The sequence below is a fragment of the Trichormus variabilis 0441 genome, assembly GCF_009856605.1.
GTDB classification, from domain to species: domain Bacteria; phylum Cyanobacteriota; class Cyanobacteriia; order Cyanobacteriales; family Nostocaceae; genus Trichormus; species Trichormus variabilis.
In genome coordinates this window covers 288,356-344,124 of sequence record NZ_CP047243.1, presented here as the reverse complement: position 1 = coordinate 344,124, position 55,769 = coordinate 288,356, and the positions used below count along the sequence as shown (strand labels likewise).

Genomic DNA, 55,769 nt, shown 5'->3' with positions numbered 1-55,769 from the left:
AAATTCATATTTGCAACACTGCCTAGTTCATGTATATTAGAAGCCTTGGTTTCTTTTATTAAAGAAGTCTCCTCTGGCTTTTTAAAGCTGCCATTATGCTGAACCATTGCTTATTTACTGGATAGTATCCGTTTGTTAACCGCTCAATCAAATATCACTTAATATGGATTTTCTTATAATAGTTGGGATCTTAATAAATTTTATTAGTTATTCTATTAACGTCTAGAAATATTTATGGTTAAACAAATCAGCCTCAACTTAGATGGCATTGTTAAGGAAATAACTAATGTCAATCCAGCTTTTGCCCGTCATGAGACATTTCATCCACGTTATGGGTGGATAAAAAAAGGGTTTGATATGGCTCAAGTTAATCCCAAAATCTTTTTACAAGAGGATGCACCTGTAAGATTAGGTGTTGGGAAAAACATGGTAAGCGCTATTCGCTACTGGTGCAATGCTTTTAAGGTATTAGAGAATGATGAACCGTCAGAGTTTGGTAATCTTCTATTAGGAGAAGATGGCTGGGATATCTTTTTAGAAGATCCTGCAACACTGTGGCTTTTACACTGGAACTTGCTAAAACCAAGTTGTAATGCAGCTGCTTGGTATTTTACTTTTAATATTTTTAGAGAAAACGAATTTTCACAAGATGATTTATTTAATGCTTTGTGTACTTACAGAGATAGTATTGCACCACGTATTGCTGAATCATCGTTAAAGAAAGATGTATCCTGTATTTTGCGAATGTATGTAGAACAGGCAAATACTAAGGTAGGTATAACAGAAGAAAGTTTAGACTGTCCTTTTACTCAACTAGGAATCATTCATACCGCAGGAGATTCACGGCATTTTACTTTTCGAGTTGGTTATAAAGGAAACTTACCAGCAGAAATATTAGTTGCTGCCTGTCTTGAGTATGCCAGCTTTGTAGGACGTGAGCAGAGAACTATTTCTATTTCCCGTCTAGTTTACGATATCGGCAGTCCTGGAATGATTTTCAAACTTTCAGAAAGTGCTGTGTGTGATGCCATTGAACAAGTTGCTAGGTGGTCAACCTCGATTTCACTTTCTGATTCATCAGGGCTAATTCAATTTTCCTTTACATCCGAGCCAGAAGCTTTAGCAAAGGATATTTTAGATAAGTACTATAAACACAGGGTTAGTTAGACAGATCGATGAACAAAGCCTTATCTGATTATTTTAGCCTCAAACGTCGTTATTCTCGTTCTATTAACCTTGAGCGAGACTTTGATAAGATTGAGTCCTTGCAGGGTTATATTTTGACTGAAAGGTCAGTAGATGCAACTAAACGAATATTAGCTGGACTAACTGGAAAATCCGAGAATCGTGCTTGGACTATAACAAGTGTTTACGGGACTGGAAAATCTGCGTTTGCTCACTTTTTCGTTTCCTTATGCGCTCCTTTAAACAGCCAATCACACCAAGTTGCGCTTGAAATTGTAATCAAAACATTTGGTTCTGATAGTTCTGAATATTCAGCAATCCAAAACACCTTACCTACCCAAGGTTTATTCAGGGCAGTAGTTACTGCACAACGAGAACCATTAAGTAATACTATTGTTCGAGCTTTAGAGCGAGGTGCTGAAACTTTTTGGTCGCGCCAGCAGATTAATAAAATTAAAGTAGCAAGAAAACTAGTAGACCTTGGGGCGCAGGTTGCAGATGGAAAAATTATAGACAGTAAAGAAATACCTAGTTTAATTAGAGAAGTCGCTAATTCTGCTTCTACAGGAATTGTCCTAGTTATTGATGAGTTAGGTAAAAATCTTGAGTTTGCTGTTCAAAATCAAGGTGCAGAAGATTTATATTTATTACAACAGTTAGCAGAACTGCCAAAAGATAAAGACTATCAAATCTATATAATAGGTTTGTTACACCAAGCATTTGCAGATTATAGTGAAAGACTAGCTTCCATACAACGTAATGAATGGTCAAAGATCCAAGGTAGATTTGAGGATATTCCGTTCAAAGATTCTCCAACACAAATGATGAGGTTAATTGGGAAAGCAATTGACCAATCAAAAGCCATAAATCATCAAGGAATAATTGCTGAACAAACGAAAAAATGGATAGAAAATCTACCAGATGAAATAAAGGATGATTATACACATGAGATTTTAGCAGATACTTATCCTTTGCATCCTATTACAGCATTAGTAATGCCAATGCTATGTACAAGATATGCTCAAAATGATCGTTCTCTATTTACTTTTTTGACAAGTGATGAACCATATTCTTTTAAGAGTTTTTTGAAAGAAACTCCTATTGATAATATAAGTTTACCAGTTTTAAAATTAGATAGAGTTTATGATTACTTCATTGAAGCAGTTGGTTCTGGATTAGGCTCACGTCCAAATCTTCAACGTTGGATAGAAATCAAAAATTTGATTGATGATGCTAAAGGTAAAGACATTGATAGCTTACGAGTATTAAAAACTATTGGAATTTTAAATCTTGTTACTACTACAGGTGCAATGAGAGCAACTCGTACTTTAGTAACAATGGCAATGTGTGATAATATCTTAGATAAAAATAAGAACCATTGGGAAGGAGTGATTGAAAATCTTCTTCAAAAGGGGATTATTACATATCGTCGTCAATTAGATGAATTACGAATTTGGCAAGGTTCAGACTTTAATGTTGACATTGAATTAACAAATTATTTAGAAAGAGAACGTTCTCCTTTAGTTAATCTCATCTCTGATATTCGTCCTCTTAAACCTATAGTTGCTCAACGTCATAGTTATCAAACAGGTACTTTACGTTACTTTGAAAGGTGTTATGTAGACGGCTTGAAAGATTTGACTAAATTATATTGTTCCAGTAATGATTGTGATGGTTTAATAGCTTATTGGGTAGATGAAGTAGAGCCAACGCATATCCCAGCAAGTACAGCCGATGGTAAGCCATTGATTGTACTTAATCCATCAAGATTAGACATATTGCGGATTAGAGCTAGAGAATTTGCAGCGTTAAAGAAAATTCAAACTACTGCTGCTGAGTTGCAAAGTGATGGTGTTGCAAGACAGGAAGTACGATACCGTTTAACACAAGCAGAAAAGTTATTGGATGAAACTATTACTCAAACTTTCGATGTAGCAACAAATAATATATGTTGGTTTAGAGGTAAGAAAGAAAAAGTCAATTACATTACGGATTTCAATGCCAAATTATCAGATATATGCGATGAAATTTATCATCTAGGTTTAAAACTTAGGAATGAATTGATAAATAGACGTGAGTTGACTTCTCAAGGTGCTAAAGCTCGGAGAGAACTAATCGAAGCAATGTTAGAAAAGCAAGATCGTGAAAGGCTTTGCTTAGAAGGGTTTGGGCCTGAAGTTGCTATGTATTATTCTGTACTTAGTGAAACGGGTATTCATCGTCAAGAGAATGGAGACTGGGGACTTTATTCACCTTATGATAAATCTGGTATATCTACAATTTGGCACGCAATAAATGATTTTTGTTTGCAGGCTAAAGACAAAATACAAAATTTAGATAAGCTCTACAAAATTTTGGAAGCTCCTCCATATGGTGTAAAGCGTGGGGTTATTCCAGTACTGATAGCAGCAGTTTTGCTGTATCACGTTGAAGATGTGGGCGTTTATAAAGATGGTACATTTATTCCAGTTTTAGGTTCTGAGCATTTCGAGTTATTGCTAAAAGAACCATCCCGGTTTGGTGTTAAATACTTTGAAGTCATGGGACTGCGATCGCAAGTCTTTAGAGAGCTTGAGTTAATTTTACGTCAGCAGAATATTACTAAAGCAAGAGGCGTACGAAACTCAACTTTACTAGTGGTTGTAAAGCCTTTATTTCAATTTGTTAAAAAGCTGCCATCATACACTATTAAAACAAAACGTTTAAGTAATGAAGCATTGGCAGTTTTGCAAAACTTACAGAAAGCACAAGAACCAGACGAACTTTTATTTACTTCATTACCTTTAGCGTGTGGGCTTAATCCGATTGTAGCTGGTGAAGAGGATGATGGTACGGTAGCAAAAACTCTGCGAAAAAAGCTTGTTGCATCACTGCACGAAATTCAAACAGCTTATGACCGTCTGCTTAGTGAGTGCCAATCCCTTCTGTATGCTGCTTTTTCAGTACGTAGTGGTGAAGAAAAATTACGAGAAGATTTGAGGGTTAGGGCTAGTTATTTGAGTGGCCAAGTGTTAGAACGTCGAGTTAGAAGCTTTGTACAAGCAGCAGTAGATGAAAATGCTACCGACACAGAGTGGTTAGAAGCATTATTAATGATCGTTGCTGACAAGCCTGCTGAATCTTGGACAGATGAAGATGCCACAAATTTTGAACTAAAGCTTTCCGATCTTGCTCGACGGTTCAAAAATCTTGAAGCTTTGCAAAAAGATTCTCAAACTCGAACTTCGGAAGGCTTTGAAGCACGTAAAATAACTGTTACACGTCCAGACGGACAAGAAACTCATTCATTAGTCTGGTTTGATAATGAAAATCAACTTCAAATTGATAGTGTATTTGAAGAAATTTTGGCAATCTTGAAAAAATATGATAACCCGCAATTACACCAAGCTGTTGTTGCTAAGTTGACAGAGCGTGTGCTAAGTGTATCATTTAATGATAACAATTCTCAAGTTAGAGCTAAACGTAAAGAGCGAGAACATGAACAAAAAACCAGTTAGGCACATATTAGGTTTGTCTGGCGGTAAAGATAGTACTGCATTAGCGGTACTAATGCGCCAGAAATACCCAGAAATTAAAATGGAATATTTTTTCTGCGACACTCACAAAGAGTTACCAGAAACCTATGAATATCTTGAGCGTATTAAAGCACGTCTTGGTATTAAAATTCATTATCTTAGTGAAAAACGGGGCTTCGACCACTGGCTAGCAATTCATGATGGTTTGCTGCCTTCACCTCAAATGCGCTGGTGTACTGTCAAGATGAAAATTAAACCTTTAGAGGAGTTTGTGGGGAATGATGAGGCTATTAGTTACATTGGGATTCGTGCTGACGAAAATAGAGAGGGGTATATTTCCAGGAAACCTAATATTAAACCTGTTTTCCCTTTTAAAGAACATGGCTTAGTTAAGGCTGATATCATCCGCATACTTGAAGAAAGCGGAATTGGACTGCCAAAATATTACCAATGGCGTAGCCGCTCAGGCTGTTTCTTTTGTTTCTTTCAACGTAAGTATGAATGGGTAATGCTGGCTCAGGAACATCCTGAGTTATTTGCTGAGGCTGTTAAGTATGAAAGACAACACAGTGATGGCAGGCGTTTTACATGGTCTGAAGGAGAATCGCTGTTAGAACTGCTTTCTCGGAAACATGAAATTATTGCCGAGCATGAAAAAGCAATAGCTAAGGAGAAAAAAAAGACACCAAATAAAACTCTTGCTGAAGCGTTAGAAGAAGTTCTCGACAGTGAAGATGATGAACAACCTTGTTTTGCTTGTCACCTGTAAACAACAGGATTATTACTGGGTACAATAGAGTAGCTAATTAACCAATTTATGGATATAACTACTCAAACGCAATATCAAGGTTCTCAAATAGCACGCATCCCACATCAGCAAGGTTTATACGCTTGGTACTATAAACCTGGCGTAGTCGATGAACAGGCTATAAGTAAAACCCTATCGTCTTTCTTAGGAACAAAAATTGAGATTTCGACAAGTATATAGATGCGTTATGGTGTTCGATTGATATCAACATCACCTCTAAATCTAGTCTGTGGGGTTCAGCAGCAAACAGCGTCAAAGGTTTTAGATGAGGCGATCGCTAACTCTAATAAATTTTTTTTAGATTTTTTTAAATCAAATGCAGTACAAATTTTTACTCGACCAATTTATATTGGCATAGCAAAAAACCTACATAAGAGGGTGTATCGTCAACATTATTTATCTTTAACAGAAATGTGGGATGACAACCACCCAGTAAGTAGACATTTAACAGCTTATCCCCAAGCTACGGTGGACTCTGTTATGCAGCGTTTGAGCCTATCTCACACATTTGCACTTGAAGCTAGGGTAAGACAAATAGCTGCACGAGATTTGGTTGTCAACATTTTTCCTACTACTACACTTCCTCAGAACATTGGCCCTGATAGTGATGAACCGAACCAAGATACAGTAGCAAGGCAAGCATTAGAAAGACTTTTACAGTTAGTGGCAGATCCAATTTGTGGGAGGCGTTAAAAATGTTTGGTGTACAGAAAAGTCCAGTATATGGTACTTATGGTGAATTTACAGTTGGCTCGGACGGAGATCGTGTACGCGCTCAGTTTCTATTAACAAAAATGAAACCGGGTTCTGAGGGAACCTGGGAAAATGAGCTTGCTTCTCAAATGGTACCTTGGCGTGAAGTATTTGATATAGAAGAGCTAACGTTCGATGAATTATTGCAACGTGACCTTGATGATTCTCGTGTTGCTCATGACCTTATTCCCTATTTGCTAGGAGAGAAAGAAGCATCAGCGAGATTTTTTCCACCTATACTTGCAGTTCTTGTTCCTAAAAATAGCAACTATACAGGTATTCAGCCATACTATCCAGAACCAAGGACTTTAACTGAAGAAGCTATTACCTTCGGAGATTTATTTGACTTTAATAAAATAAAGTTGGAAGAAATAGTTACTCCAATTGGTGAAATTAAGTATAACCGCCAAAGAACTGCATTTGTCATTGCAGATGGGCAGCATCGTGCGATGGCTATTTTAGCTTTACATCGTCAAATCAATAAAAGTTGGGGTGCTGATCGCTATGCTTCTTTTTATAACCACATTTCATTAAATGCAGAACAAATTAAACATATAGAATTACCTGTATGTATTATTTTTCTGCCCGATTTACATGAAGCAAATCAAGAATATATACAAAAAGGAATAGATTTAAAAAGAGTATGTCGTGAAATATTTTTAGTTGTAAATAAAACTGCAAAACGAGTTAGTCAATCACGAGAATTGCTATTAGATGACGAAGACTTTGCTGCTCGAATGATGCGGACAACCTTATCAAAATTAAAAGGAAGAGGTGAAGAAAGCTCTTCAATAGCACGTATTTATTCTTTTGCGTTTGGTGATTCTGAATCTGATTTAGGTAAGCAAGTTGTATCAGGTCAATTACAATATTCTTCTGCTGTTGCTTTATATAAAATGCACGCAGCAGTTGCATTCGGAAATCCAGACGCTTTTAACTTTGATGAGCCATCTAATATTACTGATGGTAGAAGTATAAAAAACACTGCTCGTCCTGTAGAAATTTTAAGAGGTACGCTTCTAGAAAAGTGGCAATCGCTTTCTCGTACCTCTGCCAAATATTATCCTCCTAGCGAGGTCGAACTAGCAGTTGATTTATTGGCAACAATTTCTGATATAGCTTTGATCAAATTATTTGATGGATTTAAACCATTTACTGTCCAAAATGCAGAAATGAGAGCATTGCGTACTCGCTTGCTTGACTCAGATGCGCGTGCTGATTTAATCCAAAGTAAATGTTATAGTTTGATGTTTGAAGGTAGTGGAGTCAGAAATGTATTTGAAGAGCATCGTCAACGCCTGCTTGATAGACATAAAGACCTCACCGATGAAGGAAAATCAGTTGGAGATTATATTACTAATCAGCTGAATGATGCGAATGCTGTAGTGAAAGCGCTTGATAAACGGGAAGACGAAATTAAAAAACTTAGAGCAGCACAGTTGTTCAATATTGATTATAAAAGGTTCTTCTCAACAGAAGGTAATGATGAAGACATCAAAGAATTACTAATACGCTCTAAGTCTATTTTTGATACGATATCTACACAAGCTTTTCAGCTTGGTTACTTAATGACAATTCATTCAGTTGTTGAGCTAATTTTAGAGCCAAATACTTCATACGATAATCGTATTAAGCATATTGAATTTATTTCAAACCTCTATATAGATGCCCTGAATATATTTTTCTCATCTAATTCAGATGTAGAGCATTATACTCTGAATGGTCTAGTTAAAGAACCGAGAATTAAAGTATTTGATACAAGTGATTTGGGTTTAAGAAAACTGTTAATGTTTAGTGGTGTTAAAGAGCTAAATGAGAGACAGTGGGTATTTTTTCGTTATGTTATTTTAGAAATTGTTCATTCAAAATATGCTTACAGAGCAATATATGATGGATTAAATCGATCTGCTGATTCAACAATTGCTGATGCTTATAAATATAAATTGCCAAGTTTAATTGAGAGTGTGCTTAAACTACGGGAAGAATATATTTTAAAAGCTATCCAAGCAGGGTTGAACTCATCAGATTTCAAACGCGAAATTGATCTAATCAAAGCTGAATGTCGTGGTCAAGGAAGAAGCGAGAACGAAATCGAAGAAATTGTTAAGGAAAAGGAAATACAAACAGGTAAAGATATACGTGATAAATGTGAAGATAATATTAAAGCTAGCTTAGGTGAATTTGCTAACCATAGTAAAATTATCCAGCGTCTTATATTAACAAAATCGCCAAATGAAGAGCCATACTAAGATTATCTTATATATGATTTTAGTTTAAAACTGTTGCCAAAAGCAAAATATGAAAATAGATGGGGGTATAATTGCAATTTGATAACTTGCTATCAAGAGCAGACGATGGAACACTACAAGTTTTACTCGGAAATGCTGCTGTCCGGTTAATCAAGCTATTAGATCCTAGTCTTGTAACCCCTAGCCGTCTACGAGAAATTTTGATGGAACTACATACTCCTGCTAGTCTTCTTTTGACAAAGGATAGCCGGGCCATGCTTTTAGATTTGCTACGTCCAGAACAGGCTAAAATTCTAGCAACAATTATGCAAGTTCCGCTTACAGGAGATATTTTTGAGACTTTAAAAAAAACATCAATACGTCATGGTTCTAACAGAGAGCGTGCCTTATTTGACTTCTTTGAATTGGAATTGCCACAACCAGAGGATTCAGTTCAATCGTCTTCATTAGAACTAGCAGTATCTAATTATCCCTTATTTGCCCATCAACGTATTGCAGCGCGAAAAGTTAAGAATTATTTTAAGCAGGAGCCACGTCGGGTTTTACTGCATATGCCTACAGGATCGGGCAAGACTCGAACCGCTATGAATATTATTGCAGATCATTTACGCTCAGTTGAACCGACTATAGTTGTTTGGTTAGCGTATAGTGAAGAACTGTGTGAACAAGCCGCAACCGAATTTCAGAAAGCGTGGCAATGTTTAGGAGATCGCCAAGTAAGTCTCTATCGTTTTTGGGGTGAGCATGAAATAGATGTAGATAAGTTAGAAGATGGCATAGTAGTAGCAGGGCTTTCAAAAGTTTATAATCGTACAAAGCAAAGCATACAATTTATCAATAGACTTGGTAAAGTTTCATCGTTAGTAATTATCGATGAAGCACATCAAGCTATTGCAGAGACTTATAAGTTAGTTCTTGATGCACTTGTAGTACCATATGAAAACACCGCCCTTCTAGGTTTAACTGCTACACCTGGTAGAACTTGGTCTGATATCAATGTAGATACTGAATTATCAGAATTTTTTGCAAAAAACAAAGTAACTCTTGAAGTTTCGGGGTATAGCAATCCCGTCGATTACCTAATATCAGAGGAATATTTAGCAAAGCCTAATTTCCGCTCTTTATTTTATAAAAACGGCTTGAAGTTAACACAGAAAGATTTGGAGCGAATACAACAAGAATTAGAAATACCTCAACATATTTTAGAACAGTTAGCTGATGATGAACAAAGAAATCTCAGCATCATTATAGAAGTAGAAGAATTAGCCAAACGTCATCAAAGAATTTTGATTTTTGGAATTTCAATAAAACATTCAAAATTACTTGCCACTGTACTCCGAGCTAGGGGTTTACAGGCAAATGTAGTTACTGGTGATACTCCATTATTGGAGCGAACGCGCTTAATTAATAGTTTCAAAGATGATTCTGATGAAACCAAAATTATATGTAATTACGGTGTTTTAACTACGGGTTTTGATGCCCCTCGAACAAGTGCAGCAGTCATTGCGCGTCCCACAAAATCTCTTGTACTCTACAGCCAAATGGTTGGACGGGCTATTCGAGGTGTAAAAGCAGGTGGTAATGTAACTGCTGAGATTGTTACCGTTGTTGACAGCGCTTTACGGGGATTTGGTTCTCTTGAAGAAGCTTTTAGTAATTGGGAAGATGTTTGGCATAAAGAAAAAATTTAGAAAATTATTAATTATAACTTACTTATTTTTCATATAATTCAGGTTTAAATTGATACATGGTTTGAATCTTAGGGAATCCTAGAAGTAGAACTCGATTACATCAACTACTCAATTAAGGTTATTAGGTAAATGCTATGACTACCAATCCTCATGATATAGTTCCAGCACACTTAGCCGTACAAGCAATGCGAGACAACGGCTATAAAAATGCAGCTTATGCAATTGCTGAATTGATGGATAATTCGATACAAGCAGGTGCAACAGAAGTCCAACTTCTTTGCGGCGAAAAGCAAGTTTTAGTTGATCAGCGTCGTAGTTCTCGAATCTATAAACTTGCAGTTTTAGATAATGGTTGTGGAATGGATGCTACAGTTCTGCGTCTAGCATTGCAATTTGGTAATGGTACTTATCTAGATGCTGCAAAGCATATAGGAATTGGTCGCTTTGGTATGGGACTACCATCTTCTTCAGTTTCTCAATGCCAAAAGGTTGAGGTTTGGAGTTGGCAGGATGGTATAGAGAACGCTATATATACTTATTTAGACTTAGAAGAAATAAAGCAACAACGACAAACCGAGGTACCAGAACCACAACCAAAGACAATTCCTAATATTTGGCAAAGAGTTAGTAACAGTTTTGGACAAAGTGGAACATTAGTAGTTTGGTCAAATATTGACAAGTGTATTTGGAGAACGGGCAAAGCAATTATTGATAATTCTGAACTCTTAATTGGCAGGATGTACCGCAGATTTTTAGATAGTGGTAGAGTTTCTATCCGTATGATGGCATTTGATTACGATAACTTAACTAATGTAATTATTGAAAAGTATGCTTTACCTAACGATCCTGGTTATTTAATAGCAAGAACCTCTTGTCCACCCCCTTATGATATTACTTCAATGTTCCAATATTGGGAAGGAAAAGATACATACGAAGTTGAAAAAATAATAGATTTTCGTGGTCAACAGCATTCTGTAAAAATACGCTTTTCTTATGCAAAAGATCAAGCACGCCAACCTTTGGATGGGAAACAGCCAGGAAGTCTCCCTCATGGACAACACGCAGCTAAAAATGTTGGTATATCTGTTGTAAGAGCAGAACGTGAACTTGAACTTGATAAAACCTTAGTTAGTGGTTATGATCCAACAGATAGATGGTGGGGAATTGAGGTTGAGTTTCCCCCTGCCTTAGATGATTTATTTGGTGTAACTAATAATAAACAATCAGCAAGAAATTTTAGTGAATTACTAAGTATTGATATTGAATCTTTATTAAAAGATGGAAAAACCATAACTCAACTAAAATTAGAGTTTGAAGAAGACGGCGATCCAAGAGGCCCACTATTAGAAATTTCCCAAAAGATTAAGAGCCAGCTTCGGATTATTCGTGGTTGTTTAGACGCACAAACTAAGGGAAGGCGCGGAAATTTAAAACGTCATTCTGGGTCGAAAGCAGAAGAAGTAGCAACGGCTGTTACACAAGAAAGAAAAAAAGAAGGACACACAGGTGAAAGTGATAAACAAGAAGTTTTATCAAAACAAGAAAGACAACAAGTAATTGAAAAAACCTTAACTGACGAAGGATTAACAGAAAATCAAGCAGTTCAGCTAGCTGCAACTACCATTGATGATGGTTTGAAGTACATATTTGCAGAAGCTGATTTAGAAACGCCAGCTTTCTTTTCTGTCAAACCTAGAGGTGGTGCAATTATAGTTACCTTAAATACTAACCATCCTGCTTATAAAAATTTAGTAGAAATTCTAGAGAAAGACGTAGATGGAGTAGATCCAGAAACATTACGATATCGTCTGACCAATTCATTAGAGGGATTAAAACTTTTATTAATGGCTTGGGCAAGATATGAAGACGAGCAACCTGATGGTAAACGTCGTCAAGCCGCTCAAGATACTCGTGTAGATTGGGGACGCATTGCTAGACAATTTTTAGAGAAAGAAGAGTAAATTGGAATAAATTATTTATGATTCTTCCAGCAATTCAGTTAGAAAAATTATGTGCGGAAGCTCATAAAGATATTTTGCTTGCTGCACCCTTTATTAAAGTTTCCGTGTTAGAAAGATTGTTTTTAAAGATATCTAATGATGTTAAAGTTAAATGTATAACACGTTGGCATCCTGAGGAAATTTTAGCTGGTGTAAGTGATTTAGAAGTATGGAATATTATTAAAGCACGTCCTAATTGTTCACTTTGGTTAAAACATAACCTACATGCAAAATTTTATCGTGCCGACGAAGAATGTCTCGTAGGTTCGGCTAATCTAACTGCATCAGCTTTGGGATGGTCTAATCATCCTAATTTTGAAATTCTCGTAGTCCTTCCAGCTACATATAATAATTTAAAAACATTTGAGGCTGAACTTTTAGCAGGATGTATCCAGATTGATGATGGTTTATTTGAGCAAATGTCTATAACAATAGAAATTCTCAAAAATCATCATTTGCAGCAATTACCTTTACCTACTGTTGAAGTAAAAGAATCAAGTTTTGAAAATTTAGCCCAGGCACAAGCCAAGATTAATTATTGGTTGCCAACGTTACGTAATCCAGAAGATTTATATTTAGCCTACTCTGGACAATTAGAAAAGTTAACTACAATTAGTAGAAAAGCAGCACTATTAGATATACATACATTACCATTAACTCCTAATCTGCCAAAAGATGCTTTTGAGTCTTACTTAGGTCTTATTTTACTAGAAATGCCAATAATACAACAGGTTGATGAATTTATTGCAACTCCAAAACGCTTTGGTGCAGTACGTGATTTTCTTTCGTCGCTTCCATGTGCAACAGTTCCTGATTTCAATGCAGAGCATGCTTGGCAAACCCTGATGCGTTGGCTACGTTATTTTTTACCTAAGCGCTACATTTTATTTACTCCGAATCACTCAGAAATTTTCTACCGTGTTCAAAGGAGTTCATAATGATTATTTTTGAATTTCACCTTAATTAAAATATGAAAAAGATAACTAGTACTAACAAACTTGATTGTATATATTTCGATTATCACTCAACAACACCTGTCGATCAACGGGTTGCAGAAATGTTGTTACATTATATGACTACAGAGTTTGGTAACGCTAGCAGCATTGATCATATTTATGGTGATATGGCAAAAGAGGCGGTTGCCCAAGCATCTGTTAATGTTGCTAATTTAGTTGGTGCATCTTCTAAAGAAGTAATTTTTACATCAGGAGCTACCGAAAGTATTAATTTAGTTATTCAAAGCAATGTCTCTAATAATAATTCTACAAAGATAAGACCTCGTATTGCTGTTTTACCAGTTGAACACAAGGCTGTTTTAGACACTTGTAATATGATTGCTAAGAAAAATTTAGCTGACATAATCAATTTGCAAATTGATTCAAAGGGCAGATTAAACTTAGACTTTCTTAATAAAATTTGTGATTCAGGAATTTCATTAATATGTATAATGGCAGCAAATAATGAAATTGGAAATATTTATCCTATCCAAGAAATTGGACAAATAGCAAGAAAATATAATATCCCTTTTTTATGTGATGCTTCTCAAGCTGTAGGAAAAATCCCTATAAATTTTGAAGAATGGGGCATTACTTATCTAGCACTTTCTGCACATAAGTTATATGGGCCAAAAGGGTCAGGAGCCTTAGTTGTAAGAAAAGGACATCAACTCAATCCCATTTTGTTTGGTGGAGGACATCAAAAAGGCTTACGTTCAGGTACTCTTAATGTTCCTGGCATTGTTGGGTTGGGGGAAGCCTGCCGTTTAAGAATATTAGAAATGGACGAAGACGAAAAAGCGATCGCTAACCTTAGAGATAAATTACAAAACTTGTTACTGGATAAAGTTCCTGGTTTAGTTATTAATGGTGACGTTAATAACCGATTATCTGGCAACCTTCATATTTCTATTCCTGATGTTTCTAACAGTGCAATTATTGCTAGAGTCCGTCAAAAACTAGCGATTTCTACAGGAGCAGCTTGTTCATCAGGGGTACAAGCACCTTCGCATGTACTTCAAGCTATGGATTTGCCCACAGACATTATTGATGGTGCGTTACGTATTGGTATAGGTAAATTTACAAAGCTTGAGGAAATTGAACAGGCAGCAGAAATTTTATCATTAGCTGTTCAGCAGACTCGTCAAGTTATGTATTGTTAAAGTAATATAGCCATTTGTACATCCTGTTATAAGGTATAAGAAAGTAATGTCACAAGATTTGCTAATTTATAATGGACAAAGCAATCGCATTGACCAGCTTATTGGCAGGTATGGTGCATATCTTGAAGCACTCACTAGAGAAATTAAACTCTTATTAAGAATTACGCTTTCAACTTATGTTTTAATGCAGCAAGAATACAGTTCAACTGAATATCCAGTTTCAGAGGCATTGGAAGATGCACTATCTCAATTAGTGATTCCACATAACGTTCCTCAAGATTTGTTCGATATCTGTTCTCAATTAGAAGGCTTAACTGTTGACGAAGCTGAATCACTGCTAGATGCTTTACAGTATCAGCTTTATTGGGGTAATGCACGGATAACAGTGAAACAATAGCTGATTTTAGTAGACATAAAGATATTTAGATGGATATTAGGTGCAAGTAGCTATTAGTTTATTACTATCTTGAGTTAGCTGGTTAATCTACTTGCCATACTTTAACAGTTTTATCATACCCCCCACTAACAAGAGTTTTTTCATCTGGACTAAAAGCTATTGACTTGACATAAGATGAATAGCCAGAAAGACTCATTGTTTCTTGTTGAGCGCTCGAAGTTTATGGGCGATCGCATCTACCAGGATTTCCAGAAACTGAGAATACCCGTTGAATGGGTCAATGCCAACAATGACAGTCGCAACTATCACCCGGACGAACAAAGTATCAAACTCATAACCATGTTTTCATCCAAGGGGCTAGAGTTTCCAGTGGTACTTATTCCCGGCATTGGTTTCATGCCCCACCAGTACAACACGCCCGAAGAGGAAGCACGGTTGCTGTATGTGGCGATGACTCGCGCAATCGACCAGCTAATTATGACTTGCGATCGCACCAGTGAATTTACTAATCGTTTGGAGATGGTATTGGGTAAGGTGGCAGTTAGATAATGAGGCTGAGGAATTGGCGATCTCATTAACTTGAAAGCCAGTTGTATGAGTTAGTCTTGTAGTCGCTACAAGATTGATTTAGCTATGGTTTAGTGAGATACGAAAATTTATGGTGTAGTCGGAATGTGAGATTATTGATGATATGACCATTTCTATGCCTGATATCATAGACAACTAGAAAGAATATGCAAAAGATTAAAGCTAGTTTTCAAACTAGAACCACAATAAAATACAAGCAAGGTCTAATATTATAGGTTTAATAAACTTCAAATGGATTATTAATATCATTCATATAACCATAATCTATCCAAGCATAGTCATTATCAAAATTAATACATGAATTGTTGTTCTCCTCCTTTAAAAAATCACTATCATCATTTACATTAATTAAGTTATTACCGTTTGTATCATTTTCTTCGTGTTTACATATATATTTATCAAAATCACTTACTTTATTTTTGATATGGATATAACTGTAATCTCTAAATTCTTGAAAAATTTTAAACCATAGACTGTAATTCTCATATATTAATGCTCTAGCAAAATTATTAGATGGCCTAAGTATTATTTGCCATTTAGAGCATTTCATATTCTTAAGGTATTCTTTCCACCTTAATTCATCCTTTGCTAAAAAATCAAATTGTAGAGTGTTTTGCCCATATATTTTTACAACGCTAAAATTAAAATCTGCTTTTTTTACTTGCTCAAAATATAGAAAATTTGTAAGGATTCAGGTCTAATATTGCGGAAGTAAAGAGGGGCGAGAGTGAGAATTATTAGAATCAGCAATTAGAGCTTGCACAAAAAAATCAATAACAGACCTACCTTGACGGCGACAAGTCTGCACTACCGTCAACAAATTGGCAGTATGTTGAAACCGCTTCATCGAGCGTGAACCACCACTAACCTTACGTTTTGTCACAGCTAAACGCAGCGAGCGTTCAGCGAGATTATTATCAGGAGGAACTTCAGGATGGTCAAGGAAATACCACCATTGGCTTGCTTTATCGCGCAAAGAACGTAAAAGGTTTCCAGCCGTAGCTCCTGCCAAGTTAATCCATTGATCAACAGAAAATTGCAACTTGAATTTGAATTGATTTATCCAATCGTTATAACTGTTTGAGTCAAGAGTTTCAAACCATTGAGCATAACTTCTGAAGGCTTCATCAATTAAATTGACAAAGGTTTCGCCGATAGCTTTGTTGTGAAGACCGGGAAGTTGAATCAATTTTTTGAAGTGACGACGTAGATGAGCCAAACATTTCTGTTGGGCAACAGCTTGATAGCCATTATAAACACTAAAATCATCGCTGCTGAGTACACCTGTATACTCAGTCCCTAAAATTGCTTCTAGTTCGGCTCTAGAACGAGTATCAGCCGCAGTAAACAGGCAGAATTCAGAATTAGCCACTACCCACAACCATTCTTTAACCCCTTTAACTGACCAAGGTGTTTCATCTACATGGATGTTAGGTTGTGTCTGTTTTACCCAATTACTTAACTCATGAATACTCGGTTCAATTGCTTGTTGTATTCGTTCATTGGTGGCGACTAAAGTTCCCAATCCAATTTCAATCTCACCAAGTTCCCAAAGCATTTCCTGCTGTTTTTCGTAGGGCATATGTGCATAGTTATTTGTCCACCCTAAAAATGCTTGTAACGACGTTCCTAAATCTTGTCCTGGAATAATTTCTTGGGGCCAGGCTGCTGTTTGTATATTTCCACAGCATTCACACACGCACGTATGGCGTTGATACTCAACTATTTCTATGGGACATTCTACTAGTTGCGCTACCGCGTGTTTTTCTACTTTTACTGCTAGGGGTGCAAATGCTTTTTGACCACAGTAAATGCAATCCGTTGGACGTAAAATTTCATAGCGATCTACTCTGCCAAAACCCTTTCGAGTTTTACCTTGATGTCCTGGTTGCCCACCTGGTTTCTTTTTCGGTGGGTTTGATTCCTCAAGGTGAGGCACTTTTTCTTTTTCGCTTTTTTTGTGAATGTCTTGTGATGGAGGTTTTGATGAATTAGAACTATCTAAATCTCTGCTGACTTTTAAACGCTCTATTTCTTGCTGTAGTTCTAATATTATCTTTTGTAGCTCACGTATTACCTTGCTCTGCTCAATGATGATGTCCACCAGTTCTTCTTTAGATAACTGGCTCAAACTTTCTCTGTCTAAATCTTGAGGCAAGTTTTGGTTCATATTTTTGATACTCCACCTCTACTGTCCCCTTTGTCAATACTCTGTTACCTGAATCCTTACGAAAATTTATTGTATCTTTATTTGAGTCTTCAATTTTATTTATTTCTTTCCATAAATTAGCTGCTTGATTAAAATAACTAATTGCAACTTCTTTATCTCCAAATTCATAATATATACATCCCTTTTTAAAATAGCATTCAGGATTTATAGAGTTAATTTTTAAAGCTGCATTGTAATCAGTGAGTGCTTCATTGTATTGACCTATTTCATGATAAACGCTACCTCTCATAAAGTAAATATAATCACAATTAGCGTTTATCTCTATGGCTTTATTGTAATCTTGGATGGAATCAATTTCATCTCCTAAATAAAAATGTATATCACCTCGTAACACATAAGCATTAAAATTATTAGGATCAATTTTTATAGCTTGTGTATAATCTTCTAATACTTCATAGTCACAGCCTAAATTATAATTACAACTACCTCTCAGTATATAAGCATCGATGAAGTTAGGATTAATCTCTAAAGTCTGGCTAAAATCATTTATAGCACCTGATATATCACCTAATAAGTAACGGCTTTTCCCTCGCATAAAGTGTATATCAGCAGATTTATTATTTATTTGTAATGCTTGACTATAGTATGTAATGGCATTAGTATAATCCTGTTCTTTAAAATGTATGTTGCCTACCTGTATAAGATTATTAATTTGTGATTTTTCTAAAGTGCTTAAGTAGTATTTTAAGCCACTAAAATATAATAAATCTTCTAATTTAATACAAAGAATAGTATTATTAATGACGATATTATTTGTTGTAAACCCAGCTATTACTATATTATATACATTTTGTGGTATGGTTAGGTCTTCTAGGATTAAAACATATAATATTGCGGAAATTTTTTCAATTTCTTTTTTTTGTATTGACCATTCTATATGGTCAGGTTTGTATTGACATGATTTTATGAGTATTTTAATTAATGGATTAGAATCAAGTTTAAAAATGAAATCATTGGCTTGTATAGATTCATTATTGGATAAATCTAAAATAAAGTCGTCAAATTTAGATTTAACGGATTCTTCAATTAATTTGAGTTTTAAATTATTACTAAATGACTCACGTATATAAGATGATTGTTTGTTTTTTTCGGTTGCTTCCCAGCAACATTCTATCATCTCACATAACTTATCGCCTGAAATAGCAATTATTTCACTATATTGATTCTGAAAAGAGCCATTTAATAGATAGCCTGACTTAAATTTTTGAATAAAATCAGCCTGTTGAAAACTTAGCAAGCTTACCCAATCCATATTTTCCATAAGTTTTTATCTTTTGTTATATAAAAATAGAAATTATACTTTTATATGCTTTTTATCTTAATGTGAATTATTTAGCTCAACAACTATAGGAATCTTACTCAAATTTTGCTAAGTATGCTGAAAAACAAACCTTTGTATGGCGGGCAGGCTTCTATGCAGTTTGGTTTTTCAGGAATCAAATATGAGTCTTATAGAAGGATTGAGGAATTGCATAATAAAACTTGTTTTTAGAACCAAAATAGCAATCAACGCATTCCATCAAATGGATGCCTCAACTGCAATTCCTCCAGTCAACCAAAATTTTGAGCGATCGCTACCCGGTCATAGGAAAACACCTCAACTATGGGAAAACTAACTCAAAAGTAGTGCCTTTAAGCTTTGGGTAGGGATGAGTTTGTACATAAGAGTTGATAATTTGCTGAAAAGCCTCTGCATAGCTTAAAGCTGCACCTAGTTGCTCCCAACTAGGAGTACGAGAGAATTTAATGCCTCGTTCTTTAGCTGCTTTACGGCAAGCATTGTAAGAACCATACTGCTCAAGTAGTCTAGCTTTATCAATTATTTCTAATGAAGGAGGTAAGGCGGCAAGTGCAGGTTTCTCAATCTGCGAACTCTGTTGTTGCAGTTCATTAACAGCGACTTGTGCAACAGTGTAGATGGCTGCGGAATTGTGCAGGTCTCGCAGTTGGTTTTCCTTTAAGCCCTCTAATAGTTGAGTAATTCGTTTTTTTCCCATGAGTTTACTTATCTAAAAGAGAGCGACCTTGAGAAGCTTGATCTGAGTGCATTTGTGGTTTGTCTAATTCCTCATCATCATCTGCAACTGTACCTGAAAGATAAGGCTGAGAGTCATGTTTTGGTTTTAAAGCTTTTGCTTCCTCGCCATTATCATCACGCCACCATAACACAATTGCTTTGATTGCGTTTAAGAACTTTAAGAATTTGCCAGGAACAGATAACACACCCCAGTAAGCTTTGTCTGGATTATCTACATCTGCAACAGAATCAAATGCTGTTGAAAGTTGATCTAGATATCCAGCCATAGAAGCAATTTCTTGTTCTAAGGCTGTGACAATCTGTCTACTATCAGCAGCAACTTGTTCTTTTTCGCCTTTGAGTTGGCTAATCATAGATTGTAGACGTTGTACATCTGCTTTTAACTTTAAAGCAGACTGCTTGTGTTCTTCATTTCTGCGAAGTAGTTGAGAACGACTACGGTTAGTAAAAATTAGACAATCTCGCATTTCTTTATACAAGTTATCTGCCTCAGCAGTGCTTTGGCTTGCGATTGTCTTGGGAAATTCTGTTGCAGAGCGGAAACGAGCAGATGATTGATTTGATTCAGTCATAGTGTTGTTCAATGAATCATCATTTTGTTTGATGAGAAAAATAATTTTTAACCACTGTGGGCCAAAAGCATTAATGCAGATATGACAAGCTAAAATTTAAGGGAACAACAGAATTAAACGTAAATATATCATTTTTACATAAGTGATTAACTACTCAACAAGAAGTGTCTCATCTTGTCGAAATTAGAGTTATAAGAAATATAAAATAGGGAAGCTAATGCTGCTGATGAATATAGCGTAACAAAATTAACTATAAAATGTAAATACTACAGAGAAACTTGTTGCCTTTACAGACTGGTCGTTAGAAATATCTCTGCTAAGGGAATAATCAAAATAAGACCATCTTAGGTAAACAGCTAGATGGTAATTCGTTAGCCGGATATGACCGATTACAAGAATACGCCTCAGAAATGCAGCGTGTTCAAAGCTAGAAAGGATAATAACCTTCTCGGAAAGATTTTATGACATCCCAAATCCCAGACACATTTTTATACAAAGGTGAAGAATACGAGTTAGTTGGACTAAACGGAGAAAGCTTGGTAATTCCTCAAGACTACGGTATGCAGCCGCAGATGCTTCACACAGCTTGCTATCGTGGCTTTTACTCCACCTATGAAATTACCGATGAAGGCTTATTCCTCACACAAATGGTCATTGGTGAAGTCGAAGGAGGTCATAAACCAATTCAGGGCATCATGCCAGAAATACCTCCAGGGGAGAAGTACGGCTATCCAACTTACCAAGGATTAAGACTCCTAACACCTTTCACCGGAAGAATCAGTCTGGGTAAAGACTTTATTCGAGATTTCTACGTCCACATGGGTTATCAAAAGGGGAGTGCTTTTGAAACACTTTTGGAGTTCAGTTTTGAAGCGGGTAGGGTGGTGAGTGTGCAGGATATCTCAGATGAAAACGCGACAAAGCGAGGGGCTTTCAAGGAACGGCTTGAGACAGGCGAAGTTACGCAAAGTATTTGGGCTGCTTTTTCTTTGGATATGGATGTTGAGTGATGATGTTTGATTCTACAACCGCAGCGATCGCCTACAAAAACACTACAATATTTGGTAGGTTTAGCCTCATCTGTTTTTAAAAACATTGATAAAAGTTAGTAGCGATCGCCAACAGCAAGGAATTAAACTATCACACATTACTTTGGCAACGACTACCGCAAACAATCTCAAGATTTTCTTTAGCTACACTGATGGGGAGCAAGTCAGCATCATGTAATTCTACTGAATGTTTCTTCACAGAAAAATTTTAAGCTTATATTCTATTTACAGTTTTTGCTTTTAAAGCATCTAAACTTCACATTTTTGAATCTATTTAAGCGATTCATTGCAAGTTTAAATATAAAAGCATTTTCTTGATAGCTTCTTAATGCTAATTTGGTTAGATATATCCTGGTAGTAACAGTTTAGATGATTGATATTGGAGGAGTAATTCATCAATATAGTTTGCTCTCCATGAATAAGAAATGGGCTGTTAAACGGCTGACGATTAATCTCACTTCAAGTGAAGTAGAGAGATTAGAAAAATATTGCTCAACAACAGGAAGACCAGCAACAGATGTGATTAGAGAGTTAATTCGTTCTTTGACTGTTGAAGAAATATCAAACACAAATTAAAACCTTAAACCTGATACAAATTACAGGCTGAGACATCAGCAAAGCTAACATCTAAATCATCACCAACTGAGCCTGCTAAAAGTTATTCTGACTCTCAAAATAACTCCATAATTACTGGGCAAATCAAACAGTACAAAAGTGAAGATGGTAAATTGATTTCCTTTATAACTTAAAATATATGTATTATTTACCAGATAGCCAGCGAACTAACGAATCCTTACGCTGTTGTTCTTTTTCGGATGGACTCAGTTCAAAAGGGCTTTGCTTTTTGAAGGCTTGAGGATCATACATTCCCGTTTCCCAGTTACCGTACATAGGATTGGGCAATGTAATATAAGCAGGCTCTATAGCTTTATTATTAGGAACAGAGTCAAATATCCCATAATAGTCTGAGTATTTTTCTACAGATTTACGCCGTTCTTGATTAGTGACACCAACCTTCTCATCAAAATCATTGAGATTGTCGCCTATTAAAGCAATTACAGTATATTTTTTGCCGTCAGCCTTACCATTTTCTATAGCTTCTAGTCGCCATTGCTTTGAAGTGTTTTCTTTGCCATCAATGATTTTGGTAAACTCACCTTTGAGTAATACGGTTTTAGGATTGACACCTTTGAACCCGACTGATTTTAAATTATTGATGGTTGCTATCTCCAAATCATTATTTTTGCTACCCTTTTGACTGCTTCTATCCCGGTTAGAGATAAAAAAGACTGTACCACCATTGTCATTAACGTAATTTACAAACTTAACTGCACCAGGGACAGCCTTAGCTTTGGCTGCTGCCACCCATTTATTCCAGGTTGATGTTTCAAAACCATTATTAGTACCAATTAGACCACCTTGGTAAGCACTATTGTCAAGAACTGTCTCATCAATATCAACAATAACGGCTGGTTGCTTTACCCTTTTGGCTTTGGCTTGGTCAAAGACAATTTTGGCGATGTTAAATGCTTGGTAAGTCAGGGCTTGATACTCTCCCGACTGCTGTACCCAGTTAATAGCCAGTACGGACTGTTCATTTAGCTGTGCGTTAGTGATTTCTGCGGTATCTTGCTTGAGTCCCACAAGAAGGAGGCTTGTGGTGAGTATTGTAGGAAATGCAATCAGCTTCAAATATGGGTGGTACATTTTAGTGGCTTGTCCTTGACCTATGTTGACAGGTTATTTGCTGTTAGCAAATGATCTGTACCCTTATAGCACACTGAGCAGAAATGTCACTCAATTCAAATAGCTGGGCGATTCCGTTCAGCCGATGTCTTGGCGATCGCGGATTATAGTTTACCTCGCTCTACGAAGTGGGAATTATAGAAGTAGTTAAATTTGCGATCGCCATGAAGTTCTTGAATTTCCTTAAACTCAAACCAGCGCAACCGACGATTGAAAGCTATGGGCAAGCTAGTAGCGGACTTGAGCAACAGCAGATTCAGTCGATAATGGAATGGCTGTTTGCAAGTTTGCTCAATGTGGGGTATTTCGGCAAGTCACATATCATCTGGCATAACGGCGGCTTAGACTCCGATTTAGAGCAGGTAATTAAGAAAGCTATGCGCCGGGGTGAGCCAGTTTTTCTGTATCGCTGTGGTGATAGGGTATCGCCATTGCAAGAAGGGTTTTACTGGCGGATGATGGACGAACACCCATCGATGCGGATTTATCAGTTAGAGATTAAAGATAACGATTAGTTCCATATTTTACTTATCTATATCATTTGCCACTGATCTAGATCACAGGCTAAGGGATAAATGGTGGTTACACTAGATACATAAACAATACTTAAATGAAGTTTGTGTAATCGCCTATTGTAGAAGCTTTGCCTCATTGCCTAATGCAAGGTGTAGAGCCATCATGCTAGATGAGCGATTTTTGGATGTTATTTAACCTAGAACAATTTTGACAAACAAAGTTATAGATAATGAACAAGCGGATAAAAACTTGGTTATTCATTGCGATCGCTTCATTTTTAGGTTGGGTAGGGATAAGTAGAATAGGTGCTATTACACAGGGATATTCAGGACAGCAAGAAGCGTTAGCTCAAGCCCAGAATTTAGTAACAACAAGCAATATTAATAGATTAGATTTGGATTCTTTGAGAATTAATGATGCTAAAGTTAAACAAATAATTGCCACTTTAGAAAAAATTCCTAACTTACCAGGACTACCCTATCAAGAAGCACAAAAGAAACTAGCTCAATTACGGCTTTTTTCAATTGAATTAGAATCAAAATTGAAAATAGAGGAACCAGCATCAGCAAATTTGGCAGAAGCTCTAAAATTAGACCAAGAAGCAGCCGCACTTGTTAAAGGTCAATATTACCGTTCAGAGTCTTGGCAAGAAGCAAAAGATAAATGGGAAAAAGCTATTAATTTGTTGAATCAGATTCCTGCTAATACTAATGTTTCCGATGTAGTTAAAAAAGGTTTAGCTGCTTGCCAACGCAACTATTCGGATGTTGCTAAAGTTATTGCAGAAGAAGAGAAATCTTTCCAAAATTTAAAATCAGCCATTGAAATAGCACAAAAAGCGGCACAACTGACGGCCAATTCGCCTTATACTTTACCAGACTTAATTAATGCTAAATTGCAATGGCAATTAGCCATTAGTTTATTATCTAACTTATCTCCTGGAAGTATTGCAGCTACAAAAGCAGAATCGCAAATTGTTGAATATCGCAAAAACTACCGTAATATTAGTGATGCAATAGACCAAATAGAAAAGTGTAAAAAAAATAATTTAAGCTTTGAAAGTTCTTGTACAGATAGTATTGCATTAAATATTACTGCACCCAGTAATGAAATATTAGCAGACAATGATAATCAAGAATCTACTACAGAAGAATCTGATGTAGCATCATCTAATTATCCTAGTAGTGATGATGAACCTTATAGTTATCCTTCAAGTTATAGCGGATTTAGAAGCCGCTCAGTTTATGTTGGTTCTTACACCCGTAGAGACGGAACCCGTGTTAGCGGACACTATCGTAGTAGTCCAGGGACTAGAGTAAGTGGTTTTGGTAGTTTCCGTTCTGGAGGCTCTAGCTCATGAATCTTACGAGAAAACAGTTTTACGAACAATATAAAGACATCTTTAGTTGGTATGATGCCGATGGATATGCCTGCTATGATGTGCTAACAGTTTCCCCACAAATAATCGAAAAAGTTAAACAAGCTGCTGCTAACGTTTGGCCAATCTTACTTCAAGCAGCAAATATAATGAGGTCTTTAGATACTGATACACTACTAAATTTTGATTATCCTGCTGAGACATTACGTCTAATTAAATCGAGTATACAGCCTCCTTTTATTGCTAGATGTGATTTTGCCATAAATAATGATAAAGTTTACTTACTAGAATGTAATGCAGAGGTGGCTACATTTATTGCAGAAACATTCAAAATAAATGGCATAGTTGCCAATCATTTTGGTAAGACAGATCCTAATCTAAAAAGCGAACTAATACTACAACAGCAGCTAAATAAATACATTGAATTAGCAGCAGAATATCTTAATAAGTCTCCTCAAGATTGTCATATTATTTTTTCTGCCTTATCTCAAGCCGATGAAGATATCGGCACTGTAGAATATTTACGGTCTTTGTGTCAATACAAATCTGCCTATTGCCCTATAGAAAAAATTACAATGGATGAGCAATATGTTTATGACCATATAGATAGAAAAGTGGATATTATTTATCGCTTATATCCTACAGAATGGATGGTAGAGGATAAAGATCCTAATTTGGGTGTGAGCCTTTGGGATTACTTGGAACCCTTGGTTTATGATAAAAAAGTAGCCCTAATTAATCCTTTAAGTTCGTTTATCATTCAGAATAAAGCTTTGATGGCTTTGATTACAGAACTAGGATTAGATAATTCTCTGAAAAATAGTCAAAGTGGTTATAGTCATTTTCTTCCTACGTTTATGAAAGATTCCCACATTAGTTATCCTTTTGTTTCCAAGCCAACCTGGGGACGTGAAGGTAAAGAAGTAGAAATCTTTAAGTCAGAAATATCTCTAATAAATAATCCCTCTCCTGATTACAGCCACTTATATAAAGTATATCAGCAGTATGTAGATATGCCTTTAATAAAAATGGAAGAGGATACTTACACTTTACAATTATCCTGTTTTCTCATCAATGGAATACCCGAAGGAGTTGGAGCAAGAATAGGAAAAGATTTAATCACTAATACTTCTAAATTTTTACCAATAGGGTATTAATCATATTCACATTCCATAAACAGCAATCTTTATCTGTAACAGTTTCCCCTCGAAGATCAAGGAAAAGTTACTAACCACAAAAATAACTAAAGCATACCCCTGCTACCGATCCAAATCACAGCCTAGAGGAAAAACACAAGTTATTTTTGATACTAAAAGCAGCCAACCCTACACATACCAATGAATAAAGCAGTTATTCTTGCGGCATTTCTAATGCTCATTTCTGGAGTGCCAACAATAGCACAGACCAGCTTACCGAATATGACAGTCGTGAGCATAGGTGATGGAGATACACTAAGAGTCCGCAATCAACAAGGGCAAGCCATAACCATTCGCCTAGCTTGTGTGGATGCGCCAGAACTCAAGCAAACCCCTTGGGGTCAGCAGTCTAGAACTCGCCTTGGGCAACTATTGCCACTGGGTCAGTCTGTGCAAGTTCGGTCAATTGAGAGCGACAAGTACAAAAGGCTGGTAGCTGAGGTGTTTGTAAGCAACCGCTCTGTCAACCTGACAATGGTGCAAGAGGGACAAGCTGTGCTTTACAGGCAATATCTCAAGGGATGCGATCGCACCAAAGACCAATTTCTGCAAGCTGAGGCTAATGCCAAACAACAGAAGGTGGGTTTTTGGAACCAATCGCAGCCCGTGATGCCGTGGGATTTCAGGCGAGGCAAGAAAAATACTGCGCCTACTATAGAGCGATCTCAACAACAACAGTGCGATCGCTCCTACCCAGATTTTTGTATTCCACCCAATGCGGCAGATTTAGATTGTCCTGATATCCCTTACCGCAGATTTAGGGTGAATCAGCCAGATCCGCATGGGTTCGACAGGGATAGGGATGGAATTGGTTGCGAGAGTTGACTAGGTGGATTTGAGATGGTGAGCATCAGGCTATCATCTGACTGAACAAACTATGAAACTTGTAAGGACACAATGGATACTCTACCTCTTATGCGTGATTTGCCATCTCAGTTTGAGCCACTGCGACCTTTTTTAGAATCTAACTTGCAGCCCTATATCAAAATTCATGTTGGAGAAGAGGTAAAATGGCTGGATGCTGCTTGGGAAGAAGATCCGTTAGAACCCTGGCAGAGCAAAATTGGCGGCTACCCTTACCTGCCGAAAGGAACAGACTATCCGCGCGATCGCCAAACAGGTGAGATGATGATGTTTCTGATGCAGGTAAACTGCGCTGACTTGCCAATCATCGATGGGTTTAGATTACCCCGAAAAGGGATTTTGCAGTTTTACTCTGGCTTAGATGTGCCGATGGATCAACTCAGTCCTGAACAATATCGTATTCTCTACTTCGTTGAAATTATTCAGGACAGAAATAAATTAATTACTGACTTCAGCTTTTTAGCAGAGTTTGCCAGCCAGCGAGAGTGGTACGAGCAAATTTACTCATTAAGCTTTTCTGCACAACAAGATGTGTTTTGTGTTACTCGTGATGGATACGCTAAAACCTTCGATGTTCCTGAAGAATTAAAAACACTCTTTCGGGAATTTAATGATTGGTTGAATGAGGAAGATGACCAAGAAACTATCAATCGCCGCATCAACAAACTTGGTGGGGAAGTAGAGTTTCACTCGTATGTCAGGGAAACGGTAGGAGACGCGAAAGGACAATTGCTCTTGGAACTTAACCACCCAGATAGTGTTGATGATTATTTTTATTTTTTTATTGAAGATAGTGATTTAGGCAATTTAGACTTTAGCAAGGTTGAGTCTTATTTTTTGCGGGAGTAAGAAGACGACGGGCGTGATAAAACGGTAAGTATAAAAGACTTGTTGCAAACAATCGCTCAGTTAACCTGACAATGGTGCAAGAGGGGCAAGCTGTGGTTTACAGGCAGTATCTTAAAGGATGCACCAACACTAAAGACCAATTCCTGCAAGCTGAGGCTAATGCTAAACAACAGAAGCTGGGCTTTTGGAATCAATCGCAGCCCATGATGCCTTGGGATTTCAGGCGAGGGAAGAAGATTCAGCCTACAACTACACAACAGGTGCAACAGTGCGATCGCTCCTATCCAGACTTCTGCATCCCGCCGAACTCGCCAGATTTGAATTGTCCTGATATTCCTTACCGCAGATTTAGGGTGAATCAGCCAGATCCGCATGGGTTCGACAGGGATAGGGATGGTGTAGGTTGCGAACGGTGATTACATCAAGAATATTCCAGCTAGAAACTGCTTCAAATAATGCTAATTGCCATATTAATCAAAAATTTACTTAAATTGGGAATAAAACAGTTAAACTAGCTTTATAGTCCAGGGTTTACCCAGCTACATACTAATTTTATAAATTCCTTACTATATCTTTAACTTTTTCTTGGCTAATTCCTGATTAATGTTGATGTATTTCTTTGTTTTTTAGAGACAATTTGGACTAAATAATAAATCGTAAAAAATAGCAAGTTACAAAAATATGAATTTCATAAACAAAGCACGTAATTTAGCAGATACGCTAAAAGATAAAGTTCAAGAAGCAGCAAATGGCGTAGAAAATGTAGTTGATGGGATCAAGAATACTACTGTAGAGATTACTACCTCAAGTATTAATGCAGTGACTGATTTACAGGTAACAGCCCAACAAGGGTTTCAAACTGTACAAAATTTCAGTAAAGCATTGGAAGGAACTGCTATTGGTGTGACGACTTCAAGTGTAGCCATAGCTGAGGCATTACAAAACTTGCCCAGGACGGCTGCCGAACTAGCATTAGAGATGCCCAAAATTGCGAGTAGATTGAGGTATCGAGCTGGTCTGAGAGTTGACGATTTGCCTCGCTCTGATGCAGATGTAATGCAACTGTTTGATAAAATCCCCGGTACATCAAAGTTAGGGGCTAACGAACGAACTATCCGGGAATTTCTGAGCGATAAACATGGTAGCCATATCATCCCACGTTCCCAAGGAGGCTCAAATGGTGCTGACAACATTGTGTGGGAAGTAGGTATTGATAATCTTCGTCGTGGTGCTGAAGTAATGACTGTGGGGGAACAGTTGTATATTCGGGTTTATAATGCGGTAGATTCTATCATCAGCAATTCAGGGACTATTGCTAGGCTGGGGATCACTGCAACTGGAACCGCTATTCTCACCCAAGTTACAGTCACAGCAATTTCCTACTCCTTGGATCTTTATCGAGGCGATATTACTGTTGAAGAATATAAAAATTTAATTTTAAAAACCGCAAAGGCAGCAGGTATTGCTACACCAATTGTTTTTCTGATTTTAGTGGCTGTGTTGGCGTTATTTCCAGAATTTACGGTTGTGTTGTCAGCACCAGTGGTTGTTGAAGGTTTCAATGCCTTATTTGGGATGAGCATTGCCATGCCAATCATTCAATCGCTACTTCGTCATGCCAAAGCAGGTGGTTTTGGTGAGGAAACTGCTGAGGTTTATAGAAATGTGTTAGGTGGCTCTGCATCTGCTTGAGCAATATATCTGCAACAAGTTTTAATAGGCATACAAGCGTCCATCATTTCAAGATAGCAATAGTTAAATTATGCTTAACTTAAATCAATTTGATTATTTTTTAGTGCTTGATTTGGAAGCGACTTGTTGTGACAAAGGAACTATCAAACGGCATGAAATGGAAATAATTGAGATTGGAGCCGTTATGGTTGAGGCGCAAACTCTAAAAATACTCGATGAGTTTCAAACGTTTATCAAACCTATTCGCCATCCCATACTCACCGAGTTCTGTAAATTATTAACCTCAATTACTCAAACACAGGTGGATCATGCTCCTGAATATCCCGAAGCGATCGCCATGCTCAAACAATGGCTGTCGAAATATCCGAATGCTGTGTTTGGTTCGTGGGGAGACTATGATCGAAATCAGTTTAAACAAGATAGCAAATTTCATAACATTCTCTTTCCTATTGCTTATCCTCATATCAATCTCAAACAAATGTTTAGTGAGAGCCAAGACTTACCCAAGCGTTATGGTATGGCAGAAGCGTTGCAACTGGTAAACATAGAATTGGAAGGAATACACCATCGCGGTATTGACGATGCTAAAAATATTGCCAAATTGTTGCCTTGGATTTTGAACGAAAAAATTGTAATCATAAAAGGCTAGAATTTTAGCTTGAACTGACAGAAGCCTCTCACCTACCCGTTCGCGTAGCGTCCCGTAGGGAAGGGAGGTGATGAGACGGACACTTTGCTCAAGTCGGCAAAGCCGCCCACGCCAGTGTCCTCATGAATGGCGTTTGCTTGTTGACGACAATCTTCCGACCGATGCCGATAGGCAAGGGAGGAAGATATGGAGGAAACTAGCAATTTCTATGTCATACTTTTTTATAGCAAACGTTGTTTACTCTAATATGTTAAGAGTCGTCAAAGTCAGGTTATATCCAGACACCCAACAGCAGCAGTCACTAGCACAAGCTTTTGGTAGTTGTCGTTGGTTATGGAATTATTGCCTGAACTTGATGAACCAGACATACAAGGAGACTGGTAAGGGGTTATCTGGATACGAAGTTAAAAAGATAATTCCCCAGTTAAAAAAAGAATATGAGTGGTTATCGCTAACTTACTCACAATGCTTGCAACAAGTTTGCTTGAATCTTGGAGTAGCTTTTAATAATTTTTTTGAGAAACGGGCTAAATATCCTAGATTCAAATCAAAACATGGTAAACAGTCAATACAATATCCTCAAAATGTCAAAATTAATGATAATTCTGTGAGTCTCCCAAAAATAGGAGATGTCACAGCGATGATTCATAGACCTATTGAGGGAAAAGTTAAGACTGTAGCCCTATCTAAAAACTGTTCTAATCAATACTTTGCGGCTATTCTTTTTGATGATGGTAAAGACAAACCAGAATCAAATACAGAAGGTAAAGCGATAGGTATTGACTTGGGATTAACTCACTTTGCAGTTACTAGCGATGGTTCTAAGTTTGATAATCCTAGAATACTCAGCAAACATGAGAAGAATTTAAAACTTAAACAGCAGCAGTTATCTAGAAAGCAGAAGGGTTCTAATAACCGTATTAAAGCCAGAAATAAAGTTGCTAGAGTTCATAGGAAAATAACTAACTGCCGTGAGGATTTTCTACAAAAGCTATCTCGTAGAATAGTCAACGAAAACCAAGTTATAGTGCTTGAAAATCTAAATGTTAAAGGCATGATGCAGAATCATAAACTAGCCAAGTCTATACATCAAGTTGGATGGGGAATGTTCTGTACCATGTTGAAATACAAGGCAGAAATGGAAGGGAAGATTTATCTTGAAGTTGATAGATTTTTTCCCAGTTCAAAAACTTGTCATGTGTGCCTTAATCAAGTTGGTGGTTTGCCACTTGATGTAAGATTTTGGACTTGCGATAATTGCCAAACTAGGCACGACAGGGATGTGAACGCAAGCATTAACCTCAGAGATGAGGGTCTACGAATTTTGACCTCTGGAACGGGGGATAAAGCCTGTCGCCCAGATGTAAGTCGTAGTAAGGGAGGACGCAAGAAATCCACTACTGTGCTTTCTGTTGGACAGGAAGCCTACACTGTACCGTCAGGTCAGTGTAGGTAGTTCACGCACTCATAGATTCAGACTTGAGCAAACCAGACATATCTAAAATTCGCTCTGACCAACCAGAAGCAACATTCGTAATATTTGCCGTTTGGCTTGATTGAGACTTAATGTTGTCCCAATTGCGCTGCCAACCTTGTAATATATCTTGAAGTTGATTTAATTCTTTGTGATAGACCTGGGTATTTTGCTGTATTAAAGATAAATACAACAGGCTTTCTTCTAAGACTACCGGGACTACTTGTTGACAATCGCTACTTTGTACCCAAGACTTCAGGTGTGCCAGACTTGATGCTAATTCACCCAGTTGATGTGGTTGGTCTAAAGCTAAGAAACTAGCTTTAATTGAACTCCAGTTAGGCATTATGAACCTCCTAGCAACTGCTGAGTAATTTGGCTAACTTGTTGTCGAATTTGCAGTGATTGTATGATCATACTCCGATTGTTCTGGCTAGGGCGAATGTTAATGATAGACTCAAATACGATTTCTTGAGTATAAGGCGACCAGTCAGCTCCCCAAATATCACGTTGTCTGCTTCCATCCTTGAGTAGTTCTTGTTCACACTCGTAATGACGAACACCCCCGCCTGCCAGAATTTTGCGTTCGATGTCTACTGCTATTTTAATAAATACATCCCAAGTTTTTAGCATTTCTTCTATCTGCTGTGGGGTAGCAGGTTCACGAATGATTAAAACCAACTGCAATCACCCTATTTAACAATTAACAATATCAATTTATACAATACTTGGTTTCACCTCAACTTCAACGCCCTTATCAATAAATCCCGCACTTAAAAATGGGCAGGAGAATGAGCAGATATCACAATAAAACCAACAGAATCAACTTGAAGTTGTGGTTGATAGATACCTTGGACAATAGCAGACTTCAAAAGCCTTTCGATTTTCAATTCCTCAGCTAGAGTATTATCCCAAGTTTGTGTATTCAAGCGTAAACTTAACTGCTCTATTTTAGGAGCTAACTTCTGCTCTGCTAAATGAGCATAACGTTGACATCGTTGAATCAAGTGTTGACGTTGGGCGAGTAATCTCCTTGATATATTACTAACTTCCTGGCAAACTTGCTCCCAATTAGTAGGAGCAATAAAATTGTCAATGATTCCTAAACGTTCTTTAGCAAGATTATGATCTTGTACTCCATGAGAGGTTTTATCTTTTTGATATGGGCGTTGTAATATACTCAAGAGTAATTCATCCTGAACTTCACGGAGCATTTGGGAACGAGCATCAATAAAGATAGTTTCAATCAATGGTGGAAATAAAGCATCAACCTGACGCTTTAAGACGTTAAACCGAGAATTATCAAGTTGATAATCGGTAAAAATCTGCTTGACTTTTTCCAGATTAAATTCAACTAAATAATTACATTGAAAACCAAACCATTCCATTCCCCCACGACTGTCCCAAGATGAGTCTTGTCGCCAAAGAGCAAAAGCTTGACCCCGATCATCCCATTCTATATATCTGGAAAGTGCATCTACCAACCCTTCTCCTATACGAAAAAGTTTGATACCAGGATTGTGGTTTGCTAGTTGGCGGTCATAAGTACCAAATTGGTTGAGATTGCTATGGATAAAGCAAGATTTCAACTCGTTGAGAGGTACTAAAGTATACTTAGTTGCTTGATAATACTTGACATTTGCTAAATCTGGGTGATACACAGATTTGAATTTTAGTGAATTATCAATCCAACCTTCTATAGCTCGTTTAATTTCCAGATGATTAAGATCGTAACTATCTAGCTCTGGAAAAAATGTATCGTCATTCTCTCCAAGCAGAGCCTTATTTAGTTTATGCTCTGCAATCACCTGGGATTGTGCTTGAGCAATTGTGTTTTTGATGGATTCTACTTGTTTGAGCAAACCAATAGCGCCTAGTTGAAACAAGCTTTGTTCTAGATGTGATAATTCATTATCTAATCGGAAACTAGCTATAGACTCAGTAAAAATGGAAAATCCATCCTTTAAAAGTTGATACCAAGCATAATGAAAACTATCATCTAAATCAGCGCCAACTAGTACGGTAAAATCAATATTTTTAGAACGCCCAATTTGGTCGAATCTAATAATTCTCTGTTCTAATTGATGTGGTTGCCAAGGGAAGTCAAAATTAATTACCCAATCAACAAATCCAAAATTATGACCTTCTTGTGCAGAAGCATCACAGATGAGGATAAAGCAATTAGGATTACTGTAAAACTGCTGTAAGTTTTTCTCGATTTCTCCCCAACTTTGTTCTGATTGATGGACAGCAATAGTTTCTGTACCAAAAGCATTTGCTAGTGAACGAGCGATTTCTAAGCAGGTTTGTCCAAAACTGGTAAATATCAATATCTTTGGCAAATAATCACCAGGAATAGGTCTAGAAATTCTCTGCCGGATTCTCTCGCTTAGTTTGCTAAGGTCGCTGCGAAATGATTGCAAACCAAAAATTTCTGATAAGCGGTAGAGAATGATGATTTTTAATAGTTCAATCCGGTCTCCGTCTTCTGAAGGTTGATTAATAATTTGGCGTAAAGAGATTAAAACCTCTTCTTCACCTTCAAACTTGGGAGTTTCAGTTAAAAGATTGATATCATTACTACTAAACTCTTTAAGTAGCAATGGATGACGCACTCCACTCTGGCGTGCGGCTATTACTCGCTCTAAAATACCTAACCACGTACCAGAAGCTAAGAACAACAGTAGGAAAATGCGTTGATAAGCTTCTTGTTTGGGTGCAATAGTACGCCATTTCTCTAGCAATTCATGAATATCAGGCGATCGCTCATCTAAATCATATTCTTCCTTGGGTGTAATATTGCGCCTAAATGTGTCATCTTCTAGACAAGCACGACTATTAGACAGTATTCGCTGATACAGTCGATAGTTTTCATTAACATACGTGCAAATTTCTTTAAGGGTTTTAGTATGAGCAGACGAATCAGTGTTTAAGCCATCTTCCCATTTACCTAATAAAGTTAATAAATACTTGTCTTCGGGTAATAATGTTTGTAATTGCTTTAAACCATTGTGGACATTAGAAGTATTTTCCTCATTTATTAATGAGGAGATAAGTTGAGCTAGCAGTTTATCTTTATTAATTTTTAGCTGAAAATCTTCTAGATTATTGAGTTGATAAATTTTAGGCTCAAGTAAATGCAGCAGGACTAGTAACTCTTGCTCACATTGAAGAATATGACTTGCAGATAGTAAAAGTAAGTGTTCGCTTCTATGGGCTAGATACTTATAGATTTCAAAATTCTGGCGTAGTTTGCTATCTTGGGAATTAGCCATTGCGGCAATGTGGTGGGCTTCATCCAAAATTAGCAAGCCAATATTTTTCTGTGCATTAATTTTGGACGAATCCTCGTATGCCAGCACTACTACTCTTGTAGGAAACGAAGAAATATAGAATTTATTCTCTAACTCATTTTTCCATTGTTGTAGTAATTTCCCTGGAACCAAGACTACTACTTTTTTTTCTGGCTCATCAAGTAGATATTGGCGCAGAATTACACCAGCTTCAATAGTTTTTCCCAGTCCGGCTTCATCAGCTAATATGTAGCGTTGAACTGAATCTTGTAATACTTGCCTGATGACTTCTACTTGATGAGGGTAAAGATGAATATTGGATGAAATTAGTCCACTCATCCCACGACTTACAGCCCTCTGCTGGATTAAGCATTTAACTAAAGCTGACCTTCTGTCGTGTAAGTAGGGGGTTTCGTGTGCCTTGATTGCTAGTGTTTCAACCGGATCTTTTATTGTTAAATTACAACGGACATAAACTTCTTGTTCTGATTTAATTATAGATTTCTGCCCTGGCAAATCAATTTCATACCTTTGGATGTCTTCATCCCATCCAGAAATTCTGCCAATTACCCATTTATATTTATCTTGCTCTTTTAATTGAACATAACATCGCGTTTGAGGTCTTAGTATAACCCCAGACAACGATTGCAAGGATAAAGTTTTTTGGCAGCGCTGTCCTATGGTACTAAAATACTCAACAACAATACTGCCACCAGATACTTCAATTACTTTACCTGTCCCCAAAGTATTATTTGAGGACTGCACTAATGAGCCAAGCTTAATCATAGTTTTGTCCCCTACTCCTGAACTTCTCAAATCCCAGCCAAAAATTTCGCAGAATTTCAATTCTAACTGCTTTTTGTATAGAAGTGTTTCAGGAATTTATTGCTTCTACTCCAAAGCGAGCGCCTATACCTCTTCAAACCAACCACTGCACCCAATCGGGAACCTGCGCCACCAGTTGCTCAAACATCACGGGCGCTTGCTCATCAATCGCCATCATCACGCCCCAGCGCTCGTCACTGGTGAGGGTGGAAAGAAATTCTTTGACTGATTCCAAACCATGTTCAAAGAGTTCTATAAACTTTGCACTATGAGATTTAACCTGTTGCCACCATGAATCAGTAGAGTTTTCTAGTCCGTCCATGTCCCCGCAATTATCATTAGTGGGGAGTGTGGATAACCTTGTTGTGTCACTAACTTGTGTTAGTACATTTATATTACTGGTGACTGACACCAACTCCCGATTTAACCACTGTTGGAAAATCACATCACGCCCATCATCAGCTCCAACAAACTTATAGACACTCTCCCGATGACCCCTCGGCCCTAGCCTTCCCACATAAGACAGTCGCAAATCAATCTTATCGAGTAGCTTCTGTGCGATCGCCACAGGTGTCAATTTCTCCGAAATAGTTACGTTCAGATAGTTCTTGATCAGGAACCGATGCTGTAGCGCGATCGCCTTAAGTTCCTGCATCCCTTGATCTGAACCCCGCAACTTCTTCCCAGGCGTAAACATCTGCAATAGATTCAGTTTTTCTAACAACAGCACCGACGACAACATTTGCCCCTTATTAAAGTCAGGTTTCCAAATAGCATTCTCTCCAGCCTCAGCCTGCGCCTTAGTCCGTTTGCTATCCCGCTTCGTCAGGAACTCTCGCCCCACCGTCAGATAATAGTGCAGCCTTAGCTGTGGATACCAACTGTCATCATCTTTCTCAACTAAATCAGGCGTTACCTCAACCTCATAACGTCGAGACAATTCCGCCTTTCGCTGCTGATGACGTTCTTCTTTCGTTTTAACGCGTTTCTCCTGCAATTTCTTCAGTTCGGCATCAGACACCTCTTCAGCTTGAGAAATCCCCAAGCATTCCCCAGAATATAATTCTTTGGAGGCTGCTTTCACCTCATTAACAACTTCCTTGGTTTCGTCGGGGTCGAAATCACCCGCATCAATAATCGTATAACCGTCAGCAGCCAAACCCTTCAGCACAAATTCTTGATAGCGGCGCATTTCAACATTGATGACAGCCCCACGCTTGCCCCAAGTCTGCAAAGATTCGGGCTGAAAATTCTGGTCAATGAAAGAGTAGTCATCATTATCAGAAGCCGACAAAAGGGCAATGTTAGCCTGGGTTGCAATGTCCTGACTCCGCAACAATCCACCCATAGAAGTTGAACCATTGCCCACAGTCCCCATACCGTACCGACTAACCCAGATGTGACGGTCAACAGTTTCTCTCAACCGTGCCAACATCTGCCGTACAGAGTCCACAGGCTGAACTCCCTGGAATATCCCCCAAACCGAATCAAAATGACCTCGAATATCGATAGAAACGCCTGTTTCCAAGCTGGGCGAAGCAATGACTAAATCATATTGCGTGAGAATTTCGTTGAGATGGGCAATACACTCAAAGGCATGGTGTTTCGGGTCTAAAACAGAATGACTGTCAATTCGCAGAATCCGTAGGTGTGGGAATTTCTGCTTAAACCGTTGTTCTAAGGCTTGGGTTCCCCATTTAGATTTTGCTTTTTGAGCAGAACAACATAATAAATGGTGTCCCCCTTTCTCAATCGCCTTGTCTAACGCCGCGATTAAATTCTTGGGGTTGCTACCAGAATAGTTGTAACATTTGCCAGACACCGACTGATAATTGTTGACGATCACAAACGGGTTAACTTTATATTCTCCAGCCAGAGACAAAATGTACTTGACATCTGTATCTGACACGTCGGCAGAAGAAAGGTAAATTTTACCGTGTTCGCTACCCAAGACATTCTGTACCAACTGCTTAAAGTTGCGAAGAATTGACACCCGCCGCTTCTGCACGTCTGTAGTAGAGTTGAGCAGATGCCAAAAAACTTGGTCACATTCATCTATAATCACAACATCGTTAGACCAGTCCTCTGGGTCAAACCGAGCTTGACTGTCTTTGTGCAACGAGTCAACGCATACGCCATAACCGAGTAAGCCGCCCGTGTCAGACGTGTAGAGTTCACTAACGTAATCAACACCGAAGCGATCGCATAACGCCTCACCCAATTGAATGCGATGAGTGATGATTAATACTCGCCTTCCCTGGTCATGTGCTTTAGCGACTTCCTGGGTCAACCACTCGGTTTTACCTGTGCCTTTGGGTGCTTTGAGGACAATCAACTTTTCACCAACAGGTGCAATCAGCCCACCCAAGAATTTTTGGTTTAATGTGATCGCTGGGGGATAAGTTAACAGGGTGAATAACTTGATTTCCCATAATTCCAATGGTTCGGCGGTATTGTAAAGTGCATGAAACGCTGGCTGACCATGAGCCACGATAAAATCATCAACACCTTTTTCTTGACCAAAAGGTAAATCAATCACTCGTAAAGAACAGCCTTCGTTTACAAGCAGCCGACCCATACGACTAATCGCTGTTCTCACCCTTTGCACGGTTTCAGGCTTGCTGTCCTGGTCAAAGCAAATGTTGACTTGTCTATTCTGTGTTGCAAAGTGTTTTAGGTCTGGGATAAGAGATGGCTTACCGATAGCAGTACCGTACTCATCATAAGGTGTGCGGTATCCTGCATTTACACCAGAAATGGCGATCGTCGCGTAGCCTGCTGATAGTAAACAAGCTGCTTTTTTGGCTCCTTCGACAATTATTACTGGCACATTGTTTTTCCAAACCCAATGCCAGAAACCACCGGGATGAAGCAAATCTCCATCAGTGATAGAAATACCACAACGATTCGACACTTTCACCCAAATTTTCTTGGTGACTTGCAGGAAGAAAGCGCGTGTTTGCTCTCGGTAAGGATGCTCGTATTTGATGAACTTGTGAAACTTTTGGGGATCTCGCCGGGGTTTGTCGGGTTTAAAGCAACCCCAGAGCATTTGTTGATGATCGTTGAGTGGGTCAATACCACTACACCACCAGCCGCCGAGTTCAATATGTTGGTACTTTTTCAAATCCCTGTCCCGCAATCGTCCATCGTTGCGGCGGGAGATATTCGGGCTGTACAAGAGGTATTCATACGGTACATTACCGTAAAGCGACCTCATATTCAGGGCAATTAATTCTTCATCAACGTCACTATCTAGCCATTCTTGCAAATGATGTGATTCAATGCCCATATTTTCCTTCTTAGATGCACTACAGAGTTAGCGGTATGACCATCAACCTCTTTGAAATGCTTAAAAACAGGCAGTGATTAGAAAACTAAATCAGACTGATAAATTGTCAGTGCCACCTCTTGGCTGAATGTGGAATTAGACATTACGTACAACCACGTTAAAAATTTTTTGAACAACGTTCCGAGAAATCAGAGATTTTGTTGTTGAGTGATTGAAGCAACTAGCCATCATTTACATTTACTCTGATACTAATAGTTGCAGATAGCTATTGATTTTGTCAACTAAATATTGCATAATATGGCAAGCCAAGAAAGAACACAAGAGGTTGTAATGTTACCACTGAGCGAAGTGGGATCTATTAAATGGACAGAGGAACGAGGACAGAAAATGCGTTCCTTACGTGGCGATATGCCATTAGTAAATTTGTCTAAAAAGCTTGCAGAACATGATGTAGAGATTTCACGGCAATATTTACACAAAATGGAGACAGATTCCGATGTCAAAGGAGCTTCTCCAGAAATGGTCACTGGCTTATGTAAAGTATTTGGCTGTAGTTTAGCTGAATTACTGTGTCTAAAAGAAACCAAAATTGTGCAATTAGGGGTTGACAAATGCAACTAAAGGTTGCACTATAGTAATCAAGGGCAAAGGAACAGCGAACCGCCTGCACCAGAACGCAATCAAGGGTTTGCAAACCAATCAAAGGAACACGTATTTCAACAAACCAACAACCAACAGCCGCCGGGACAAGCAGCCGGGAGCCTAAAACTTGTAATGCTCAAGCCACCGGAGATGATTCCGATGACCCGCCAAGTCTAAAAACTGGTACTGAAGGCCAAAATCCTAGTAAATCAAAGCGATTGCTGCTCCTAGTAGCGATCGCTTTTTAAACAGAAACTCATGGCTGCACAGAAGACAAATCCTCTCTACAGCCCTGTGCTGTTGGTTATGAAAGTTTTCTACAAGGCGATCACATTAATTGTGTCCGCCATTTTAATTACTGCTACTGCTTGTTTTGACCAATTAAGAAACGGCTACGCCGAAATCAAATGAGTGCGTTGTGGGGAAGCCACAACGTAGTCAGCAAAAACAAAGGCAATCGCTCTGTCTGGTAAACTCCGCGATCGCCTTTTATCCAAGTAAATGGAGATTTCCATAATGACATACGCAACAATAAACAAGCAAGCTCAAAACCCGTTAACCGAGCAAGACAAACAGATAATTGCAACCATCATCCAACGCACTCCAGAGCAAATCAAAACTATTTGGATTGAAGGTGGCATCACCGTCTGGGTGCAGCTTCAGGACGGCGGAAGATTACCCTTTGATCGCAACTGGTTCGCGCAAAGAGTAGCCCAAGAAAAGACTTCTCTAGAAGCGCAAGAGAGCCTTCACAGGCACAACCAAAGACTAGAGGACGAGTTAAATCAAGCCTGCGCCCAGTACGGGTTACAGCATGGTGAGATTGACTATTTAATGTTCTCAACGAAGGTCTATCGGGGTCGTGATTTGGTGGGCTTTGTTGGGTTCCACAGGTTCAGCCGAATGTGGACATACAGCCGTAGAGCGACTGAGCCTGACCGATACGCCCATAGTGCTGCTGATGCGCTCTTCAAGTTAGGAGTTAGGCAGTTAGCAATGGTGTAGATGGAAATGCGATCGCTGCAAATGGGTGAACAGCAATCGCATTAAAACGTACTCTTGATAAACATCAAGCTAATAACATACTAATACATTCTGTCTTGGTATACGGTATACGCAAAAATTAGCGAATAAAGGAATTTTCGATAATGTCCGCCACAACAGGAAACGAAATCATGGCGCAGATAGCCTCTGGCTGCGAAAGCCTGGGGCTAGAACTACTAGAAGACGGGATTTACCAGCAAGAAACAAAGCTGGTCGAGTTCGTTCACGGCAATGGTCAATGCTACTATGTCCAGACCTTGAAAGAGCTACCGCAAATCTCATGCGAATCGGTTGGTTTGCTGGATATCCCGATTGGTCAGCTAAGTCCAGAGCAAGTGGAAATTCTGTTTGAGACTTCTGAGGAACTAGTGGTGTAGTTTGGGGGGTGCGATCGCGCGGGTCAAGATGTTGAGCGATTGCCCCAAACTCACGCGCCGAATCCAGCAGACAAGTATAATACTGTCCGGTTAACAGTAAAAATATGACGACAAAACCGCACGATCAGTTTGCAAAACAGTTCTTGGAAGAGTTATTGTCACCTCTGGGGGAAGTACGGACTAATCAAGAAGTAACAGATGAAACAAGATTTGTGGATGTGTTGTTTTCTCCTTCTCCCGAAGCGCAAGCCCCGAACTTAGGATTGTTAGGCAGAATCGCTCTACTGAATACTGCACTGTTAGAGCCGTTTCGCAATCAACCTAGTTCAACAGAAATACGCAACTGTTTTCTGAAGTTATTCGCTGTTATAGCCAACGCACAACGCAAAGCCAAGCGAGAAAGAAGCAGATTACCAGAAGATAGCTTGGCGCGACTGTGGATTATATCGCCCAGTGCTAATAAAACTCTGTTGGCAGATTTTGAGTTTAAACTAGACTTAGAAAACTGGCCTTCTGGGGTCTACTTTTTCCAAAAGGGTTTTCGAGGGGCGTTGATAGCAGTTGATCAGCTACCAGTAACAACAGAAACATTGTGGCTGAGAATTTTGGGTAGAGGAGAAACGCAACGCCAAGCTGTGAATGAATTGTTGGCGTTACCAGAAAGCAATCCACTAAGGCAAAATGCTCTCAGGTTGATTACTAACTGGCGTATTGTTTTAATTCAGCAGCAAGATACTTTAACAGAGGATGAGCGGGAGTTAATCATGAATTTGTCGCAAGCTTATCAACAGTGGGAAGATACTACTAAGCAACAGGCAAGATTAGAAGGACAACGCCAAGTAGTAGAAAATCTGTTGAGATTCAGATTTGGGGAAGTGGATGAAGAACTATCAAAAGTAGTCGATAGTTTACTACAGTTATCAGCAGAAGAATTTACGCCAATGTGTCTAGAATTATCGCGTGAAGAACTGTTAGCCAGATTTTCGCATTAAATCAGCACCACACATCAAAAACGTAAGCGGTTTGTTAACAGCAGACCGCTTTTTGTATGAGGTAAACATCATGTGCGAACAGATATTAGAGAAAGCCTTAGCCACCGACAATCATGATTTAGAAACAGTGCATGAACAACTAGAAAACATCTGGAGTGCGCTGATAGATTTCAAAGAGCAAAACCCCCAGGTTTTCAAATTCATAAATGAAAATGGTGGCGAATTAACACTTGCTGATGCCATCCAGGCATTAGCTCAAGCTTTAGATGTTCTAGAAAATTAAGCCTAATTGATGGGAAATCTACCATGCAAGTAACAATCACGATTCCACGGGGTTGGGGATATCCACGATTCACATTTGGGCAGCGTACAAAACAAGGTACTGTAGTGGGGATTGAGTATATTTCTAGTGATAGTTTGATAGGGAAAGAAGGTAATGCAGGCTGGCAATATGGTTTGCTACCTGACAAAAACAGCAAAGATATTGTTTATCTTAAAGAAGAGGAAATACAACCGTTTTCCGCCAAAGAATCAGAAGAAAAAAATTTGAACGAGATTGACGCTTATCTTAATGAAGTAGCAATTCTTCAAGCGCAATTAGGAGTGAATTTAGATATTCAGACTCTCTTTGGGGACGTAAAACCAACGACTTCTAAACCAATGCGAAGACAGAGCATATCAAGAAAGTCAGCAGCATAAAATGGCTACGCCGAAGCGAAAGTGAAACTCAAACCTCATTATCTAACAGGAGAGCGAAGAAGAAACTCTCCTGTTTTTTTTGATTTAGTCTTAACAAACTTAATCTAAATCATCAAAATATATGGCGAAAACAAAGCATATTCGGCAGAATTCAACGGCTGTATGTCTGCAATTCTTGCGGCGTTCTGGTGGCAAAGCAAGACTAAAACAATTTGCAATTCGCAATTCGCAATTCGCAATTGTGGATGTAATTAAAGATTAACTCGCTTAGGGTATAAGCCACTCCACTTAGCTCAAACCGAAAACCTGTTCAAATCAGTACTTTCTTGATTCCAATCATGAGAAAAAACAAAACATATAGTATCAATACTCTACGTGAACAGTTATGTGAGGGTAAATTGCGAATTGCGAATTGCGAATTGCAAATTGGTATGGGGACGTAGAACTATGCAGTTAAACCGAGTGTATGACAGTACCTTGTTATCTTTCTCAAAAGTATATCAAATACAAAGAACGCTGTACCGGTACTTATATCAAACTGGGACAATTAAACATCCCCAATATCACTTTAAACCAATGCCAGGACAGCGCAAAAAGACTAATTTGGTGATTAATCACAAAACCTTGATTAATCGGTGTGAGGAAGTTGTAGGGATGCAAGTTAACGCCACAGTAATTGATGAAAACGCGACGCAGATGAAGTTGTTTTAATAATATGAGTAAGTACAAACCCCGGACTATAAAACATCCTATCCGGTTGCAAAAAAATAACGCTCAAAAAATAATTTACCGGACAGTTAGAGATATTCAACAACTCAAAGATAGTTCCCCGATTGGTACAGCCACAATCAACAAACAATCAGTCATGGTTCGGAAACAGGGGATGTATTGGGCTGTTGTTTAGTGAGTGAAATACTGTGAAAGCTACGCTTAAGCAAAGCGAAAAAATGAGGTACTGAACAATGGTACAAGCGATCGCTAACGAAACATTTCTAACAGATGCAGTAGTTGAACATTACAACTTTGCAAAATTAAATAAAACTCGGATTCGTTTCAAAATTCAACTCAAGAAAACCACTAAAAGTAACGCGCCAAAGTGGACTGATGTTTTGCAGGCTGATAACGAAGAAGAATCAGATTTACTCAAAGTAAAATCCTCTGAAGTTGGGTTAAAGGGCATTAAAGTCTTCAAAGCACTGGACGAAGCGGCAAGTCAATTGCGCTCTGAGATTGCATCGGTGCAAGAGTGGATGAGCAACGATAACGGGGATTGGATTTGTCCGATAGACCTAGCGCCCCTGGTGTGGAGTCAGTTGCTCAACATTAGAGATGTAGTTGCTCCTGGTTTACGTACTGGTTTAAAAGATAGTTATGAGGAGGGACTAGCAGATTACACCGCACGTATTGACAAATTCATCTCGTTAAATGTTTGGGATTTACCAGTAGAAAAGCGTGATGAAGTTAAGGCGAATCTCATCAAAGCTTTTCCACTACTGTCAGATTTGGAAGAATATCTGCAAGTAATTATCGGTCGTCCGGTGATTATCCCGGCGCTGTCTGAACAGTTGAACTCCGAGCAAGCCAAGTGCCTTCAACAGATAACCCAGTTCATCCAGCAGTATGACCAAAACCTAGAGCAAAGGTTGAGGGAATCAGCGATCGCTGGAGGTGAACAACTAGCCGCACAGTTGCTAGAAGAGTTAGCCGATTGGGAGCCAGGACGCAAGCCAGTACAGTTCAAACGCAAAATGGAGAAACATCTTCAGAAAGTGCGTGTGCTGCTGGCGAATGCTAGTCCCGAAGCTGGCGGTAGTCTTGCTCAAATGATGGAACATCTGGATTCGATTGTGAATGACCCAGCGATTGAGTCTAAGAATTTGGGGTCAGAAGGGCGATCGCAACTCCAGACGAAAGTGGATGCAATCTACTCCAAATTGTTGGACGAGCAACGCAATCTGCAAAGGCTGGCGAGTGAGGATATTGGGTTAACTCAAGCCACTGTGAAGTCGTTCAAGTTCCGTTAGAAAAAAGCGATGCCCTGAGAATTTCGGGGCATCACGCTAATGCTAGTATTTTTCTCTTAAAAATATGTCACATTTTTCAACAGTTAAAACCAAATTAACCAACGGTAAGTGCTTAGTCCAAGCTCTAGAGGATCTAAAACTCAAACCCCAAGTCCACGAAACAGCACAGCCACTCAGGGGGTACTACGGGGATTCTCAAGGGCAGAGTGCAGAGATTATCGTTCCTGGGCATAGTTTCAATGCTCGTGCAGACATGGGTTTTAAGTGGAACGGTTCTGAGTACGATGTCATCCATGACAAGTACGAAACTTCTCCCCGGCTTGGTGAAAATTTCTTCAGCCACAAGTTAATGCAGACTTACGGGCGGCGAATGGTTTTAGCCAAAACTGGAGAATTACGCGAAAAGTTTGGCGAATGCACGATTAGCGAAGAAACCAAAGGTCAAGTGCAAACCCTACGCCTAACATTTGCCGGACATCAGGAAGTTAAACAATACGCCAGGAGATAATCAATGGAACGTTCTATACTGATACATTTCGATAACAAAACTGGTGAAGTGCGAGTAGAAGCTCTTGGGTTTGAGGGGTTGTCGTGTTTGGAAGCGACGCAGCCCTTTGAGGAAGCTTTGGGGGTTGTGGAAGGCGAACGAGAGTTTAAGCCGGAAGTTCAACAGCAACGAATGACTTCAACACAACAAACACGGCTACGGCAGTAAAACTAACGGGGGAAAGTGAACACTTCCCCCGGCACAAAAAATTATGAGCGAATTACCGAAAGAATACGCGATGGTTCATATTTACGTAGCTACGAAAGAAAGAGAACCAATCGTGATCAAAGGAAATGCTGAAGGTTTATGTGTATTGATTAATGCTTTAGTTTCAGCGATTGCCTTCAGTGATGGAACTGCGGAGATTTTTGACGGCAAAGCCGAATTTTATGAAGTGATCGTGAGACTTGTTAATACTCACGAAGAACTCGCACCATTACCGTATAAAAATGTACAACAATGAACTTAATTAATCTCCTGAGAACAATTGATTCGCAGATCCCAATTGTAGCTTTGGATGTCATGTCCCCAGAAGAAGCCACAATTGTACAGTGGCTATCCTCTCAGGCGCGAGAAAAACTAGACAGTCCCGTGTACTTCTGGAATCTGGGAGTATCGGGGCTGGAACTATGCCAGATTGCTGAGGATGGTGGATTGGTTTTCAAACCAGTACCAGAGTACAAAAGACCACCCCACGCAGATCCGTTGGTGTACATTTTCGAGTATATCAACAGTTTCGATGGTGCAGGGGTATTCATTTTGGGTGATGTGCATCCATTCGTGGGGAAGAACTCACCGCAGTTATCCTGGGAAATACTCACCAGGATTAAGAATCTTTACCACCGGCTCAAACCCACCGACAAACGCATCATCTTTCTGGGTCAAAATATTGAACTGCACGAGTCTTTAGTGCGGTTAATTCCACATTTTGAAGTGCCTTTGCCTACTGTTGATCAAATTCAAGATCACCTAGAAAGCTATCTTTCCTACTTAGAACAAGTAGCACAAGAACAAGAACAAAACTTCACAATTGCCTTAACTGGTGAAGAAACAGAATCTTTGGCACGGGCTGCTTTAGGGTTAACCCTGGAAGAAATTAGCGATTTTCTGAGATTGAGCGTCAAACAAATCTGGAATCCTACCAAGGGAGTTGTGATTGATCAGCACTTGACCGAGAGGGTGGTTCAGTACAAAACCCGGCTGCTGTCTCAAATGGGCATTGAGTTGGGGAAACCTGCAACTATCCCGTTTGGCGGATTAGACCTGTTGCGCGAGTGGTTGCAACGGCGGCGGCGTTTGTTTACTACTGAAGCGCGAAGTCTCAATCTGCCGCAACCCAAAGGTGTGCTACTGGCTGGCCCACCGGGTACTGGCAAATCCATCTGCGCTAAGAACATCGCCAGTATCCTGAATCTACCACTACTTCAGCTTGATATTGCATCAATGTTGGGTTCTTTGGTGGGTGAGTCTGAGGGCAATGTTCGCCGTGCTTTGAAAACTGCCGAAGCTATTGCCCCGTGCGTTTTGTGGCTTGACGAAATCGACAAAGCCTTGTCTGGTCAGGGTGATAGCTCTGGAGTCTCCCAGCGAATACTCGGAAATATCCTCACGTTCATGAGTGAATGTACGGCTGGGGTATTCGTTGTGGCCACCTGTAACGACCCGTCAGCGTTGCCTTCTGAACTCAAGAGAAAAGGCAGATTTGACGAGAATTTCTTTGTGGATTTGCCGTCTGAGGCTGAAAGAGCGCAGATTTTGAAGATTCATCTGGAGCGATTTGGCATCAGCGTTGAGGACGAGTACCTTGAGGCGATCGCAGCCAATACCGCAAAATTCTCTGGCGCAGAACTCGAAGTGCTTGCAGCCGAATCTGCATTGTTGGCATTTGACGAAGGGCGACCGCAGCAGGTAACGCTCGGTGATTTGGAAGCTTGTCGCCAAACTATCATACCGCTTGCTGTCCAGGATGCAGTGGCAGTCGAAAGAATGCAAACTTGGGCGAAATCTGCCAGGGCTGCTTCTAGTGCTGTGCCGACAAAAGCAGCTAAGTCGTTGCGAACTTCTCGTTTTAATTTGAATTAATAAACAGGCGATTGCTCCTCTCAAATAGTGAAGGCAATCGCTTCGCGCATAGTTTTTGAAGTTACTCAAAATTCAGGAGAAATTCAATGGCTAAATATTATCTTTGTGAAGCTCAATCAACAAATGAAGGTATCAGTAAAGTTACACCCTATGAAAAACCAGAAGAAGCCTTAGAAGCCGCATCTAATAATACAGCTAAAGTACATTTCATCTCTACAGTTAACCCTCTGGCTCAAGATGAGGAGGATGAAACTGAATAAATAGTCTATTGCGGGTGAATATTTACTCAAGGATATTCACCCGCAAGTTAATTAAAATATTAAAAACTATGGAAACATATCTTGTATTTGTGGATGCTGTCCGCAACAGTAACAAATTCTGGTCAGCGAAAGCCGAAGGCACTCAACTGATCGTCAAATGGGGGAGAGTTGGATATTCATCTCAAACGAAAATCCATTCTTTGGCAAGCAATCAACGAGCGATTTTCAAATATTATCAGTTGGTAGCTGAGAAAAAAGCCAAAGGTTATCAGGAAAGCCAATCTGAGATGGACGGTAGTCGCAATGTTTCGGAAATCAGACGTGCGATAGAATTGCTCAACATCATGCGTTCTTGCCTTGATGTGAGGAATTTTCATGAGGGCTACATTGCTGCATTAAATGAGTATTTGCAAATCGTTCCCACACCCCTCGGAATGCAGATAGATCCTACCAGGGTCTACAGAACTGTTGAGGATATCGACCACCAGAAACAAATCCTCAACTCATTATTATCACTCACTCCTACAACGGTTCCACAACCTACAGAAGCTCCAAAAGCTGAACCGCAAACCGTCAGTCTCAAGTCTCTGCCTAAGAGCTTCTGGCGACATTTTTGAGGGTTACTGCCATTTAAATCGCAAGCGGTTTGTTATTTGTTAATAGCAAACCGCTTATTTTTGTTAGAAATTAGGTAAAAATAATGACTAAAAAACAAAAGAATTGTTCTGAATTAACGGCAGCTAGTTTACTGCATTCACTTCGGGTATGCGGTGGTTCTACTCCTTTGCATCGGATAGGAGTTTCCATGTCTGTTATTCAATCTTTGGTGGATCGTGGAGTAGTAAAAGTCAGAAACACTGGATGCGGTTTTTTACTAGAAATTGTCGAAAGTAATTGAATAAACAAAGCTACGCTAAATCTCCAGAAATTCTAAAATATTTTTATGGAAATCAAAACAATCTCCGTTACCTATCAAAGAAAATTCAACTTGGGCGATTATGAATCAGTAGAAGTTGGTTGCTCATTATGGGGGCAAATTGACCCAGAAGAAGATGCAGAAGGGGCGACACAGTTTCTATTTGAACAGGCTAAAGCATCAGTTAAACAAGCAGCAATGCCACTGCTGAAAACTTCTCAATATCAAATGAGTAAATACAAACAAACTGCAAAGCAGAATACTCATGATGACTTGGAGAATTTCTAATGAGTGAAATTAAATTAGGGTTAGGGAATCCACCGCTACCTGTTTATCTGTATGTAGATAAAGAACTGGCTGATAATTATACTTATGGTTGGCATCATTATGACCCTCAACAAGACAAAAAAACTCTTGTCGCAGACAGAGCATTGACTGGATATATCAGTGAAATAAAACTGACCAGTAAAGATTTCAAGGGAAAAGAAAACTTGAAATTAGATATCGTTATTTTTGCAGACGAACTATATGTTGTTAGAAGTGGGATTGAGACTATTTTCACTAAGTCCTTTCTACTGGCAGCGTCTCTCATAGAGGATTACAACAAGCCACTAACAATCGTTGCTAATCCTGGCGATGAGAAAGTAGTGTTTTGCAGTATCTTTGATCCCCAAACCAGAAAAAGAATCCGCTATCAATGGGATGCAAATTCTGATTGGGCTTTCTTAATACAAAGCATTCAATCAAGACTATCAACTAGTCCAAAATATGAATTAGAAGAAGAGAATATTTCTACCCCTGCACCCCCTGCTTATCCGAACCGTATTGCTGCACCACCCCCAATCAACCCAAAATCTGCGGCGGTACATCCCCAAGACTTGCGGGTGAAACAAATTCGGACTCTGATGGATTATCCAGTTGACTTAATTCGGGAATGGCTTCAATTCCAGGATGTGAAAGCTCCTAGTCAATTGCCCATTATCAAGGTAGATGAACTGGTGAAAACCATTTGTTTGGCTTGGGCGGCTGACAAACTTGACCCCAATCATGCAACAGCTTCTTATCAGCAGCAGGTGTTGAATACCGTTGTCTCTGGTACTCCTGAAATACAAGCTATTCAGGGATGGATGAATTATGTTGCAGGTTTGAGAACTCCTGTTAGTTCTCGGTAGATATTTAATTTAAGCAGCTATATCGGCTGCTTATTTTTTCAAGGAGAAAGATGAAGCTATTAATAATAGACACAGAAACCGCAGACAACGAAAATACGCCCTGTGAAATTTCTGCAACGCTCTACCAAGTTGGAGAGTATTCGGGAGCGATTGCCACTGTTTCAACTTTGATTCCAGTTGAAGTCAACAACGCCCAGGCAATCAATAGGATTTCCCCAGAACTAACCCAGGCGGCACATCCCATTTATCAGCGTTCGCTTGAACTTCTGCGAGAAATATCCGCGATCGGTGATTATGCTGTTGCTTTCAATGCTGAGTTTGATTCACAAGTGGCTGACAAATTCTTCCCTGGTATGGTTTCAGTTCCCTGGCTTTGTGCAATGCGCGACTTTGATTGGGGATACCACAGCATCAATTCGCATGGTGGTTACAAGCTGACTGACCTCGCCCTTTGGCTGGGGATTGGTATCAGCACTGTCCATCGTGCTGGGGATGATGTGCGGTTGTTGGTTGAGTGTTTGAATCGCCACAAGAACTTACCAAAACTGGTGGAGGATGCAATTATCCTTGCTGAATCCCCGATGGTAGAAATCAAAGCACTGGTTAGCTACGAAGACCGCCACAAAGCGAGTAAGGCGAAGTTTGCGTGGGATGGCGAGCGCAAAATTTGGTACAAATCAATGCGTGAGTGTTTGTTGGATGATTTCATTCAGTCGCTTGATTTTGATGTAAGTTTATTCCGGGTGAAAACAGCAGGTCGTTAGTAAATAAGGAGATAACAAATGCACTCAGAATTTTTCAGAAAAACGGTGATAGGTATTCCCTATGAGCAATGGCAAAGTATGTTGGTGAATCGATTTTATATAGTGCAACTGATAAATTTAGAAACCAATAAAAGAGAAGCTCGCATTCTGTCTAATTCTGCCCTCAAAACTTACTTTCCCCGTCATTGGAAGGAGTTAACAACAAAGTTAGGAGAAAAATCTACATGGTTTCCAGTTAAAAAGCGCAAAAATTACGTAATTACTACAGCAGTATTAGAAGCTGGCAATTAATTAATTGAGCTTATCAATTTGTTTCTCAAAGGCAGTTTTATACTGTCTTTCTTTTTTTAATACCTGAAAACCATGAACAAAATCACTCACCAAATAACCCAAACAAAACATTTAGAACGCATTCAAAAAATAGAAATAATCACCAGGAAACGACGTACTATGAAGCGATTAAAATCACGCTGTTTTGTTAACCAAACCCTGACAAAATTTGCGCTTTACTCGATTGTGACTACTGGGTTTTTAGGAGTAGCAGCTTTGGGCTGTTGGGGATTTGAAATTATTGATGCCAACTCCAAACCAACAATATTTCGGGGAGATGATTGGCAAGCCCACAAAAATGTTTGCTTGGGCGGCATGGTGGTAGCATTCTCTGGGTTTCTAGGGAGTGCGCTGTTGGGGGTGTGTTTGGATGGGACTGAGGTACAAGAACCAAAAAACTAAGCACTTAGTGCTTCCGGCTCTGTATCAGCTATTTCCAAGACACGATGCAACCAGCTTTGGGTTTGGGAAGCCGCCAACTGTATTTGTTCGGTATCAGACCAAATTTCGTCCCAATCGAACAACCAATTAGTCATTAAACGTACCAAGTCAACCAACTCACAAGCTCGGTCAATATCCTGAGCCTTCACCATGTCAGGAACAGTCCATTCGATAAAGTACCTGCTTTCTTTTACCAGAGGCAGCATCAAATCCTTCGATGATTCCCTAGTCCACAGAGAATAAATTTGCGATAGGTGATTTGCCAAGCGATGCAGACGAGTGGAGACATCATCTTGCATGAAAATTTGTTGCTCAGGTGTCGGTTCAATCATACATCTCCCAGGAACTCAATAATAATTTGGGCTACTCTTTGTCTAATATTAGGATCAATTATCTCCATTGTACGGTTTTGGCGGGGACGAAGGTTGACCATTGAATCAAACATTATCCTTCCTGTTAAAGGCATGAAACTAGCAGCCCAAATATCTTGTTGTCTACTCCCATCTTTCAATAACTCCTTTTCACAGTCAGCGTGTAAATCACCACCACCAACTAATACTCGACGCTCAATATCTACTACGGTTTTGATATAAAATTTGTGTTCTAACAGCATTTGCTCAAGTTGAAAAGGGGTAGCAGGTTCGCGCAATAGTAGAATCAATTCACTATCCTCACTAAATCCTCAGTTAGACATACTTTATTTGGTGGTTTTGTCTGAAGTTCATTTAACTTGTTGTACGTGTTTGAGCAAAGCGATCGCTAACTCCAAAATATTATTACTATCCCAAGAAGGAATTTGGTCAAGTACATATTGGATAACGGCTTCGGGTGGCTCATCAGGAAGTGAGCCAACACGCAGCAAAGCATCATTAGTGCTTTTAATCATCCGCTCTATTTTTTCTGCTCTGCTTTTACCTGGCATAGTATCTAGCACAGCTATAACTTCATTTTTGAGGGAAACATTTTGATAACCCTGATTTGGCATAAAAATTAAATTATCACTTAACAAACAGAGTACATAGGTCAGAATCAATAACTACTTAAGAGAGTGAGAAAGGTTGCTCTTTGTCGAATGACATTCCTTGTGGAAGTTAAAAGTGCCTGTAGTCTTATAACTTTTAAGTTCCGTGTTTTAATATTACTGTATAAGTCAAGTATTTCTAAAGGAATCTCTATTCCCTAAAAAATTACAGTATTATTAATATAATTCCTGCAACTAATTCAAAACATTGTTGGGAAAAGTATTAAATAATAAAAGACCAAGGAGAAACAAAATAATATGAATTTATTAAAGTTATTGTGCAGATGACAAATCAAAGCGATCGCACTCCGGCAAAGAACTGCGATCGCTCCCACCCGAAGGCAGTTCCCCCCAAACAGACTGGAGGACAATAAATATCATGACACCTCAAGAGTACGCACAGAAATACAATTTGAAAGCAACAACTGTGGCACACGAACACTGTATTAGTGAGAACGCCTACCGTAGACAGATCCTGTCCACAAAAAATAAAAACAGACCAGCCGCTACAACTTGTCGCATTTCTCAACTGCTCAACTTCATCCGAGAACATGGACTAGAGCCACCAAACCCCATTTTTTTTGACTGATTCTTAATCAATTACAAAATCATTTACCTAGTCAATTGCCTGCTGTGTGCAGGTTTTTTATTATCAAGGAACAAGGTCAAGAGACAGTCAAAACACAGTCAAAAGACGATGCTCATGGACATCATAATGACATTCATGTTGCTACGGATATGACACGGATATTGACTATCTTTTTAAGACTATTGACACAGATAATACTGAATAGGGAAAGGTAGTATCATTTGAAGCAGAGGGAAAAAGGCTAGAAAAATGGTACGTCCCAGGATAAAACTAACAGAGCATCTATCAACAGAAGAAATAGAACAAAGTTATCGCCGATGTGAAGATGCACAAGAGAAAACCCGATGGTTAGTGATTAAATTGCTCAATCAACAACCACAGTTGTCAGCGCAAAAGGTAGCAGAGATTGTGGGATTCTCAGGGGACTGGGTGAGAAAAATCGTGCGGCGATACAACAAGCTAGGAGCAAACGGAATCATCAATCAACAGAAACTGAAACCAGGAGGAAAAAAACTTGCACTCACAAACGAGCAACAACAGTGGTTGCGCCAAAGGTTAGCTTCACCACCAGAAGATGGGGGGTTATGGAGTGCGCCAAAAGTAGGGGAATTGATCCGAGTACAGTTTGGAATTACACTCCATGTCACTACAGCTTGGGATTACCTCAAAAGGCTAGGATTTAGTCTGCAACAACCACGACCTCTGCATACTGAGGCGGCAACTTTTGTTCAAAGACAGATGTTTAAAACTGAGTTAACGGAGTTTGTGCGATTGTTACGTTTCCTCCATCCGCACAAATCAGTTGAAGTTTGGGCAGAAGATGAAGCTCGATTAGGCCTCAAACCCATCGTCCGTCGAGTTTGGACACCAGTAGGTCATCGTCCCAATGCTGTGCATCGCACTCGTTACCAATGGCTTTATACTTATGGATTTGTCCATCCAGCTACTGGCGAGAGTTTTTTCTTGATTTTACCCAGAGTCAACATTGCTGTCATGCAAATGGCTTTAGATGCTTTTGCCGCTGAAGTCAATCCTCATCATCACAAAATCATTGTTTTGCTTGTTGATCAAGCTGGTTGGCATACCAGTAAACAATTAATGTTGCCAGCTGGTATCATTCTGTTTCCTCTGCCTGCTTATACACCTCAACTCCAACCGACTGAGTGTGTTTGGTCGCTTCTACGTGAAGCTGTTGCTAATCAGATGTTTTCTACTCTCGATGAACTAGAAACTGTGTTAATTTCTCGTTGTCAATGGTTAATGTCTCACCCTCAAATTGTTCATGGCAAGGTTGGGTTTGATTGGATTTGCCAAATTTGACCTCAGTTATTCAATTAATACTTCCTTTCCCAATTTAGTATAAGACATAGTGAATGAAATCAGGATGGAAAGAACAACTTTTTAATCTAAAACCGAGCCAATCAGGGGTAGATCCTTTGATTTTACCGATGTCAAAGACAAAAGCGACCAAGATTTTAGGTATTTGCCCTCGCACATTAGAAAGATGGGCAAAAGTCGCCGGACTCATACCTGAGTATAGATTAATACTTATGAGAATGAAGACTTTTGCTGACCAAAATAATCTAAAAGCACCACCAATCACACCTTATCAAGTGTGGGTGGTAGGAAAGATTGGTGAATTGTTTGGAGATTTAGAACAGGGAATAGATAAAAAACCTTTTGTCAAGGCAATTGTGGAAACAAATAAAACCGAGTACACACGCTCAGAATTTGAAAAAGACCATCTGAGATTCACATCAAACGTATTAGGAGAAGCCAATGTCTGATAACAAATTCACCCGCCAAGAATTATTTGAACTGTTAAGCGCCAGTTATCCCCCAGAGAAAATCATTGCAGGGTTACAAGAGTTAGCCAAAACAGATGCAAGCATTGATCCAAATGGAAAAGAGTTTGATGTGGAGGTGAGCGATCGCTTGGAGAAGTTATTCAACCTAGCCGAGACAGTGATAGACCAAGCCAAACTATTAGGAGCAGGAGGAAGTCTAACAAATTTACAAACTCAGGCAATAAATACAGCCGTGCAACAATTACAAGCGCAAGGAATCACACAAGAGACATTCAAAGCATTCTTAGAGATTGCGGCGGGGACAACTGTTGCTCAAGCGTTTGCCGTTCACAACTTCAAAACACAGTTGTTTGACGACATTTCACAGGGACTAGATGTTCAACTTTTGCAAGAGCGTACACAAGCAGGTGTCGAAGAAATTTCGCTCATCTACCAAATCATTAAAGATCCTCAAACTAAAGAGAAAATCATCTCTGAGTACGGTTTAAAAACGCCCCAACAGCTTAAGAATGAGTAAGGATTCAGGTCTAATATTGCGGAAGTAAAGAGGGGCGAGAGTGAGAATTATTAGAATCAGCAATTAGAGCTTGCACAAAAAAATCAATAACAGACCTACCTTGACGGCGACAAGTCTGCACTACCGTCAACAAATTGGCAGTATGTTGAAACCGCTTCATCGAGCGTGAACCACCACTAACCTTACGTTTTGTCACAGCTAAACGCAGCGAGCGTTCAGCGAGATTATTATCAGGAGGAACTTCAGGATGGTCAAGGAAATACCACCATTGGCTTGCTTTATCGCGCAAAGAACGTAAAAGGTTTCCAGCCGTAGCTCCTGCCAAGTTAATCCATTGATCAACAGAAAATTGCAACTTGAATTTGAATTGATTTATCCAATCGTTATAACTGTTTGAGTCAAGAGTTTCAAACCATTGAGCATAACTTCTGAAGGCTTCATCAATTAAATTGACAAAGGTTTCGCCGATAGCTTTGTTGTGAAGACCGGGAAGTTGAATCAATTTTTTGAAGTGACGACGTAGATGAGCCAAACATT

General features: G+C 39.0%; 69 protein-coding genes (2 of these 69 running past the window's edge). 52 read left to right on the top strand and 17 right to left on the bottom strand.

The window, feature by feature from the left end; genetic code table 11:
* A protein-coding gene (locus tag GSQ19_RS28030) for a DNA phosphorothioation-associated putative methyltransferase (RefSeq protein WP_011316602.1) crosses the window boundary here: on the bottom strand, positions 1-107 show its beginning. The gene continues 2,134 nt to the left of window position 1, outside the view; the window shows 107 of its 2,241 coding nt (coding positions 1-107); its start codon is at positions 105-107; its stop codon lies beyond the left edge, outside the window.
* A 127-nt stretch (positions 108-234) separates the two neighbouring features.
* On the opposite strand from GSQ19_RS28030, the gene GSQ19_RS28025 reads away from it, so the two are divergent.
* From GSQ19_RS28025 to GSQ19_RS27980, 11 genes are all read left to right on the top strand, one after another.
* A complete protein-coding gene (locus GSQ19_RS28025; RefSeq protein WP_011316601.1) occupies positions 235-1,167 on the top strand; it encodes a DUF4007 family protein in 933 nt (310 codons plus the stop codon).
* A gap of 8 nt (positions 1,168-1,175) precedes the next feature.
* Positions 1,176-4,682: a hypothetical protein gene (locus GSQ19_RS28020; RefSeq protein WP_011316600.1), complete on the top strand. Its 3,507-nt coding sequence runs from the start codon at positions 1,176-1,178 to the stop codon at positions 4,680-4,682.
* Positions 4,663-5,469, top strand: a complete 807-nt coding sequence (locus GSQ19_RS28015; RefSeq protein ID WP_041457323.1) for a phosphoadenosine phosphosulfate reductase family protein — start codon at positions 4,663-4,665, stop codon at positions 5,467-5,469. The genes GSQ19_RS28020 and GSQ19_RS28015 overlap by 20 nt, the downstream gene beginning before the upstream one ends.
* Before the next feature lie 48 nt (positions 5,470-5,517).
* Positions 5,518-5,688 carry a hypothetical protein gene (locus GSQ19_RS30175; protein WP_199313131.1) on the top strand — a complete coding sequence of 57 codons (171 nt, stop codon included), beginning with the start codon at positions 5,518-5,520 and terminating at the stop codon, positions 5,686-5,688.
* Positions 5,689-6,201: a GIY-YIG nuclease family protein gene (locus GSQ19_RS28010; protein ID WP_011316598.1), complete on the top strand. Its 513-nt coding sequence runs from the start codon at positions 5,689-5,691 to the stop codon at positions 6,199-6,201.
* A gap of 2 nt (positions 6,202-6,203) precedes the next feature.
* The gene (locus tag GSQ19_RS28005; RefSeq protein WP_011316597.1) at positions 6,204-8,510 is read left to right on the top strand and encodes a ParB N-terminal domain-containing protein; all 2,307 of its coding nucleotides are present in this window, start codon (positions 6,204-6,206) and stop codon (positions 8,508-8,510) included.
* Positions 8,511-8,581: 71 nt separating this feature from the next.
* Complete coding sequence (locus GSQ19_RS28000; protein ID WP_011316596.1) at positions 8,582-10,201, top strand: DEAD/DEAH box helicase; 1,620 nt, start codon at positions 8,582-8,584, stop codon at positions 10,199-10,201.
* A gap of 134 nt (positions 10,202-10,335) precedes the next feature.
* Complete coding sequence (locus tag GSQ19_RS27995) at positions 10,336-12,162, top strand: ATP-binding protein (protein WP_011316595.1); 1,827 nt, start codon at positions 10,336-10,338, stop codon at positions 12,160-12,162.
* Positions 12,163-12,179: 17 nt separating this feature from the next.
* Positions 12,180-13,139 carry a phospholipase D family protein gene (locus GSQ19_RS27990; protein ID WP_011316594.1) on the top strand — a complete coding sequence of 320 codons (960 nt, stop codon included), beginning with the start codon at positions 12,180-12,182 and terminating at the stop codon, positions 13,137-13,139.
* 32 nt (positions 13,140-13,171) lie between these two features.
* Positions 13,172-14,359, top strand: coding sequence for a cysteine desulfurase family protein (locus tag GSQ19_RS27985; RefSeq protein ID WP_011316593.1), 1,188 nt, complete (start codon positions 13,172-13,174; stop codon positions 14,357-14,359).
* Between the two features lie 46 nt (positions 14,360-14,405).
* Entirely contained in the window at positions 14,406-14,756 is a 351-nt protein-coding gene (locus GSQ19_RS27980; RefSeq protein WP_011316592.1) for a hypothetical protein, read from the top strand.
* 82 nt (positions 14,757-14,838) lie between these two features.
* Here GSQ19_RS27980 and GSQ19_RS27975 read toward each other — a convergent pair whose 3' ends face one another.
* Positions 14,839-14,952 carry a WD40 repeat domain-containing protein gene (locus GSQ19_RS27975; RefSeq protein ID WP_104010097.1) on the bottom strand — a complete coding sequence of 38 codons (114 nt, stop codon included), beginning with the start codon at positions 14,950-14,952 and terminating at the stop codon, positions 14,839-14,841.
* Between GSQ19_RS27975 and GSQ19_RS27970 the strand changes: the two genes are divergently transcribed.
* The gene (locus GSQ19_RS27970) at positions 14,931-15,305 is read left to right on the top strand and encodes a 3'-5' exonuclease (RefSeq protein WP_041457322.1); all 375 of its coding nucleotides are present in this window, start codon (positions 14,931-14,933) and stop codon (positions 15,303-15,305) included. The two genes, GSQ19_RS27975 and GSQ19_RS27970, sit on opposite strands and share 22 nt — an antisense overlap.
* 256 nt (positions 15,306-15,561) lie before the next feature.
* Here the strand turns inward: GSQ19_RS27970 and GSQ19_RS27965 are convergent, their stop codons facing one another.
* The 5 genes from GSQ19_RS27965 to GSQ19_RS27945 form a co-directional block, all read right to left on the bottom strand.
* Positions 15,562-15,894, bottom strand: a complete 333-nt coding sequence (locus GSQ19_RS27965) for a hypothetical protein (RefSeq protein ID WP_011316591.1) — start codon at positions 15,892-15,894, stop codon at positions 15,562-15,564.
* Positions 15,895-16,041: 147 nt separating this feature from the next.
* Positions 16,042-17,514, bottom strand: a complete 1,473-nt coding sequence (locus GSQ19_RS27960; protein ID WP_011316419.1) for an IS66-like element ISAva2 family transposase — start codon at positions 17,512-17,514, stop codon at positions 16,042-16,044.
* Positions 17,459-18,835, bottom strand: coding sequence for a tetratricopeptide repeat protein (locus tag GSQ19_RS27955; RefSeq protein WP_011316590.1), 1,377 nt, complete (start codon positions 18,833-18,835; stop codon positions 17,459-17,461). The genes GSQ19_RS27960 and GSQ19_RS27955 overlap by 56 nt, the downstream gene beginning before the upstream one ends.
* A gap of 340 nt (positions 18,836-19,175) precedes the next feature.
* Positions 19,176-19,571 (bottom strand): hypothetical protein, encoded by a 396-nt coding sequence (locus GSQ19_RS27950; RefSeq protein WP_011316589.1) that lies wholly within the window; start codon positions 19,569-19,571, stop codon positions 19,176-19,178.
* Positions 19,572-19,575: 4 nt separating this feature from the next.
* Positions 19,576-20,184 (bottom strand): hypothetical protein, encoded by a 609-nt coding sequence (locus GSQ19_RS27945; protein WP_011316588.1) that lies wholly within the window; start codon positions 20,182-20,184, stop codon positions 19,576-19,578.
* A 461-nt stretch (positions 20,185-20,645) separates the two neighbouring features.
* Between GSQ19_RS27945 and GSQ19_RS27940 the strand changes: the two genes are divergently transcribed.
* The 3 genes from GSQ19_RS27940 (at position 20,646) to GSQ19_RS27935 (ending at position 21,809) form a co-directional block, all read left to right on the top strand.
* Complete coding sequence (locus tag GSQ19_RS27940; protein WP_011316587.1) at positions 20,646-21,194, top strand: hypothetical protein; 549 nt, start codon at positions 20,646-20,648, stop codon at positions 21,192-21,194.
* A gap of 85 nt (positions 21,195-21,279) precedes the next feature.
* Complete coding sequence (locus GSQ19_RS30370; protein ID WP_255449091.1) at positions 21,280-21,411, top strand: hypothetical protein; 132 nt, start codon at positions 21,280-21,282, stop codon at positions 21,409-21,411.
* A 191-nt stretch (positions 21,412-21,602) separates the two neighbouring features.
* Entirely contained in the window at positions 21,603-21,809 is a 207-nt protein-coding gene (locus GSQ19_RS27935; RefSeq protein WP_011316586.1) for a ribbon-helix-helix protein, CopG family, read from the top strand.
* Positions 21,810-21,992: 183 nt separating this feature from the next.
* Here GSQ19_RS27935 and GSQ19_RS27930 read toward each other — a convergent pair whose 3' ends face one another.
* The gene (locus tag GSQ19_RS27930; RefSeq protein WP_011316585.1) at positions 21,993-22,940 is read right to left on the bottom strand and encodes a 5'-nucleotidase, lipoprotein e(P4) family; all 948 of its coding nucleotides are present in this window, start codon (positions 22,938-22,940) and stop codon (positions 21,993-21,995) included.
* Positions 22,941-23,107: 167 nt separating this feature from the next.
* Between GSQ19_RS27930 and GSQ19_RS27925 the strand changes: the two genes are divergently transcribed.
* From GSQ19_RS27925 to GSQ19_RS27885, 9 genes are all read left to right on the top strand, one after another.
* Positions 23,108-23,494, top strand: a complete 387-nt coding sequence (locus tag GSQ19_RS27925) for a hypothetical protein (protein WP_224311963.1) — start codon at positions 23,108-23,110, stop codon at positions 23,492-23,494.
* Positions 23,495-23,724: 230 nt separating this feature from the next.
* Positions 23,725-24,855: a hypothetical protein gene (locus tag GSQ19_RS27920; protein ID WP_011316583.1), complete on the top strand. Its 1,131-nt coding sequence runs from the start codon at positions 23,725-23,727 to the stop codon at positions 24,853-24,855.
* A complete protein-coding gene (locus GSQ19_RS27915; RefSeq protein WP_011316582.1) occupies positions 24,852-26,030 on the top strand; it encodes a glutathionylspermidine synthase family protein in 1,179 nt (392 codons plus the stop codon). Before GSQ19_RS27920 ends, GSQ19_RS27915 begins: the two co-directional genes overlap by 4 nt.
* A gap of 180 nt (positions 26,031-26,210) precedes the next feature.
* On the top strand, positions 26,211-26,894 hold the full coding sequence (locus tag GSQ19_RS27910) for a thermonuclease family protein (protein WP_011316581.1): 684 nt from the start codon (positions 26,211-26,213) through the stop codon (positions 26,892-26,894).
* Between the two features lie 72 nt (positions 26,895-26,966).
* A complete protein-coding gene (locus GSQ19_RS27905; protein ID WP_011316580.1) occupies positions 26,967-27,782 on the top strand; it encodes a DUF1963 domain-containing protein in 816 nt (271 codons plus the stop codon).
* 71 nt (positions 27,783-27,853) lie between these two features.
* Positions 27,854-28,198 (top strand): thermonuclease family protein, encoded by a 345-nt coding sequence (locus GSQ19_RS27900; protein ID WP_011316579.1) that lies wholly within the window; start codon positions 27,854-27,856, stop codon positions 28,196-28,198.
* Between the two features lie 265 nt (positions 28,199-28,463).
* Complete coding sequence (locus GSQ19_RS27895; RefSeq protein ID WP_011316578.1) at positions 28,464-29,474, top strand: hypothetical protein; 1,011 nt, start codon at positions 28,464-28,466, stop codon at positions 29,472-29,474.
* Between the two features lie 70 nt (positions 29,475-29,544).
* The gene (locus GSQ19_RS27890) at positions 29,545-30,123 is read left to right on the top strand and encodes a 3'-5' exonuclease (protein WP_011316577.1); all 579 of its coding nucleotides are present in this window, start codon (positions 29,545-29,547) and stop codon (positions 30,121-30,123) included.
* A 247-nt stretch (positions 30,124-30,370) separates the two neighbouring features.
* Positions 30,371-31,579, top strand: a complete 1,209-nt coding sequence (locus GSQ19_RS27885; protein WP_041457360.1) for an RNA-guided endonuclease InsQ/TnpB family protein — start codon at positions 30,371-30,373, stop codon at positions 31,577-31,579.
* Position 31,580: 1 nt separating this feature from the next.
* On the opposite strand, the gene GSQ19_RS27880 is transcribed toward GSQ19_RS27885, so the two are convergent.
* From GSQ19_RS27880 to GSQ19_RS27865, 4 genes are all read right to left on the bottom strand, one after another.
* The gene (locus tag GSQ19_RS27880; RefSeq protein WP_011316575.1) at positions 31,581-31,943 is read right to left on the bottom strand and encodes a hypothetical protein; all 363 of its coding nucleotides are present in this window, start codon (positions 31,941-31,943) and stop codon (positions 31,581-31,583) included.
* Positions 31,943-32,278 carry a DUF5674 family protein gene (locus tag GSQ19_RS27875; protein ID WP_011316574.1) on the bottom strand — a complete coding sequence of 112 codons (336 nt, stop codon included), beginning with the start codon at positions 32,276-32,278 and terminating at the stop codon, positions 31,943-31,945. Before GSQ19_RS27875 ends, GSQ19_RS27880 begins: the two co-directional genes overlap by 1 nt.
* 92 nt (positions 32,279-32,370) lie before the next feature.
* Positions 32,371-35,676, bottom strand: coding sequence for a protein DpdE (gene dpdE / locus GSQ19_RS27870; protein WP_011316573.1), 3,306 nt, complete (start codon positions 35,674-35,676; stop codon positions 32,371-32,373).
* A 133-nt stretch (positions 35,677-35,809) separates the two neighbouring features.
* Positions 35,810-39,007 (bottom strand): plasmid replication protein, CyRepA1 family, encoded by a 3,198-nt coding sequence (locus tag GSQ19_RS27865; protein ID WP_011316572.1) that lies wholly within the window; start codon positions 39,005-39,007, stop codon positions 35,810-35,812.
* A 297-nt stretch (positions 39,008-39,304) separates the two neighbouring features.
* Here GSQ19_RS27865 and GSQ19_RS27860 point away from each other — a divergent pair, with 297 nt between their 5' ends.
* The 3 genes from GSQ19_RS27860 (at position 39,305) to GSQ19_RS27850 (ending at position 40,060) form a co-directional block, all read left to right on the top strand.
* Positions 39,305-39,628 (top strand): helix-turn-helix domain-containing protein, encoded by a 324-nt coding sequence (locus GSQ19_RS27860; RefSeq protein WP_041457320.1) that lies wholly within the window; start codon positions 39,305-39,307, stop codon positions 39,626-39,628.
* Positions 39,629-39,631: 3 nt separating this feature from the next.
* Positions 39,632-39,826, top strand: a complete 195-nt coding sequence (locus tag GSQ19_RS27855; protein WP_153228454.1) for a hypothetical protein — start codon at positions 39,632-39,634, stop codon at positions 39,824-39,826.
* A gap of 81 nt (positions 39,827-39,907) precedes the next feature.
* The gene (locus GSQ19_RS27850) at positions 39,908-40,060 is read left to right on the top strand and encodes a hypothetical protein (RefSeq protein ID WP_153228455.1); all 153 of its coding nucleotides are present in this window, start codon (positions 39,908-39,910) and stop codon (positions 40,058-40,060) included.
* Here the strand turns inward: GSQ19_RS27850 and GSQ19_RS30365 are convergent.
* Positions 40,042-40,164 (bottom strand): hypothetical protein, encoded by a 123-nt coding sequence (locus GSQ19_RS30365; RefSeq protein ID WP_255449092.1) that lies wholly within the window; start codon positions 40,162-40,164, stop codon positions 40,042-40,044. The two genes, GSQ19_RS27850 and GSQ19_RS30365, sit on opposite strands and share 19 nt — an antisense overlap.
* A 1-nt stretch (position 40,165) precedes the next feature.
* Between GSQ19_RS30365 and GSQ19_RS27845 the strand changes: the two genes are divergently transcribed.
* From GSQ19_RS27845 to GSQ19_RS27750, 21 genes are all read left to right on the top strand, one after another.
* A complete protein-coding gene (locus GSQ19_RS27845; protein WP_011316570.1) occupies positions 40,166-40,654 on the top strand; it encodes a hypothetical protein in 489 nt (162 codons plus the stop codon).
* A gap of 143 nt (positions 40,655-40,797) precedes the next feature.
* On the top strand, positions 40,798-41,070 hold the full coding sequence (locus GSQ19_RS27840) for a hypothetical protein (RefSeq protein WP_011316569.1): 273 nt from the start codon (positions 40,798-40,800) through the stop codon (positions 41,068-41,070).
* 104 nt (positions 41,071-41,174) lie between these two features.
* Complete coding sequence (locus tag GSQ19_RS27835) at positions 41,175-42,062, top strand: RpnC/YadD family protein (RefSeq protein ID WP_011316568.1); 888 nt, start codon at positions 41,175-41,177, stop codon at positions 42,060-42,062.
* A 70-nt stretch (positions 42,063-42,132) separates the two neighbouring features.
* Positions 42,133-42,345: a hypothetical protein gene (locus GSQ19_RS27830; RefSeq protein ID WP_011316567.1), complete on the top strand. Its 213-nt coding sequence runs from the start codon at positions 42,133-42,135 to the stop codon at positions 42,343-42,345.
* Positions 42,346-42,368: 23 nt separating this feature from the next.
* Positions 42,369-42,761: a hypothetical protein gene (locus GSQ19_RS27825; RefSeq protein WP_011316566.1), complete on the top strand. Its 393-nt coding sequence runs from the start codon at positions 42,369-42,371 to the stop codon at positions 42,759-42,761.
* A 121-nt stretch (positions 42,762-42,882) separates the two neighbouring features.
* Positions 42,883-43,023, top strand: a complete 141-nt coding sequence (locus GSQ19_RS27820; RefSeq protein ID WP_011316565.1) for a hypothetical protein — start codon at positions 42,883-42,885, stop codon at positions 43,021-43,023.
* 314 nt (positions 43,024-43,337) lie between these two features.
* A complete protein-coding gene (locus GSQ19_RS30480; RefSeq protein WP_306660018.1) occupies positions 43,338-43,472 on the top strand; it encodes a hypothetical protein in 135 nt (44 codons plus the stop codon).
* Positions 43,473-43,476: 4 nt separating this feature from the next.
* Positions 43,477-43,665, top strand: coding sequence for a hypothetical protein (locus GSQ19_RS27810; protein WP_011316563.1), 189 nt, complete (start codon positions 43,477-43,479; stop codon positions 43,663-43,665).
* A 58-nt stretch (positions 43,666-43,723) separates the two neighbouring features.
* A complete protein-coding gene (locus tag GSQ19_RS27805; protein ID WP_011316562.1) occupies positions 43,724-44,785 on the top strand; it encodes a hypothetical protein in 1,062 nt (353 codons plus the stop codon).
* Between the two features lie 64 nt (positions 44,786-44,849).
* Positions 44,850-45,293: a DUF1257 domain-containing protein gene (locus GSQ19_RS27800; protein WP_011316561.1), complete on the top strand. Its 444-nt coding sequence runs from the start codon at positions 44,850-44,852 to the stop codon at positions 45,291-45,293.
* A gap of 3 nt (positions 45,294-45,296) precedes the next feature.
* Positions 45,297-45,500, top strand: coding sequence for a DUF2997 domain-containing protein (locus GSQ19_RS27795; RefSeq protein WP_011316560.1), 204 nt, complete (start codon positions 45,297-45,299; stop codon positions 45,498-45,500).
* A gap of 43 nt (positions 45,501-45,543) precedes the next feature.
* A complete protein-coding gene (locus GSQ19_RS27790) occupies positions 45,544-45,795 on the top strand; it encodes a hypothetical protein (RefSeq protein WP_011316559.1) in 252 nt (83 codons plus the stop codon).
* Complete coding sequence (locus GSQ19_RS27785) at positions 45,792-47,414, top strand: AAA family ATPase (protein WP_011316558.1); 1,623 nt, start codon at positions 45,792-45,794, stop codon at positions 47,412-47,414. The genes GSQ19_RS27790 and GSQ19_RS27785 overlap by 4 nt, the downstream gene beginning before the upstream one ends.
* Before the next feature lie 86 nt (positions 47,415-47,500).
* Positions 47,501-47,674: a hypothetical protein gene (locus tag GSQ19_RS29875; RefSeq protein WP_011316557.1), complete on the top strand. Its 174-nt coding sequence runs from the start codon at positions 47,501-47,503 to the stop codon at positions 47,672-47,674.
* 68 nt (positions 47,675-47,742) lie between these two features.
* Positions 47,743-48,291: a WGR domain-containing protein gene (locus tag GSQ19_RS27780; RefSeq protein WP_011316556.1), complete on the top strand. Its 549-nt coding sequence runs from the start codon at positions 47,743-47,745 to the stop codon at positions 48,289-48,291.
* An 83-nt stretch (positions 48,292-48,374) separates the two neighbouring features.
* Positions 48,375-48,572 (top strand): hypothetical protein, encoded by a 198-nt coding sequence (locus tag GSQ19_RS27775; protein ID WP_011316555.1) that lies wholly within the window; start codon positions 48,375-48,377, stop codon positions 48,570-48,572.
* A gap of 45 nt (positions 48,573-48,617) precedes the next feature.
* Positions 48,618-48,878 carry a hypothetical protein gene (locus GSQ19_RS27770; protein ID WP_011316554.1) on the top strand — a complete coding sequence of 87 codons (261 nt, stop codon included), beginning with the start codon at positions 48,618-48,620 and terminating at the stop codon, positions 48,876-48,878.
* Positions 48,878-49,762, top strand: coding sequence for a hypothetical protein (locus GSQ19_RS27765; RefSeq protein ID WP_011316553.1), 885 nt, complete (start codon positions 48,878-48,880; stop codon positions 49,760-49,762). The genes GSQ19_RS27770 and GSQ19_RS27765 overlap by 1 nt, the downstream gene beginning before the upstream one ends.
* A 50-nt stretch (positions 49,763-49,812) precedes the next feature.
* Entirely contained in the window at positions 49,813-50,526 is a 714-nt protein-coding gene (locus GSQ19_RS27760) for a 3'-5' exonuclease (RefSeq protein WP_011316552.1), read from the top strand.
* 18 nt (positions 50,527-50,544) lie between these two features.
* Positions 50,545-50,817, top strand: coding sequence for a hypothetical protein (locus GSQ19_RS27755; RefSeq protein ID WP_011316551.1), 273 nt, complete (start codon positions 50,545-50,547; stop codon positions 50,815-50,817).
* Positions 50,818-50,889: 72 nt separating this feature from the next.
* Positions 50,890-51,258, top strand: a complete 369-nt coding sequence (locus GSQ19_RS27750) for a hypothetical protein (protein WP_011316550.1) — start codon at positions 50,890-50,892, stop codon at positions 51,256-51,258.
* Here GSQ19_RS27750 and GSQ19_RS27745 read toward each other — a convergent pair.
* The 3 genes from GSQ19_RS27745 to GSQ19_RS27735 all read right to left on the bottom strand — a co-directional run bounded on the left by GSQ19_RS27745 (position 51,255) and on the right by GSQ19_RS27735 (position 52,282).
* Positions 51,255-51,629 carry a hypothetical protein gene (locus tag GSQ19_RS27745; RefSeq protein WP_011316549.1) on the bottom strand — a complete coding sequence of 125 codons (375 nt, stop codon included), beginning with the start codon at positions 51,627-51,629 and terminating at the stop codon, positions 51,255-51,257. The two genes, GSQ19_RS27750 and GSQ19_RS27745, sit on opposite strands and share 4 nt — an antisense overlap.
* Positions 51,626-51,910 carry a DUF5674 family protein gene (locus GSQ19_RS27740; RefSeq protein ID WP_011316548.1) on the bottom strand — a complete coding sequence of 95 codons (285 nt, stop codon included), beginning with the start codon at positions 51,908-51,910 and terminating at the stop codon, positions 51,626-51,628. Before GSQ19_RS27740 ends, GSQ19_RS27745 begins: the two co-directional genes overlap by 4 nt.
* Positions 51,911-52,018: 108 nt before the next feature.
* Positions 52,019-52,282, bottom strand: a complete 264-nt coding sequence (locus tag GSQ19_RS27735; protein WP_011316547.1) for a hypothetical protein — start codon at positions 52,280-52,282, stop codon at positions 52,019-52,021.
* A gap of 415 nt (positions 52,283-52,697) precedes the next feature.
* On the opposite strand from GSQ19_RS27735, the gene GSQ19_RS27730 reads away from it, so the two are divergent.
* The 4 genes from GSQ19_RS27730 (at position 52,698) to GSQ19_RS27715 (ending at position 55,232) form a co-directional block, all read left to right on the top strand.
* Complete coding sequence (locus GSQ19_RS27730; RefSeq protein ID WP_011316546.1) at positions 52,698-52,907, top strand: hypothetical protein; 210 nt, start codon at positions 52,698-52,700, stop codon at positions 52,905-52,907.
* Between the two features lie 249 nt (positions 52,908-53,156).
* Entirely contained in the window at positions 53,157-54,227 is a 1,071-nt protein-coding gene (locus tag GSQ19_RS27725) for an IS630-like element ISAva6 family transposase (RefSeq protein WP_011316335.1), read from the top strand.
* Between the two features lie 128 nt (positions 54,228-54,355).
* Entirely contained in the window at positions 54,356-54,694 is a 339-nt protein-coding gene (locus GSQ19_RS27720; RefSeq protein ID WP_228119689.1) for a MerR family transcriptional regulator, read from the top strand.
* Positions 54,687-55,232 carry a hypothetical protein gene (locus GSQ19_RS27715; protein WP_011316544.1) on the top strand — a complete coding sequence of 182 codons (546 nt, stop codon included), beginning with the start codon at positions 54,687-54,689 and terminating at the stop codon, positions 55,230-55,232. Before GSQ19_RS27720 ends, GSQ19_RS27715 begins: the two co-directional genes overlap by 8 nt.
* A gap of 10 nt (positions 55,233-55,242) precedes the next feature.
* Here GSQ19_RS27715 and GSQ19_RS27710 read toward each other — a convergent pair whose 3' ends face one another.
* Positions 55,243-55,769 carry the end of an IS66-like element ISAva2 family transposase gene (locus GSQ19_RS27710; RefSeq protein WP_011316419.1) on the bottom strand. 946 nt of this gene lie beyond the right edge of the window, so only the last 527 of its 1,473 coding nucleotides appear in the window; its start codon lies beyond the right edge, outside the window — the gene reads right to left on this strand; the stop codon is at positions 55,243-55,245.

Bases quoted from the DNA above. Each gene is read 5' to 3' on its own strand.
- GSQ19_RS27965 (WP_011316591.1), bottom strand. From the start codon at position 15,894: ATGAAATGCTCTAAATGGCAAATAATACTTAGGCCATCTAATAATTTT.
- GSQ19_RS29875 (WP_011316557.1), top strand. From the start codon at position 47,501: ATGGCTAAATATTATCTTTGTGAAGCTCAATCAACAAATGAAGGTATC.
- GSQ19_RS30480 (WP_306660018.1), top strand. From the start codon at position 43,338: ATGCCAGGACAGCGCAAAAAGACTAATTTGGTGATTAATCACAAAACC.
- GSQ19_RS27820 (WP_011316565.1), top strand. From the start codon at position 42,883: ATGGCGAAAACAAAGCATATTCGGCAGAATTCAACGGCTGTATGTCTG.
- GSQ19_RS27755 (WP_011316551.1), top strand. From the start codon at position 50,545: ATGCACTCAGAATTTTTCAGAAAAACGGTGATAGGTATTCCCTATGAG.
- GSQ19_RS27740 (WP_011316548.1), bottom strand. From the start codon at position 51,910: ATGCTGTTAGAACACAAATTTTATATCAAAACCGTAGTAGATATTGAG.
- GSQ19_RS27915 (WP_011316582.1), top strand. From the start codon at position 24,852: ATGAATCTTACGAGAAAACAGTTTTACGAACAATATAAAGACATCTTT.
- GSQ19_RS27895 (WP_011316578.1), top strand. From the start codon at position 28,464: ATGAATTTCATAAACAAAGCACGTAATTTAGCAGATACGCTAAAAGAT.
- GSQ19_RS27960 (WP_011316419.1), bottom strand. From the start codon at position 17,514: ATGAACCAAAACTTGCCTCAAGATTTAGACAGAGAAAGTTTGAGCCAG.
- GSQ19_RS27880 (WP_011316575.1), bottom strand. From the start codon at position 31,943: ATGCCTAACTGGAGTTCAATTAAAGCTAGTTTCTTAGCTTTAGACCAA.
- GSQ19_RS27840 (WP_011316569.1), top strand. From the start codon at position 40,798: ATGTCCGCCACAACAGGAAACGAAATCATGGCGCAGATAGCCTCTGGC.
- GSQ19_RS27995 (WP_011316595.1), top strand. From the start codon at position 10,336: ATGACTACCAATCCTCATGATATAGTTCCAGCACACTTAGCCGTACAA.
- GSQ19_RS28020 (WP_011316600.1), top strand. From the start codon at position 1,176: ATGAACAAAGCCTTATCTGATTATTTTAGCCTCAAACGTCGTTATTCT.
- GSQ19_RS27750 (WP_011316550.1), top strand. From the start codon at position 50,890: ATGAACAAAATCACTCACCAAATAACCCAAACAAAACATTTAGAACGC.
- GSQ19_RS30175 (WP_199313131.1), top strand. From the start codon at position 5,518: ATGGATATAACTACTCAAACGCAATATCAAGGTTCTCAAATAGCACGC.
- GSQ19_RS27990 (WP_011316594.1), top strand. From the start codon at position 12,180: ATGATTCTTCCAGCAATTCAGTTAGAAAAATTATGTGCGGAAGCTCAT.
- GSQ19_RS27900 (WP_011316579.1), top strand. From the start codon at position 27,854: ATGGTGCAAGAGGGGCAAGCTGTGGTTTACAGGCAGTATCTTAAAGGA.
- GSQ19_RS30365 (WP_255449092.1), bottom strand. From the start codon at position 40,164: ATGGAAATCTCCATTTACTTGGATAAAAGGCGATCGCGGAGTTTACCA.
- GSQ19_RS27935 (WP_011316586.1), top strand. From the start codon at position 21,603: ATGATTGATATTGGAGGAGTAATTCATCAATATAGTTTGCTCTCCATG.
- GSQ19_RS27760 (WP_011316552.1), top strand. From the start codon at position 49,813: ATGAAGCTATTAATAATAGACACAGAAACCGCAGACAACGAAAATACG.
- GSQ19_RS27725 (WP_011316335.1), top strand. From the start codon at position 53,157: ATGGTACGTCCCAGGATAAAACTAACAGAGCATCTATCAACAGAAGAA.
- GSQ19_RS27860 (WP_041457320.1), top strand. From the start codon at position 39,305: ATGGCAAGCCAAGAAAGAACACAAGAGGTTGTAATGTTACCACTGAGC.
- GSQ19_RS27970 (WP_041457322.1), top strand. From the start codon at position 14,931: ATGAATAGCCAGAAAGACTCATTGTTTCTTGTTGAGCGCTCGAAGTTT.
- GSQ19_RS28015 (WP_041457323.1), top strand. From the start codon at position 4,663: ATGAACAAAAAACCAGTTAGGCACATATTAGGTTTGTCTGGCGGTAAA.
- GSQ19_RS27975 (WP_104010097.1), bottom strand. From the start codon at position 14,952: ATGAGTCTTTCTGGCTATTCATCTTATGTCAAGTCAATAGCTTTTAGT.
- GSQ19_RS27790 (WP_011316559.1), top strand. From the start codon at position 45,544: ATGAGCGAATTACCGAAAGAATACGCGATGGTTCATATTTACGTAGCT.
- GSQ19_RS27980 (WP_011316592.1), top strand. From the start codon at position 14,406: ATGTCACAAGATTTGCTAATTTATAATGGACAAAGCAATCGCATTGAC.
- GSQ19_RS27950 (WP_011316589.1), bottom strand. From the start codon at position 19,571: ATGGGAAAAAAACGAATTACTCAACTATTAGAGGGCTTAAAGGAAAAC.
- GSQ19_RS27800 (WP_011316561.1), top strand. From the start codon at position 44,850: ATGTCACATTTTTCAACAGTTAAAACCAAATTAACCAACGGTAAGTGC.
- GSQ19_RS27885 (WP_041457360.1), top strand. From the start codon at position 30,371: ATGTTAAGAGTCGTCAAAGTCAGGTTATATCCAGACACCCAACAGCAG.
- GSQ19_RS27920 (WP_011316583.1), top strand. From the start codon at position 23,725: ATGAACAAGCGGATAAAAACTTGGTTATTCATTGCGATCGCTTCATTT.
- GSQ19_RS27945 (WP_011316588.1), bottom strand. From the start codon at position 20,184: ATGACTGAATCAAATCAATCATCTGCTCGTTTCCGCTCTGCAACAGAA.
- GSQ19_RS27890 (WP_011316577.1), top strand. From the start codon at position 29,545: ATGCTTAACTTAAATCAATTTGATTATTTTTTAGTGCTTGATTTGGAA.
- GSQ19_RS27940 (WP_011316587.1), top strand. From the start codon at position 20,646: ATGACATCCCAAATCCCAGACACATTTTTATACAAAGGTGAAGAATAC.
- GSQ19_RS27805 (WP_011316562.1), top strand. From the start codon at position 43,724: ATGGTACAAGCGATCGCTAACGAAACATTTCTAACAGATGCAGTAGTT.
- GSQ19_RS27910 (WP_011316581.1), top strand. From the start codon at position 26,211: ATGAATAAAGCAGTTATTCTTGCGGCATTTCTAATGCTCATTTCTGGA.
- GSQ19_RS27765 (WP_011316553.1), top strand. From the start codon at position 48,878: ATGAGTGAAATTAAATTAGGGTTAGGGAATCCACCGCTACCTGTTTAT.
- GSQ19_RS27780 (WP_011316556.1), top strand. From the start codon at position 47,743: ATGGAAACATATCTTGTATTTGTGGATGCTGTCCGCAACAGTAACAAA.
- GSQ19_RS27955 (WP_011316590.1), bottom strand. From the start codon at position 18,835: ATGGAAAATATGGATTGGGTAAGCTTGCTAAGTTTTCAACAGGCTGAT.
- GSQ19_RS27905 (WP_011316580.1), top strand. From the start codon at position 26,967: ATGGATACTCTACCTCTTATGCGTGATTTGCCATCTCAGTTTGAGCCA.
- GSQ19_RS27735 (WP_011316547.1), bottom strand. From the start codon at position 52,282: ATGCCAAATCAGGGTTATCAAAATGTTTCCCTCAAAAATGAAGTTATA.
- GSQ19_RS27785 (WP_011316558.1), top strand. From the start codon at position 45,792: ATGAACTTAATTAATCTCCTGAGAACAATTGATTCGCAGATCCCAATT.
- GSQ19_RS28005 (WP_011316597.1), top strand. From the start codon at position 6,204: ATGTTTGGTGTACAGAAAAGTCCAGTATATGGTACTTATGGTGAATTT.
- GSQ19_RS27825 (WP_011316566.1), top strand. From the start codon at position 42,369: ATGCAAGTAACAATCACGATTCCACGGGGTTGGGGATATCCACGATTC.
- GSQ19_RS27810 (WP_011316563.1), top strand. From the start codon at position 43,477: ATGAGTAAGTACAAACCCCGGACTATAAAACATCCTATCCGGTTGCAA.
- GSQ19_RS27830 (WP_011316567.1), top strand. From the start codon at position 42,133: ATGTGCGAACAGATATTAGAGAAAGCCTTAGCCACCGACAATCATGAT.
- GSQ19_RS27985 (WP_011316593.1), top strand. From the start codon at position 13,172: ATGAAAAAGATAACTAGTACTAACAAACTTGATTGTATATATTTCGAT.
- GSQ19_RS27865 (WP_011316572.1), bottom strand. From the start codon at position 39,007: ATGGGCATTGAATCACATCATTTGCAAGAATGGCTAGATAGTGACGTT.
- GSQ19_RS27745 (WP_011316549.1), bottom strand. From the start codon at position 51,629: ATGATTGAACCGACACCTGAGCAACAAATTTTCATGCAAGATGATGTC.
- dpdE (WP_011316573.1), bottom strand. From the start codon at position 35,676: ATGATTAAGCTTGGCTCATTAGTGCAGTCCTCAAATAATACTTTGGGG.
- GSQ19_RS27930 (WP_011316585.1), bottom strand. From the start codon at position 22,940: ATGTACCACCCATATTTGAAGCTGATTGCATTTCCTACAATACTCACC.
- GSQ19_RS27835 (WP_011316568.1), top strand. From the start codon at position 41,175: ATGACGACAAAACCGCACGATCAGTTTGCAAAACAGTTCTTGGAAGAG.
- GSQ19_RS27775 (WP_011316555.1), top strand. From the start codon at position 48,375: ATGACTAAAAAACAAAAGAATTGTTCTGAATTAACGGCAGCTAGTTTA.
- GSQ19_RS27850 (WP_153228455.1), top strand. From the start codon at position 39,908: ATGGCTGCACAGAAGACAAATCCTCTCTACAGCCCTGTGCTGTTGGTT.
- GSQ19_RS27770 (WP_011316554.1), top strand. From the start codon at position 48,618: ATGGAAATCAAAACAATCTCCGTTACCTATCAAAGAAAATTCAACTTG.
- GSQ19_RS28025 (WP_011316601.1), top strand. From the start codon at position 235: ATGGTTAAACAAATCAGCCTCAACTTAGATGGCATTGTTAAGGAAATA.
- GSQ19_RS27795 (WP_011316560.1), top strand. From the start codon at position 45,297: ATGGAACGTTCTATACTGATACATTTCGATAACAAAACTGGTGAAGTG.
- GSQ19_RS27845 (WP_011316570.1), top strand. From the start codon at position 40,166: ATGACATACGCAACAATAAACAAGCAAGCTCAAAACCCGTTAACCGAG.
- GSQ19_RS28010 (WP_011316598.1), top strand. From the start codon at position 5,689: ATGCGTTATGGTGTTCGATTGATATCAACATCACCTCTAAATCTAGTC.
- GSQ19_RS27715 (WP_011316544.1), top strand. From the start codon at position 54,687: ATGTCTGATAACAAATTCACCCGCCAAGAATTATTTGAACTGTTAAGC.
- GSQ19_RS27720 (WP_228119689.1), top strand. From the start codon at position 54,356: ATGTCAAAGACAAAAGCGACCAAGATTTTAGGTATTTGCCCTCGCACA.
- GSQ19_RS27730 (WP_011316546.1), top strand. From the start codon at position 52,698: ATGACACCTCAAGAGTACGCACAGAAATACAATTTGAAAGCAACAACT.